66 protein-coding genes and 1 pseudogene (2 of these 67 running past the window's edge) are annotated in these 56005 nt (G+C 48.2%); 63 read left to right on the top strand and 4 right to left on the bottom strand.

The features are described 5' to 3' along the window. The 18 genes from ptsP to ACH33_RS12450 form a co-directional block, all read left to right on the top strand. A protein-coding gene (ptsP, locus tag ACH33_RS12530; protein ID WP_057899329.1) for a phosphoenolpyruvate--protein phosphotransferase crosses the window boundary here: on the top strand, positions 1 to 1722 show its 3' portion. Its footprint begins 15 nt before the window's first position; only the last 1722 of its 1737 coding nucleotides appear in the window; the start codon falls outside the window, past its left edge; the stop codon is at positions 1720 to 1722. A gap of 351 nt (positions 1723 to 2073) precedes the next feature. Next, positions 2074 to 3372 (top strand): Glu/Leu/Phe/Val family dehydrogenase, encoded by a 1299-nt coding sequence (locus ACH33_RS12525; RefSeq protein ID WP_057899328.1) that lies wholly within the window; start codon positions 2074 to 2076, stop codon positions 3370 to 3372. A 137-nt stretch (positions 3373 to 3509) separates the two neighbouring features. Then, entirely contained in the window at positions 3510 to 4490 is a 981-nt protein-coding gene (locus ACH33_RS12520; protein WP_057899327.1) for a YpdA family putative bacillithiol disulfide reductase, read from the top strand. Between the two features lie 178 nt (positions 4491 to 4668). After that, a complete protein-coding gene (prsW, locus tag ACH33_RS12515; RefSeq protein WP_057899326.1) occupies positions 4669 to 5364 on the top strand; it encodes a glutamic-type intramembrane protease PrsW in 696 nt (231 codons plus the stop codon). Further along, the gene (locus tag ACH33_RS19880; protein ID WP_175493549.1) at positions 5361 to 5528 is read left to right on the top strand and encodes a hypothetical protein; all 168 of its coding nucleotides are present in this window, start codon (positions 5361 to 5363) and stop codon (positions 5526 to 5528) included. Before prsW ends, ACH33_RS19880 begins: the two co-directional genes overlap by 4 nt. A gap of 110 nt (positions 5529 to 5638) precedes the next feature. Continuing rightward, positions 5639 to 6988 carry a germination protein YpeB gene (gene ypeB, locus ACH33_RS12510; RefSeq protein ID WP_057899325.1) on the top strand — a complete coding sequence of 450 codons (1350 nt, stop codon included), beginning with the start codon at positions 5639 to 5641 and terminating at the stop codon, positions 6986 to 6988. Positions 6989 to 7046: 58 nt separating this feature from the next. Then, the gene (locus tag ACH33_RS12505; protein ID WP_139184899.1) at positions 7047 to 7238 is read left to right on the top strand and encodes a hypothetical protein; all 192 of its coding nucleotides are present in this window, start codon (positions 7047 to 7049) and stop codon (positions 7236 to 7238) included. Between the two features lie 169 nt (positions 7239 to 7407). Next, complete coding sequence (gene cmk, locus ACH33_RS12500) at positions 7408 to 8082, top strand: (d)CMP kinase (protein WP_204244868.1); 675 nt, start codon at positions 7408 to 7410, stop codon at positions 8080 to 8082. A gap of 8 nt (positions 8083 to 8090) precedes the next feature. Then, positions 8091 to 8696 carry a lysophospholipid acyltransferase family protein gene (locus ACH33_RS12495; RefSeq protein ID WP_057900370.1) on the top strand — a complete coding sequence of 202 codons (606 nt, stop codon included), beginning with the start codon at positions 8091 to 8093 and terminating at the stop codon, positions 8694 to 8696. A gap of 217 nt (positions 8697 to 8913) precedes the next feature. Continuing rightward, positions 8914 to 10104 carry a 30S ribosomal protein S1 gene (rpsA, locus tag ACH33_RS12490; RefSeq protein ID WP_057899322.1) on the top strand — a complete coding sequence of 397 codons (1191 nt, stop codon included), beginning with the start codon at positions 8914 to 8916 and terminating at the stop codon, positions 10102 to 10104. Positions 10105 to 10123: 19 nt separating this feature from the next. Then, the gene (gene fni / locus ACH33_RS12485) at positions 10124 to 11176 is read left to right on the top strand and encodes a type 2 isopentenyl-diphosphate Delta-isomerase (protein ID WP_057899321.1); all 1053 of its coding nucleotides are present in this window, start codon (positions 10124 to 10126) and stop codon (positions 11174 to 11176) included. Between the two features lie 142 nt (positions 11177 to 11318). Continuing rightward, entirely contained in the window at positions 11319 to 11945 is a 627-nt protein-coding gene (locus ACH33_RS19420) for a YphA family membrane protein (RefSeq protein WP_057899320.1), read from the top strand. A 3-nt stretch (positions 11946 to 11948) separates the two neighbouring features. Then, positions 11949 to 12842 (top strand): YIEGIA family protein, encoded by an 894-nt coding sequence (locus ACH33_RS12475; protein ID WP_057899319.1) that lies wholly within the window; start codon positions 11949 to 11951, stop codon positions 12840 to 12842. Between the two features lie 3 nt (positions 12843 to 12845). After that, the gene (locus ACH33_RS12470; protein ID WP_057899318.1) at positions 12846 to 13040 is read left to right on the top strand and encodes a capping complex subunit for YIEGIA; all 195 of its coding nucleotides are present in this window, start codon (positions 12846 to 12848) and stop codon (positions 13038 to 13040) included. A gap of 82 nt (positions 13041 to 13122) precedes the next feature. Beyond that, positions 13123 to 14439 (top strand): ribosome biogenesis GTPase Der, encoded by a 1317-nt coding sequence (gene der / locus ACH33_RS12465; RefSeq protein ID WP_057899317.1) that lies wholly within the window; start codon positions 13123 to 13125, stop codon positions 14437 to 14439. A gap of 17 nt (positions 14440 to 14456) precedes the next feature. After that, the gene (gene plsY / locus ACH33_RS19875) at positions 14457 to 15053 is read left to right on the top strand and encodes a glycerol-3-phosphate 1-O-acyltransferase PlsY (RefSeq protein WP_236781882.1); all 597 of its coding nucleotides are present in this window, start codon (positions 14457 to 14459) and stop codon (positions 15051 to 15053) included. 12 nt (positions 15054 to 15065) lie between these two features. Beyond that, on the top strand, positions 15066 to 16100 hold the full coding sequence (locus ACH33_RS19870; protein ID WP_057899316.1) for an NAD(P)H-dependent glycerol-3-phosphate dehydrogenase: 1035 nt from the start codon (positions 15066 to 15068) through the stop codon (positions 16098 to 16100). A gap of 98 nt (positions 16101 to 16198) precedes the next feature. Next, on the top strand, positions 16199 to 16465 hold the full coding sequence (locus ACH33_RS12450) for a stage VI sporulation protein F (RefSeq protein WP_057899315.1): 267 nt from the start codon (positions 16199 to 16201) through the stop codon (positions 16463 to 16465). Between the two features lie 172 nt (positions 16466 to 16637). Here ACH33_RS12450 and ACH33_RS12445 read toward each other — a convergent pair whose 3' ends face one another. After that, the gene (locus ACH33_RS12445; protein ID WP_057899314.1) at positions 16638 to 17150 is read right to left on the bottom strand and encodes a hypothetical protein; all 513 of its coding nucleotides are present in this window, start codon (positions 17148 to 17150) and stop codon (positions 16638 to 16640) included. 136 nt (positions 17151 to 17286) lie between these two features. Between ACH33_RS12445 and ACH33_RS18785 the strand changes: the two genes are divergently transcribed. Continuing rightward, positions 17287 to 17463, top strand: coding sequence for a DUF2768 family protein (locus ACH33_RS18785; RefSeq protein WP_082706047.1), 177 nt, complete (start codon positions 17287 to 17289; stop codon positions 17461 to 17463). Here ACH33_RS18785 and ACH33_RS12440 read toward each other — a convergent pair. Further along, a complete protein-coding gene (locus tag ACH33_RS12440; RefSeq protein WP_057899313.1) occupies positions 17460 to 17666 on the bottom strand; it encodes a hypothetical protein in 207 nt (68 codons plus the stop codon). The two genes, ACH33_RS18785 and ACH33_RS12440, sit on opposite strands and share 4 nt — an antisense overlap. Positions 17667 to 17816: 150 nt before the next feature. Between ACH33_RS12440 and ACH33_RS12435 the strand changes: the two genes are divergently transcribed. From ACH33_RS12435 to aroA, 25 genes are all read left to right on the top strand, one after another. Further along, positions 17817 to 18161 (top strand): 2Fe-2S iron-sulfur cluster-binding protein, encoded by a 345-nt coding sequence (locus ACH33_RS12435; RefSeq protein ID WP_057899312.1) that lies wholly within the window; start codon positions 17817 to 17819, stop codon positions 18159 to 18161. Next, positions 18158 to 18889, top strand: a complete 732-nt coding sequence (locus tag ACH33_RS12430) for a YphF family lipoprotein (protein ID WP_057899311.1) — start codon at positions 18158 to 18160, stop codon at positions 18887 to 18889. The genes ACH33_RS12435 and ACH33_RS12430 overlap by 4 nt, the downstream gene beginning before the upstream one ends. Positions 18890 to 19133: 244 nt before the next feature. Further along, a complete protein-coding gene (spoIVA, locus tag ACH33_RS12425) occupies positions 19134 to 20612 on the top strand; it encodes a stage IV sporulation protein A (protein WP_057899310.1) in 1479 nt (492 codons plus the stop codon). A 324-nt stretch (positions 20613 to 20936) separates the two neighbouring features. After that, the gene (locus ACH33_RS12415; protein ID WP_057899308.1) at positions 20937 to 21209 is read left to right on the top strand and encodes an HU family DNA-binding protein; all 273 of its coding nucleotides are present in this window, start codon (positions 20937 to 20939) and stop codon (positions 21207 to 21209) included. A 356-nt stretch (positions 21210 to 21565) separates the two neighbouring features. Then, complete coding sequence (gene mtrB / locus ACH33_RS12410; RefSeq protein WP_057899307.1) at positions 21566 to 21793, top strand: trp RNA-binding attenuation protein MtrB; 228 nt, start codon at positions 21566 to 21568, stop codon at positions 21791 to 21793. A 221-nt stretch (positions 21794 to 22014) separates the two neighbouring features. Then, positions 22015 to 22824: a heptaprenyl diphosphate synthase component 1 gene (locus ACH33_RS12405; RefSeq protein ID WP_057899306.1), complete on the top strand. Its 810-nt coding sequence runs from the start codon at positions 22015 to 22017 to the stop codon at positions 22822 to 22824. Between the two features lie 2 nt (positions 22825 to 22826). Next, positions 22827 to 23561 carry a demethylmenaquinone methyltransferase gene (locus ACH33_RS12400; protein WP_057899305.1) on the top strand — a complete coding sequence of 245 codons (735 nt, stop codon included), beginning with the start codon at positions 22827 to 22829 and terminating at the stop codon, positions 23559 to 23561. Beyond that, entirely contained in the window at positions 23558 to 24421 is an 864-nt protein-coding gene (locus ACH33_RS12395; protein WP_057899304.1) for a UbiA-like polyprenyltransferase, read from the top strand. The genes ACH33_RS12400 and ACH33_RS12395 overlap by 4 nt, the downstream gene beginning before the upstream one ends. After that, positions 24418 to 25008, top strand: coding sequence for a UbiX family flavin prenyltransferase (locus ACH33_RS12390; RefSeq protein WP_057899303.1), 591 nt, complete (start codon positions 24418 to 24420; stop codon positions 25006 to 25008). Before ACH33_RS12395 ends, ACH33_RS12390 begins: the two co-directional genes overlap by 4 nt. 4 nt (positions 25009 to 25012) lie before the next feature. Then, positions 25013 to 25864, top strand: a complete 852-nt coding sequence (locus tag ACH33_RS12385; RefSeq protein WP_057899302.1) for a menaquinone biosynthetic enzyme MqnA/MqnD family protein — start codon at positions 25013 to 25015, stop codon at positions 25862 to 25864. 35 nt (positions 25865 to 25899) lie between these two features. Then, positions 25900 to 26853, top strand: a complete 954-nt coding sequence (gene hepT, locus ACH33_RS12380) for a heptaprenyl diphosphate synthase component II (RefSeq protein ID WP_057899301.1) — start codon at positions 25900 to 25902, stop codon at positions 26851 to 26853. A 190-nt stretch (positions 26854 to 27043) separates the two neighbouring features. Continuing rightward, positions 27044 to 27493: a nucleoside-diphosphate kinase gene (ndk, locus tag ACH33_RS12375; RefSeq protein ID WP_057899300.1), complete on the top strand. Its 450-nt coding sequence runs from the start codon at positions 27044 to 27046 to the stop codon at positions 27491 to 27493. 209 nt (positions 27494 to 27702) lie between these two features. Next, complete coding sequence (locus tag ACH33_RS12370; protein WP_057899299.1) at positions 27703 to 28479, top strand: CheR family methyltransferase; 777 nt, start codon at positions 27703 to 27705, stop codon at positions 28477 to 28479. A 132-nt stretch (positions 28480 to 28611) separates the two neighbouring features. Next, complete coding sequence (aroC, locus tag ACH33_RS12365; protein WP_057899298.1) at positions 28612 to 29772, top strand: chorismate synthase; 1161 nt, start codon at positions 28612 to 28614, stop codon at positions 29770 to 29772. Positions 29773 to 29775: 3 nt separating this feature from the next. Continuing rightward, positions 29776 to 30876, top strand: coding sequence for a 3-dehydroquinate synthase (aroB, locus tag ACH33_RS12360; RefSeq protein WP_057899297.1), 1101 nt, complete (start codon positions 29776 to 29778; stop codon positions 30874 to 30876). After that, entirely contained in the window at positions 30876 to 31250 is a 375-nt protein-coding gene (aroH, locus tag ACH33_RS12355; RefSeq protein WP_057899296.1) for a chorismate mutase, read from the top strand. Before aroB ends, aroH begins: the two co-directional genes overlap by 1 nt. Before the next feature lie 254 nt (positions 31251 to 31504). Next, positions 31505 to 33025, top strand: a complete 1521-nt coding sequence (gene trpE / locus ACH33_RS12345; protein ID WP_057900368.1) for an anthranilate synthase component I — start codon at positions 31505 to 31507, stop codon at positions 33023 to 33025. Continuing rightward, on the top strand, positions 33018 to 34043 hold the full coding sequence (gene trpD, locus ACH33_RS12340) for an anthranilate phosphoribosyltransferase (RefSeq protein WP_057899294.1): 1026 nt from the start codon (positions 33018 to 33020) through the stop codon (positions 34041 to 34043). Before trpE ends, trpD begins: the two co-directional genes overlap by 8 nt. Continuing rightward, the gene (gene trpC, locus ACH33_RS12335; RefSeq protein WP_057899293.1) at positions 34033 to 34848 is read left to right on the top strand and encodes an indole-3-glycerol phosphate synthase TrpC; all 816 of its coding nucleotides are present in this window, start codon (positions 34033 to 34035) and stop codon (positions 34846 to 34848) included. The genes trpD and trpC overlap by 11 nt, the downstream gene beginning before the upstream one ends. Further along, entirely contained in the window at positions 34845 to 35531 is a 687-nt protein-coding gene (locus ACH33_RS12330) for a phosphoribosylanthranilate isomerase (protein ID WP_057899292.1), read from the top strand. Before trpC ends, ACH33_RS12330 begins: the two co-directional genes overlap by 4 nt. Further along, positions 35509 to 36711, top strand: a complete 1203-nt coding sequence (gene trpB / locus ACH33_RS12325) for a tryptophan synthase subunit beta (protein WP_057899291.1) — start codon at positions 35509 to 35511, stop codon at positions 36709 to 36711. Before ACH33_RS12330 ends, trpB begins: the two co-directional genes overlap by 23 nt. Further along, the gene (trpA, locus tag ACH33_RS12320; protein ID WP_236781880.1) at positions 36711 to 37532 is read left to right on the top strand and encodes a tryptophan synthase subunit alpha; all 822 of its coding nucleotides are present in this window, start codon (positions 36711 to 36713) and stop codon (positions 37530 to 37532) included. The genes trpB and trpA overlap by 1 nt, the downstream gene beginning before the upstream one ends. Positions 37533 to 37571: 39 nt before the next feature. Continuing rightward, a complete protein-coding gene (gene hisC, locus ACH33_RS12315) occupies positions 37572 to 38651 on the top strand; it encodes a histidinol-phosphate transaminase (RefSeq protein WP_057899290.1) in 1080 nt (359 codons plus the stop codon). Positions 38652 to 38695: 44 nt separating this feature from the next. Then, positions 38696 to 39793: a prephenate dehydrogenase gene (locus tag ACH33_RS12310; RefSeq protein WP_082706046.1), complete on the top strand. Its 1098-nt coding sequence runs from the start codon at positions 38696 to 38698 to the stop codon at positions 39791 to 39793. A 13-nt stretch (positions 39794 to 39806) separates the two neighbouring features. Next, the gene (gene aroA, locus ACH33_RS12305) at positions 39807 to 41090 is read left to right on the top strand and encodes a 3-phosphoshikimate 1-carboxyvinyltransferase (protein ID WP_057899289.1); all 1284 of its coding nucleotides are present in this window, start codon (positions 39807 to 39809) and stop codon (positions 41088 to 41090) included. 357 nt (positions 41091 to 41447) lie between these two features. On the opposite strand, the gene ACH33_RS12295 is transcribed toward aroA, so the two are convergent. Beyond that, positions 41448 to 41630, bottom strand: coding sequence for an aspartyl-phosphate phosphatase Spo0E family protein (locus ACH33_RS12295; RefSeq protein WP_057899287.1), 183 nt, complete (start codon positions 41628 to 41630; stop codon positions 41448 to 41450). Between the two features lie 255 nt (positions 41631 to 41885). On the opposite strand from ACH33_RS12295, the gene ACH33_RS12290 reads away from it, so the two are divergent. The 13 genes and pseudogenes from ACH33_RS12290 to ACH33_RS12235 all read left to right on the top strand — a co-directional run bounded on the left by ACH33_RS12290 (position 41886) and on the right by ACH33_RS12235 (position 51831). Next, the gene (locus ACH33_RS12290; protein ID WP_057899286.1) at positions 41886 to 42893 is read left to right on the top strand and encodes an amidohydrolase family protein; all 1008 of its coding nucleotides are present in this window, start codon (positions 41886 to 41888) and stop codon (positions 42891 to 42893) included. Between the two features lie 188 nt (positions 42894 to 43081). Then, on the top strand, positions 43082 to 43693 hold the full coding sequence (locus ACH33_RS12285; protein WP_236781879.1) for an RNA polymerase sigma factor: 612 nt from the start codon (positions 43082 to 43084) through the stop codon (positions 43691 to 43693). 2 nt (positions 43694 to 43695) lie between these two features. Further along, positions 43696 to 44328, top strand: a complete 633-nt coding sequence (locus ACH33_RS12280) for a zf-HC2 domain-containing protein (RefSeq protein WP_057899285.1) — start codon at positions 43696 to 43698, stop codon at positions 44326 to 44328. Between the two features lie 104 nt (positions 44329 to 44432). Next, entirely contained in the window at positions 44433 to 45527 is a 1095-nt protein-coding gene (locus tag ACH33_RS12275) for a tetratricopeptide repeat protein (protein ID WP_057899284.1), read from the top strand. A 100-nt stretch (positions 45528 to 45627) separates the two neighbouring features. Continuing rightward, on the top strand, positions 45628 to 46713 hold the full coding sequence (locus tag ACH33_RS12270; RefSeq protein WP_057899283.1) for a hypothetical protein: 1086 nt from the start codon (positions 45628 to 45630) through the stop codon (positions 46711 to 46713). Between the two features lie 226 nt (positions 46714 to 46939). Continuing rightward, entirely contained in the window at positions 46940 to 47143 is a 204-nt protein-coding gene (locus tag ACH33_RS12265; RefSeq protein ID WP_057899282.1) for an IDEAL domain-containing protein, read from the top strand. Between the two features lie 156 nt (positions 47144 to 47299). Continuing rightward, entirely contained in the window at positions 47300 to 47734 is a 435-nt protein-coding gene (locus tag ACH33_RS12260) for a DUF2487 family protein (RefSeq protein WP_162265037.1), read from the top strand. 178 nt (positions 47735 to 47912) lie between these two features. Beyond that, positions 47913 to 48437, top strand: coding sequence for a ubiquinol-cytochrome c reductase iron-sulfur subunit (locus ACH33_RS12255; RefSeq protein WP_057899280.1), 525 nt, complete (start codon positions 47913 to 47915; stop codon positions 48435 to 48437). Between the two features lie 6 nt (positions 48438 to 48443). Then, positions 48444 to 49115: a menaquinol-cytochrome c reductase cytochrome b subunit gene (gene qcrB, locus ACH33_RS12250; protein WP_057899279.1), complete on the top strand. Its 672-nt coding sequence runs from the start codon at positions 48444 to 48446 to the stop codon at positions 49113 to 49115. Positions 49116 to 49151: 36 nt separating this feature from the next. Continuing rightward, positions 49152 to 49922: pseudogene (locus tag ACH33_RS12245) on the top strand (c-type cytochrome); the annotation flags it as partial. Between the two features lie 42 nt (positions 49923 to 49964). Continuing rightward, positions 49965 to 50252: a c-type cytochrome gene (locus ACH33_RS20140; protein WP_257721609.1), complete on the top strand. Its 288-nt coding sequence runs from the start codon at positions 49965 to 49967 to the stop codon at positions 50250 to 50252. Between the two features lie 72 nt (positions 50253 to 50324). Then, positions 50325 to 50927, top strand: coding sequence for a DUF1405 domain-containing protein (locus ACH33_RS12240; RefSeq protein WP_057899278.1), 603 nt, complete (start codon positions 50325 to 50327; stop codon positions 50925 to 50927). A gap of 58 nt (positions 50928 to 50985) precedes the next feature. Then, a complete protein-coding gene (locus tag ACH33_RS12235; protein ID WP_057899277.1) occupies positions 50986 to 51831 on the top strand; it encodes a sporulation protein YpjB in 846 nt (281 codons plus the stop codon). Between the two features lie 151 nt (positions 51832 to 51982). Here ACH33_RS12235 and ACH33_RS12230 read toward each other — a convergent pair whose 3' ends face one another. Continuing rightward, positions 51983 to 52837: a YitT family protein gene (locus ACH33_RS12230; protein WP_057899276.1), complete on the bottom strand. Its 855-nt coding sequence runs from the start codon at positions 52835 to 52837 to the stop codon at positions 51983 to 51985. A gap of 122 nt (positions 52838 to 52959) precedes the next feature. Between ACH33_RS12230 and ACH33_RS12225 the strand changes: the two genes are divergently transcribed. The 6 genes from ACH33_RS12225 to bshA all read left to right on the top strand — a co-directional run. Next, entirely contained in the window at positions 52960 to 53304 is a 345-nt protein-coding gene (locus tag ACH33_RS12225) for a nucleotide pyrophosphohydrolase (RefSeq protein WP_057899275.1), read from the top strand. A gap of 154 nt (positions 53305 to 53458) precedes the next feature. Then, on the top strand, positions 53459 to 53626 hold the full coding sequence (locus ACH33_RS19415) for a hypothetical protein (RefSeq protein ID WP_156424074.1): 168 nt from the start codon (positions 53459 to 53461) through the stop codon (positions 53624 to 53626). Further along, positions 53623 to 54423, top strand: a complete 801-nt coding sequence (gene dapB / locus ACH33_RS12220; protein ID WP_057899274.1) for a 4-hydroxy-tetrahydrodipicolinate reductase — start codon at positions 53623 to 53625, stop codon at positions 54421 to 54423. Before ACH33_RS19415 ends, dapB begins: the two co-directional genes overlap by 4 nt. A gap of 13 nt (positions 54424 to 54436) precedes the next feature. Next, positions 54437 to 54856: a methylglyoxal synthase gene (locus ACH33_RS12215; RefSeq protein ID WP_057899273.1), complete on the top strand. Its 420-nt coding sequence runs from the start codon at positions 54437 to 54439 to the stop codon at positions 54854 to 54856. Next, positions 54853 to 55569 carry a bacillithiol biosynthesis deacetylase BshB1 gene (gene bshB1, locus ACH33_RS12210; RefSeq protein WP_057899272.1) on the top strand — a complete coding sequence of 239 codons (717 nt, stop codon included), beginning with the start codon at positions 54853 to 54855 and terminating at the stop codon, positions 55567 to 55569. The genes ACH33_RS12215 and bshB1 overlap by 4 nt, the downstream gene beginning before the upstream one ends. A 13-nt stretch (positions 55570 to 55582) precedes the next feature. Beyond that, a protein-coding gene (gene bshA / locus ACH33_RS12205; protein ID WP_057899271.1) for an N-acetyl-alpha-D-glucosaminyl L-malate synthase BshA crosses the window boundary here: on the top strand, positions 55583 to 56005 show its 5' portion. The gene runs 720 nt beyond the window's last position; 423 of the gene's 1143 nt are visible here — the first part of the coding sequence; it begins with the start codon at positions 55583 to 55585; its stop codon lies off the right edge, out of view.

The raw sequence follows: 56005 nt of genomic DNA, 5'->3' as shown, positions 1-56005 counted from the left end.
ATCGCCGCAGCTTCCGGATATGCGATGGGCCCTGCTTTTTTGCTGCATGAAGCCAAAGTAGAAGTGGAACGCCGCGCACTGGACGCGGCTGAAATAGCGGGGGAAATCGCTCGTTTCGAGGAAGAAGTGGCGCAGGCTATTCGTGAGTTGGAAGGCATCCGCGAACAGGTGCGTAAAAAAGTAGGAGATGAAGAAGCGGAAATTTTCTCCGCTCATATTCTTGTATTGCAAGATCCGGAGTACATCGGTGCGGTCAAGGATAAAATCAAGAATGAGTTGTTGAATGCAGAAGCGGCATTGCAGGATGTAACGGACAGCTTTGTTATGTTGTTTGAAAGCATGGACAACGAATATATGCGGGAAAGAGCAACGGACATTCGCGATGTTAGTGGTCGTGTCATGCAACGTCTGGCAGGCATCGAAGGCCAGTCGCTGGCCGATTTTGCCGAACCGGTTGTGCTGCTGGCACACGATTTAACACCATCTGATACTGCGCAGCTGGATCGGGAGAAAGTGGCTGGATTTGCCACCAATATCGGTGGACGTACGTCTCATTCGGCCATTATGGCACGTTCGATGGAAATTCCTGCTGTTGTCGGCTTGAAAGAGATTACGTCTGTCATTCAGCAGGGAGATTATATAATTGTGGACGGAAATGAAGGGGTTGTGTATCAGAACCCTGATGAAGCGACCGCTTCTCTGTATCGGGACAAGCAGGCGAAATACGAGGCTTACCTTGCGGAATTGAAGAAGTTGAAAGATGAACCATCCATCACTGCCGACGGACATCATGTCGAGGTAGTAGCCAATATCGGAAACCTTCATGATGCAATCGGAGCGAAGAAAAACGGGGCGGAGGGCGTCGGTCTCTATCGGACGGAATTTTTGTATATGGGTCGCATCGGATTGCCTTCTGAAGAAGAGCAATATGAGGCATATAAGGCGGTAGCGGAAACATTCGGCGCGCGTCCAGTTGTGATTCGTACATTGGATATTGGTGGCGATAAAGAATTGCCATACCTCGATGTACCGGAAGAAATGAATCCGTTCCTTGGTTATCGGGCCATTCGCCTGTGTCTGGATCAGCCGGGGATATTTAAAACTCAACTGCGTGCCATTTTGCGTGCGAGCGTACATGGAAATGTTAAATTAATGTACCCGATGATTGCGACACTGACAGAATTGCGTCAGGCGAACCAGTTGCTTACGGAAGTAAAACAGGAACTGGATGCTTCAGGTATTCCATATAATCCAAAGATGGAAGTTGGAATGATGGTGGAGGTGCCTGCGGCTGCGATGATTGCAGACCAGCTGGCAAAAGAGGTAGACTTTTTCAGCATTGGTACAAATGATTTGGTGCAGTATACGCTAGCAGCGGATCGCATGAATGAACGTGTATCATATTTAGCGCAGCCGTTCCATCCGGCGGTGTTGCGCCTGATTCGGATGGTGATTCGGGCGGCACACAGCCAGGGGAAATGGGCAGGTATGTGTGGTGAAATGGCAGGTAATCTTACGGCCATTCCGCTTCTGCTCGGCTTGGGGCTGGACGAATTCAGCATGAGCACGAGCTCTGTATTGCCTGCACGTGCCTTGATTCATAAGCTGAACCGTACGGCATTACAATCGCTGGCAGAGCAAGCGCTTGAATTGGGAACAGCTGAGGAGATTATGGCGTTTGTGAAGCGCAACGTACCTGAAATTGCAGAAATTAGAGGATAAGCATAAAAAACGAGACGCGAGATCGTGCTCTCGTTTTTTTCATGTGGTGATGAAGGATATAGGAAAGACAAAACGAAAAAACTAAAAAAGTTTATATTTCATGCTTGCTGATAGATATATGTCATACTGTTTATTTATTTGTAATCAGTAAATAGCAATAAATATAAAAATAAACAGGTGTATTTTTTTAAATATTTGTTTATAAAAAAACATAATTTTTGGTTTTAAAACATACTTTTTTTGATTTCATAGTGAAAAAGCCAGATTTACACCTTCCAAAACGTAAGAGAAAGAGTTATACTGGCTATGTCGTTGTTACCGACTTATGAACAATTTTTGAGGTGGTAAGTTATGGGAGAAAAAGATGTGGTAACCGAAACTTCTGCGAATGGGAGCGCAGAACAGCAGCAAGAGAACCTGAATGTGCTTAAGGCAACACAGACGGTTATTGCTGAAGCCCTTGAAAAAATGGGGTATCCGAAAGAAATGTATGAACTCCTGAAAGAGCCAATGCGCATGCTTACCGTACGTATTCCGGTACGCATGGACAATGGTGAGACAAGGGTATTTACCGGTTACCGGGCCCAGCATAATGATGCGGTAGGGCCGACAAAGGGCGGGGTGCGCTTTCACCCTGATGTAACAGAAGATGAAGTAAAAGCCCTTTCCATCTGGATGAGTTTGAAGTGCGGGATCGTTGACCTGCCTTATGGTGGAGGAAAGGGCGGTATTATCTGCGATCCGCGTGAAATGTCTTTCCGTGAATTAGAGCGCCTGAGCCGTGGTTATGTGCGTGCCATCAGCCAGATTGTAGGGCCGACAAAAGATATTCCGGCGCCGGACGTATTCACCAACTCGCAAATTATGGCGTGGATGATGGATGAGTACAGCCGCATTCGCGAATTCGATTCTCCGGGCTTTATCACGGGTAAACCGATTGTACTGGGCGGCTCTCAAGGACGTGAAACAGCAACGGCGAAAGGGGTAACCATTTGCATCGAGGAAGCAGCTAAGAAAAAAGGCATTGATTTGCAAGGTGCCCGAGTAGTTGTACAAGGCTTTGGAAACGCAGGAAGCTTCCTAGCGAAATTTATGCATGATGCAGGTGCAAAAGTTATCGGTATTTCTGACGCATACGGCGCGTTGTACGACGAAAACGGTCTTGACATCGAATATTTGCTTGATCGCCGTGATTCGTTTGGCACGGTTACAAAACTGTTCAGCAATACGATTACGAACAAAGAGCTACTTGAACTGGATTGCGACATTCTTGTGCCGGCCGCAATCGAGAACCAAATTACTGCTGCAAACGCGCACAACATTAAAGCGAAAATTGTCGTTGAAGCTGCAAACGGGCCGACTACGCTTGAAGCGACTCGCATCCTGACCGAGCGTGGTATCCTGCTCGTGCCGGACGTATTGGCAAGCGCCGGCGGTGTAACGGTATCCTATTTCGAATGGGTACAAAACAATCAAGGGTACTACTGGACAGAGGAAGAAGTAGAGTCCCGTCTGCGTGAAGTGCTTGTACGCGCCTTCAATAACGTGTACAATATTCACGTGACGCGTGACGTAAATATGCGTCTCGCTGCTTATATGGTGGGCGTTCGCAAAATGGCGGAAGCATGCCAGTTCCGTGGCTGGATCTAATTGAAATAGACGGACAAAATCCTCTACAATGTAGATTGTAGGGGATTTTTGTATTTACGAAAAAGAACTCGTTTTTTGATTTCGAATTGCAAAAGATCGGCAAAAAGGTAAATGGAGTCGCAGGAGGGAGAGTAAACATGGAACAGGTCATTATTGTCGGCGCAGGACCATGCGGCATGTCGGCGGCTGCCGAACTGCAGAAAAGAGGCATCGACCCGCTTATTATCGAAAAAGGGTGCGTTGTGAATTCGATTTACGGATATCCTACATTTATGAACTTCTTTAGTACACCGGAGTTGCTGGAGATTGCGGACATACCGTTTATCATCTCTCATGAAAAGCCGACGCGTCAGGAGGCGCTTGCTTATTATCGTGAAGTGGCTGAACGCCGTAAGTTGCGCATTCGTACATATGAAAAAGTGGAGGAGATCAAGAGGCGAACAGATGGAACGTTTGCGGTGCGCACAACCAAGCGAAACGGCGTGCGTGCCGAGTACGGGACCCGCTTTGTCGTGATCGCTACGGGATATTATGATAATCCGAACTATATGAATATACCCGGCGAAGACCTGCCGAAGGTATCGCATTATTTTAAAGAGGCGCACCCATACCACGGTATGAAAGTGGCTGTTATCGGCGGCAAAAATTCGTCGGTGGACGCGGCGATGGATCTGTACCGTGCGGGAGCAGATGTAACATGGATTTATCGCGGAGGGGAGTATTCTCCTTCCATTAAAGCATGGGTGCGGCCTGTATTTGAATCGATGGTAAACAAAGGTTGGATCAAGGCCATGTTTAATACAGAAGTGAAAAGTATTCATGAAGACCACATTGTGGTTGTGCGGAACGGTGAGGAAATAAAGCTTGAGAATGAGGTTGTATTCGCGATGACAGGTTATCGACCGGATCGCACGTTTTTTAACGCGCTAGGCGTTAAGGTGCATGAAGAAACGGGGGAGCCGGAACATAATCCGGAGACGATGGAAACGAATGTGCCTGGCGTCTTTATTGCCGGAGTCATTGCGGCGGGGAATGACGCGAATGTAATTTTTATTGAAAACGGTCGTTTTCATGGTGGGATTCTTGCGCAAGAAATCTCCCGCCGGATGGCCGGGTAGCAGATACGAAGTTACCAGAAGGGAAAAACGAGATGGCACGAACGTTTGGCCATCTCGTTTTTTGCAAAGTTAATTGGTAGTCTGAAAATGTGATTGCAGTGTGCTTAAATATTTCTTTCATCAATATTACGTGGTACCATGATAAAAGGAGAACCGGAAACAAAGGGAGTCGAAAGCTATGTTATCGACCGTGGGAGCTGCGCTTGCTCCTGGTATTGCTATTTTAAGTTATTTTTATCTAAAAGACAAATACGAAACAGAACCGCTTCATATGGTTGTCAAAAGCTTTATCATGGGTATTTTGCTCGTTTTTCCCGTGATGGTTGTGCAGTTTGGATTTCAGGAAGAGCTTCATCTTGGCGTGTTTGCACAGGCTTATTTTTCGGCTGGATTTCTGGAAGAGTTTTTTAAATGGTTTATTATTTATTACACGGTATACAAGCATGTGGAGTTTGACGAACCGTACGATGGAATCGTGTACTCGGTCGCTGTTTCGCTCGGATTTGCTACGCTGGAAAACTTTTTTTACCTGTTATCCCATGGAGTATCGACCGCGTTTTACCGGGCGTTACTTCCTGTATCAAGCCACGGGCTGTTCGGCGTACTGATGGGATACTACCTCGGCAAAGCAAAGTTTTCTCCTGCTTCTAAACAGCGTTGGTTTTTGGTGCTCAGCCTTTTTATTCCTGTGCTTTTGCACGGTACGTATGATTTCATTCTCATGGTTGGGGGAACGGTTTGGCCGTGGCTTATGATTCCGTTTATGCTGTTTTTGTGGATGGTCGCTATTAAACGCAGCCGGGCTGCACTTAACAGGTCTATCGCTGCCGCTTTTGGGCAACACTATGAGCAAGAGGAGGCGGAAAAGATATGACGACAGAACGGGAGCGGTGCAAAGTCACCATTTATTGTCCGGTTTGCGGTGAACGCTACGTTTTGCGCGGTACTCGCGAGAAAAACGGAAAAGTCGAAACAGGGTTTAAACAATGTATTTGCAGCAACAAAGAAAAACTTCATATTCGTTCCGAACCGATCTAAAAGCGAAAGGGAGGATTCTCCTTTTCGCTTTGTTGCATAAATAAGCATCTCTTTCCTCACACTACTACCAAGAACAGGTGCAAAGGCATACAAGGAAAGGTGATGCGGACATGTATTGGAAAATTGCGGGCGTGTTGGCGCCCATTCTCGCGGTCGGGGCTATCGGCGCCGGGATGTGGGGATACCAAGAAAACCAAGAGAAAAATTCAGTGCTCATTAAAGCAGAAAACCAATATCAACGTGCGTTTCATAACTTAAATTATCATATCGACAAACTGCAGGATGAGCTGGGCAAAACAATTGCTGTCAATTCGCGCCAGCAGCTCACCCCGTGTTTGACGAACGTATGGCGTCTTGCTTATTCTGCGCAAAATGACGTGGGGCAACTGCCGCTTACATTACTTCCGTTTAACCAGACGCAAAAGTTTCTTGCCAATGTGGCGGATTTTAGCTACCAAACCGCAGTGCGCGATTTGGAAAAAAAGCCTCTGTCAGACAAAGAATACAAAACACTGCAAGCTTTGTATCGCCATTCTCAAGAAATACAAAGCCAGCTGCAAAAGGTGCAGACCGCCGTCATCGATAAGCATTTGCGTTGGATGGATGTCGAGTCGGCGCTGGCCACTGAAGAGAAGCAAGAAGACAATACAATCATCGACGGATTAAAAGTCGTTGACAAAAGTGTGGGAGGGTACAAAGATGTCGATTTCGGTTCCGGGATTGGCAGCCTGAACGCTGCCCGCAAGCTAAAGATTCAATCGATAAAAGGAACTCCAGTCACTGCCGAAGAAGCAAAAAAGCGAGCGCTTGCGTTTGTCAACATTACGCCCGCGCAGCTTGCGGAAGCGACGGTAGTTGATAATGGCAGCGGCAGAGACTATGAATCGTTCAGCGTGCGTATTGTACGCAAAGGCGATCCCACTCCTGTACATGTGGATGTTGCGAAAAAAGGAGGCAAAGTTGTCTGGGTACTAGACGAACGCGATGTAACGGCGAAAAAATTAAAGATTGAAGAAGCAAAACAAAAGGCGGATCGTTATCTTGCTGAGCGCGGATACCGTTCCATGGAGGCAGTATCGTACGGCCAATATGAAGGACTTGCGGTATTTACATATGTGTATAAACAAGGAGATATACGCATTTATCCGGATACGGTGACGGTTAAAGTGGCGCTTGACAAAGGGGACGTTCTCGGTTTCCAAGGTGAAAGCTATTTGCTTAACCATCGTCCGCGTACACTTGCGAAGCCGGGCTTGACAGAAGCGCAGGCGCGCGCGAAAGTGAATCCGGGTCTTAAAGTGAAGGAAGCAAGGCTCGCCGTAATTGAAAACGAGAGCGGCCAAGAGGTGCAGGCATATGAGTTTTACGGAGGATTAGGTCAAGATCGTTACCGCGTGTATATAGACGCGTCTACCGGAGAAGAAGTGAAAATAGAAAAAATCAAAGCGATCGCTCTTTAGGAGGAATAAAGGCGGATAGGCGCGGCAATACTTGGAAACACAGAAAGGAGTGTTGCGCGTGAGGCGAAGCAAGGATACGGCATATGAGAAGCGTTTTATCTTCTTAGCCGCTTGGGTTGAGAAGTGGCTTACCATAGCGATTGTAGGGGGATGGGTGCTTCTTTTGGCCAGTCAGTTCCTGCTTGCATTCGATTCTGTTCGCTACTTTCTTGTCGATACGGTGAGACTGGAAGGCATTGCATCCCCCTGAGGGCTATGTTACTATGAAAGTAATTGAATAGCATGTTGCCCGCTATCCTTAATTAACACTATCGCTTAGTTTGAATCAAATACAAAAGAAAGAAGCAGGCACGCCCTGCTTTTTTGTTTATTAGCATAATATAAAGCATGTAGCAGGCGTATAGGTAGGGTGAGATGGTATTGTGAAAATTGCGATTGATGGACCGGCTGGAGCCGGGAAAAGTACAGTAGCGCAGCTTGTGGCGAAGCGGCTCTGTGTGCTTTATGTTGACACTGGTGCTATGTATCGAGCTGTGACGCTGACAGCGCTTAAACAGGGGTGTTCAGTAGAGGATGAACATGGCCTACGTGAGCTGCTGGATAAAATGAATCTTACGCTTGAAACGAAGAAGGGCATACAGCGCGTATATGTGGATGGCGAAGACGTAACGGAAGCGATTCGCTCGCCTGAAGTGACCCGGTGTGTATCCACGGTAGCGGCACATCCGCTCGTGCGGGAGAAACTAGTAGAAATGCAGCGAAAAATGGCCAGTACACAGGACGTCGTTATGGACGGACGCGACATCGGAACGGCGGTATTGCCGGACGCAGAACTGAAGATTTTTTTGACTGCGTCGATTGAAGAACGGGCACGGCGCCGTTTTCAGGAGTTGGAGCAGAAGGGGATAACGGTCGATTATAGTCAACTGCTGCACGATATTGCCGAGCGTGACCGTAAAGATAGCGAGCGAAGGACGGCTCCGCTTAAAAAGGCGAAAGACGCTGTGCTGGTCGATACAACGGGGTTAACCATCGAACAGGTGGTTGATCGCATCGTCGAGTTGCACCGAGAAAAAGTTGGGGAGAGAGCGTAACAGTGGGCATTCATTTATATCCTTTCTTTCGCTCGCTTTTTCGCGGGATTTTCGCGAGCGTATATCGCTGGCGTGTAATTGGGCGGGAAAACATTCCGGATGGCGAAGGGATCGTGTTGTGCGCTAACCATATCAGTAACTGGGATCCAGTTCTGCTCGGCTGCGGCATCGAACGTCAGGTGCATTTCATGGCCAAGCAGGAACTTTTTAAGGTGCCGGTGCTTTCCTGGCTTATCAGGAATTTCGGCGCGTTTCCGGTGAAGCGAGGGGCTGGCGATCGTCAGGCGATTCGCAAATCGCTGGAGGTAGTCAATCAAGGAAAAGTGCTCGGAATTTTTCCAGAGGGCAGGCGGAACCGGGCAGGCGCAGGCGATGTGGGCAAAGTGCTTCCAGGTGCGGCTATGATCGCGTTAAAAGCTGGTGTTCGTGTCGTACCGGTTGCGATTATCGGCCCGTACCGCTTATTTCGTCCAATCACAATTATTTATGGCAAGCCTATTGATATAGTTGCCGAGGTGGCGGGGAAAGAAAGCGGGGAACGCACGCAGTACGCCGCTGAAGTCATCCGACGCGAAATTCAGGCGCTTATGGACATACATAAAAAACGTGCGTAATTCGAATTTTTATTTCGTTCAAGCTGTAAGTTGTTTCGCTTACCCAAGGAAGGTGCAGGTTCGCAATTTAGCATGTTTGGCACTAGCGCTCTTATAGATAACTTTGGTAAGCTAAGATAAATATGCTGCTGTTTGTTATAATTGCTTGTTGTTCCTTTTTGGGAAGCAAGAAGCATTTATTGTTATGAATGGCTTTTATTTCAAGGAGGTATGGTCTATGGTAGAGGAAAATCAAATGGGAATGAATGGTCAACAAGGTTTGAAAGGGGTGGAGGTTAATCAGGTATTGACTGGAACCGTAACCCGTGTAGATGAGAAACAAGCCTTGGTTGATGTAGGCTATAAGTATGATGGCATCCTTCCAATCAGCGAAGTATCCAGCCTTCATATCGAAAAAGTAGCTGATGTTCTTTCTGAAGGTCAAGAAATTCAGGTGAAAGTGATTCGCATTGATCAGGGAAAAGACGAGATGATCGTGTCCAAGCGCGCGGTTGACGCGGAAAAAGCTTGGGGCGAGCTGCAAAAAAAATTCGAATCTGGAGAAGTGTTCGGTGTAGTTATTGCTGACGTTGTAAAAGGCGGCTTGGTGGTCGACCTTGGTGTGCGCGGTTTCATTCCAGCTTCACATGTGGAGCGTCACTTTGTGGAAGACTTCTCTGACTACAAAGGAAAAACTCTCTCCGTTAAAGTTATTGAACTAGATAAGGAAAAGAACAAGGTTATTCTTTCTCACCGTGCTGTGCTTGAAGAAGAAGCGAATAAGCAGAAGCAAAAGGTGCTTGAGAGCCTTGAACCAGGTTCTGTTATTGAAGGAACTGTACAACGTCTGACCGATTTTGGTGCGTTTGTGGATGTGGGCGGTGTAGATGGCTTGGTTCACATCTCCGAAATTGCCTGGCACCATGTCGAAAAGCCGGCTGATGTACTGAAAGAAGGCCAGAAAGTCAAAGTAAAAGTGTTGAAAGTGGACAAAGAAAACGAACGCATTAGCTTGAGTATTAAGGCGACGTTACCGGGTCCATGGGAACAGGCAGCTGACAAGTTCAAAGCAGGTGATGTTGTAAAAGGAACCGTGAAACGTCTTATAAGCTTCGGAGCGTTCATCGAAGTAGCGCCTGGCGTAGAAGGGCTTGTTCATATTTCACAAATTGCCAACCGCCATATCGGCACGCCGGATGAAGTGCTAAAAGAAGGCGAAGAAGTTAACGTAAAAATTCTGGACTTCAATCCGAGCGAAGAACGGATGAGCCTAAGCATTCGCGAAGCGTTGGATGAAAAGCAGAAGCAAGAAGTGAAAAAAGAAGTAGCCGCTTACCAGGTGGAAGAAAATGCGCCTGGCAGCATGAGTGTTACTATTGCTGATCGCATGGGCAATATGAGCGACTTGCTTAAAAAATTTAAATCTTAATAGATGACAGAGGGGCGCAATGTCAAGAACTTCACGAAAACGAGAACATGTAGAACATGCGCTGGCGACGGGCCAATCTGAAACCCATGGATTGGATGATGTGAAGTTCGTTCATAATTGCTTGCCTGATCTCACGATGCAACAGGTGGATATAAGGACATCGATCGGCGGACTCGCATTGAGTTCGCCGATTGTTATAAACGCGATGACAGGCGGTGCAAAAGAAACATACAACATTAACCAGTCGCTTGGTATTTTGGCCCGGGAGGCAGGGTTGGCGCTTGCAGTCGGCTCGCAAATGGCAGCCGTGAAAGATCCTTCGCTTGTCGATACATATCGGATTGCGCGCCAGGAGCACCCGCGGGGTCTTTTGTTTGCCAATTTGGGCGCGGAAGCAACACCGGATATGGCGCGGTACGCGGTAGAAATGATCGAAGCGGACGCGCTGCAAATTCATCTGAATGTGATGCAGGAGTTAATTATGCCAGAAGGCGAGCGGGATTTTCGTGGGGCGCTTCGCCGCATTGAAGAGATTGTATCTGTCCTTGACGTACCGGTAATCGTTAAGGAAGTCGGGTTTGGTATGTCGCAGGAAGCGGCCAAACAGCTTGCAGAATGCGGTGTGGCCGCAATTGATGTTGGTGGGCGTGGCGGTACGAATTTTGCACGTATTGAAAACATGCGCCGGGTACAGCCGCTTGATATGCTGAATGAATGGGGCATTTCCACGGCGGCGAGCCTGCTTGAAGTCGCATCGCTTTCCGAAAAGCCCGATATTGTGGCAACCGGTGGCATAAAGAACGGTCTTGATATTGCCCGCTGTCTGGCGCTTGGCGCTTCTTGTGTCGGCATAGCTGGCGCGTTCCTTCGCTATGCGGTAGAAGGCCGGACGGAAGAAGCGGTCAAATATGTGCATAGCCTGCATGAACAGCTTACGATCATCATGACGGCGCTTGGTGCACCAACCATTGCTATGTTGCAGCAAGTTCCGCTTGTCATTACAGGTGAAACGTACCATTGGGCCACTCTCCGTGGCATTGACTGCGCCGCGCTGGCGAAAAGGAAGAAATAAGTCATCAGACAAAGAAAGGAAGAAAAAAAGCCATCCGAAGCAATCATTCGGATGGCTTTTACTTTTTCTTATAGCATTTGTGTCTTGTTTTTCCCGCTTTTCGGCAATAATACAGACAGAAACGCAAAAAGGGGAATCGACTATGAATCCGGGATATTTATCGTTCGTTTGCTTGTTCTTTATTTTGGTGTTTAGCTGGATGGGTACCATGGACGCTTTGTTTTCGCGTCTGCGCATCCAAGCGCGCACATTTTTTATCCTTCTTGGCGTTTTCTATCTGACGAGCGGTTGGTTTATTCCATTCGGGATGGGAGCATGCAGTGTTGGTGCATTTTTGTTGCCCTTTGTTTTCTTTTTTGCCTTATGGAGCAGGCAGGAACGCGACATACGACAATATTCTTTTACCGCCGCTCTGCTTTGCGGCGTTACGCTGTTTTTGTTCCGGTATATGTTGATGATAGATCCGATACTTCAGGTGGCGGATGAAGTGTATCTTGTTGCCGGCGTGGCTGCTTCGCTTGCACCTTTTATGACCCGAAAACCAGAACAGGCTTTTATAATTATCGGTTTTGGGCTTTGTCTTATGGAAGTTTTGGTGCAGTTTTTCTTATACTCGTACGCGCCTTCCGTTACACTGGGTGGATTCATTTTTCGCGATATGCTTGTTTTATCGCTTCTTGTCGGTATGGCGTTGCATTCTGTTTTATTCTTTTGCCTTCGCATAAGTATGTCCCTCATGCGCAAAGTTCTTGTGAAGAGGGGGCGATAAGAGGTGGATTATGTCATTCCAGTGACGTTGGGGGTGCTGTTTGGGGTAGCCGCCCGCGTGTATATGCTGCGCACGGACTATCGGCAATATCCGACCTATCCGCATGGACGGATCATCCATTTGGCGCTTGGGTTTATTGCCGCGCTTATCGGTTCGATAGTAATTCCGGCTATTCTGAAGGCCGACTGGACGGCGGTGACATTTCTCGGGTTGGCCGCTCAGCAATTCCGTGATGTACGAAACATGGAACGAAACATGCTGCAACAGTTGGACAACATGGAACTTGTGCCGCGCGGTGTCTCTTATATCGAAGGCATTGCCCAGGCATTTGAAGGACGCAATTATCTTGTGATGCTTACCTCGCTCGTGGTTACATTGATTATCCTTAAAGTATCGGTATGGACAGGGGTTTTGGGGGGCATCCTTATGTTTTTTATAAACGGTTGGCTTATGTCGGGAAAAGTAATCGGGCAAATTGCCGATATTGCTGAAGGGGAAGTGACCCTCGACGGCCCGAATTTATATGTTGATGATATTTATATTATGAATATTGGGCTTAGGTCGGATCGTGAGGAGATTCGCCGACACGGGGTCGGAATTGTTATCACGCCAAAAAACGCCAATAGCCTGATCACTATTTCTAATTTGGGTCAGCGCCAAGCCATTCTGCATGACGTGTCGGCGATTCACGGTGTATATCGTGATTCCGGTGAACCGGCGCTTGTTCCGCTGGCCAAGCGGAATATGAAGAATGGCAAACTCGGTATTTTCCTTCTACCTGAAGAAAAAGATAGAAGTAAAATTTTAGAAACCATATCCCAAGTACCGGTGCTGGACAGTGCGATTCGCCTGCCTCGCGCGGCTGATGTTAACCAACGAGGGAAGGAGGCACGTTAGGCGGTGTCCATTTCACTTGAAAAATACATTCTTGCTATTATTACGACAGATCGAACCCATGTTGGCGGAGGCGCGCCGATTTTTTATGCCAAGCAGGAAAAAGAATTGCAGCAAATTGCGTTTACGCTGGAGAAAATTCTTGATGGGATAGCGCATGAAATCACGCCTGACACGCTAATTATTGTCAAACATTCGTAGCGGGCGTCTTCCCGTTTGTCTTGCCTGTCCTTACAATTCATTCTATGATAGTAGAGATATTGAAAAAGAGAGGTAGTAAGTTATGGCAAATCCTGTAGTAGCAATTGTCGGCCGGCCGAATGTTGGTAAGTCGACGCTGTTTAACCGAATTGTAGGGGAAAGATTGGCGATTGTCGAAGACGTGCCCGGTGTAACAAGGGATCGCCTGTACAGCAAAGCGGAATGGCTCGGCAAATCGTTTTATTTAATTGATACAGGCGGCATCGCCTTTGACGATCATGACGCTCTTATTGATTCCATCCGGCATCAGGCTGAACTGGCGATCGATGAAGCGGATGTCATCATCTTTGTCGTAGACGGTACCGTCGGCATTACCGAGGAAGATCAGAGCGTGGCTCGCATGCTATTTCGCTCGAAGAAGCCGATTGTACTTGCGGTCAACAAGATCGATAACACAAAGCGCTTGCACGATATTTATGAATTTTATTCGCTCGGTGTCGGTGAGCCGTATCCGGTATCCGGCGCTCATGCGACGGGAATTGGTGATTTGTTGGATGAGGTCATAAAGCATTTTCCAGAACATGAAGAGGATGCATACGATGAGGACGTGATTCGCGTTTCGCTTATCGGCCGGCCAAATGTCGGCAAATCTTCGCTTGTAAACGCGTTGCTCGGGGAAGAACGTGTGATTGTGAGCGATATTGCAGGCACGACGCGCGACGCGATTGACACGCCGTTTATGTTTGAAGGTCAGGAATATGTATTAATTGACACAGCCGGTATGCGTAAACGGGGAAAAGTGTATGAATCGACGGAGAAGTACAGCGTGATGCGCGCGCTCCGCGCGATGGAACGTTCTGATGTTGTGCTCGTTGTGCTCAACGGGGAAGAAGGGATTATCGAGCAGGACAAAAAAGTAGCTGGGTATGCGCATGAAGCAGGGCGCGGCGTTATCATTGTCGTTAACAAGTGGGATGCAGTCGAAAAGGATGAACGGACGATGAATCGGTTTGTTGCTGAAATCCGTCAAGAATTTAAGTATTTATCATACGCGCCTATTTTGTTTGTATCAGCGAAAACAAAGCAGCGTGTTCATACTATTTTGCCGAAAGTGGCTCAAGTGGCGGAGCAGCATGCGTTTCGTATCGCCACTCCTGTGCTGAATGATTTAATTCAGGAAGCGACGACAGTAACGCCGCCGCCGAGCGATAAAGGACGCCGCTTGCGCATTAACTACGCGACCCAAGTATCTGTTAAGCCACCAACGCTTGTGTTGTTTGTCAATGATAAAGAATTGATGCACTTTTCCTATCAGCGCTACCTGGAAAACAAGATTAGAGAAGCGTTTCCACTGGAAGGAACTCCGATTCGCATTCTTGTGCGAAACAAGTCCGAATAGGAGAGGAGATAGAGCCGATGATGGGAGCGGTTGTCATTCTACTTTCGTATTTGCTGGGCTCAGTGAGCTTTAGTATTCTTGTAGTGAAAAAAATTGCAAAAATTGACATCCGGGAGCACGGTAGTGGCAACGCGGGCGCGACGAATACATTGCGCGTGCTTGGTAAAGGCCCGGGCATTGCCGTGCTTTTGCTTGATGCGGCTAAAGGCGCGATTGCCTTCGGTCTAGCAAGCTGGCTGACCAAAGGAAACGATTGGGTGATTGTGCTGTCCGGGATCGCTGCGATTGTCGGTCATAACTGGCCTGTATTTTTCGGGTTTCGCGGCGGCAAAGGCGTGGCGACCACCATTGGTACGTTGCTTGCTCTGACCCCTGTTCCAGCGCTTATTGCTGTGGCCGTTACTATAGTTGTTATCGCTATTACACGCTATGTGTCACTCGGTTCACTTGTTTTCTTTACCCTTGTTCCTATCATTTTACTGACACAAGGCGCGTCTTTTGTTTATATTGCCGGAACATTTATGATCGCTATTCTTGGCTACATGCGTCATGTCGGAAACATTAAGCGGTTGCTTCAAGGGACAGAGCGGAAACTGGGAGAGAAGAAAGCGTAAGGAGGGTTGCACATGGAACACGTAGCGGTTATCGGGGCAGGAAGCTGGGGAACCGCTCTTTCGACCGTACTTGCGGAAAACCACGAGCGCGTAGTTCTCTGGGCGCGACGGAAGGAATTAGCGCAAGAGATGAATGACATGCGGGAGAATAGGCGTTATTTGCCCGGCATTAGGCTTTCGGAAAACATTGTTGCTGACGCGTCCATTGAGCGTGCTGTGCAGGATAAGACGCTTATATTGCTCGTTGTCCCGTCTCATGCGATGCGAGAAACTGTCCGAAGCTTGGCGCCTTATTTGCGTAAGAATGCCATCCTTGTTCATGCGACTAAAGGTATGGAAATTGATTCATTAAAACGCATGAGCGAGGTCATCAAAGAAGAAGTACCGGAACATTTTCACGGGCGTATTGCTGTTTTGTCTGGTCCGAGTCACGCGGAAGAGGTTGGCCTTAAAGCGCCAACGACGGTCGTGGTTGCGTCAGAACGCATCCAAATAGCGGAAGAAGTGCAGGATGCGCTGATTACAAATCATTTTCGCGTCTATACGAACCCTGATGTGGTCGGTGTGGAGATAGGGGGAGCGCTGAAAAACATCATTGCGCTCGGCGCTGGAGTAAGCGACGGCTTGAACTTCGGCGACAACGCCAAGGCCGCCCTGCTGACGCGCGGACTTGCTGAAATTAGCCGCCTTGGAATTAAACTGGGGGCAAATCCGCTGACATTTACGGGACTTGCTGGTGTCGGAGATCTGGTTGTAACGGCTACAAGTCGGCACAGCCGTAATTGGCGGGCTGGAAATATGCTTGCGCAAGGTTTTACGCCGGATGAGATCATTTCGCGAATGGGCATGGTTGTAGAAGGCATTAAAACGACGCAGGCCGTTCATAGGCTGGCGCAGGAGCTAAAAGTGGAAATGCCTATTACGCGTGAGTTGCATGCGCTATTATTTGAAAATAAAGCGCCGCGCGAGGCTGTCCGCGATTTGATGGGCCGTGTGCGCCGCCATGAAACAGAAGAACTGGCGCTTAAATATTTTGAAAACCATTAACGAACGACATGTAAACCCGTCCTGCTGTGGAAGCCGCACTTTTTTCCTTTCTTGCTCATACACTGTTGTTGTATAGCGGAAGGAGGGAGATGACGGGTATGGCAAATATCCCGAAAAAATTTCTTGATAAATTACAGGCGAAGAACGTAGATACTTCTGAGTTGCAGAAATTGGCGGGTGGTGTGAAAAAAAGCGATTTGAACGATGAGCAGAAGCTTCGCCAGTTGATCCGCCAGCTAGCGGTCATTGCAAGCGTGTCCATAACGAAAGAGAAGGAAGATAAAATCATTTCGTATATTCGCAAGAACAATATTCAGGGCGGTGACATGAAGACGTTAACCAACTTGTTGAAAAATAAGCTGTAAACGATAAGAAATAGGCGTATGAGATGTTACAGGCTTGAAAAAACTAGCATAAAGTATAGCATGATTCACGAAAATAAGGGCTCTCGAAGACGACGCGAGGATACAGAAAAGGATAATGCCGACGGCATTATCCTTCTTTTTTGCTTAACAATAAAGTTCAGGAGGCTTATACTTAAGCCTCCTCGGATGACGCGGTTTCATCCATCTCCAGCAGTGCCTGCACGAGCGGGGAATTCAACAGAGAGATTACTTGGCGGAAATCGATATGATTCAGCGATTTGATAAATGAAAGCGGAGAACGGTCTATCGTTGTTCCGCTTTCCTGTTTCGCCTCCCGGAGCGTCGCTCTTTTGCGGTTATTTTCAACCCAGCGTTCGTACATGCTGATTAAATTTGTTAACGTGCTAAGCGTTTGTTCCAGCTCCGCCATTGTGCCCCGCATTTGGCTTGACCATTCCCGAACAGTGTTGATGGAAGAACGCATCTCTTTCGGGGATTTAGTCAAGAGAGAAGGAAAGTTTTTTAAAAAAGAGGCGGCGGCCCTCGTTTCCGCTTTTGTTGCGGTTGGAACGACGGCGACAGCCGTTTTTTTTGTTTGGGCGGATCCGTTTTTTTTGTGTTTTTTGTTGGCGGCCGCGCGTGTGGAACGCTTCGTGTAAGGACTTTGCCGCTTTTGACTGATCATGTTTGCGCCCCCTTTATCTTGTAGTCAACATTATAGTATGCGTCCATCCCGTGAGAGGTTCGATTGTCCCGGATTTGTGCTATAATGTGAATACATCTATTTGCAGGATAATTTTTGAAGAAAAAGGGGAGCTTGCATGCAGCTAATGTTTTATGCGCTTAGCGCGATCGGTTTGATGATTCTAGCGAGCGTTACTATTGTTGTTGCGCGTACAAGGAAGCGCCGCGTATGGCGTTTTTTGTTGTCGACTGTTGCGTACGCCAGTTTAGTCGCCTCTTTTTTCCTAATGGTTGCTGTGCTGATTACCTTTTAATTCTGCTTTATATGATTGGCTTTTATGTATTTATGAAGCGCAAACAATACAATGTACAACACGGTGAGCGAAATGCCCAACCAGAGCAGTGTCCGGGCTGTGTCTTCCGTCGAGGCAATCAGAAAGACCGGGACAAAAAACACGACGCCGAAAAAAAAGGTGCCTTCAAGAGCTACTTTGATCCATTCGCGGCTCATCAGCATGCTTTCATGCCTCCTATGAATCTTTTTCATGTCTTTACCTTTTCCTTTAAACGACAAAACAGCGTTGATATATCGGTTCAGGTTCATGTATATATAGTAAGTATGCCTGATGATATTGTTTTTATGTATTTTTATTTAGGAGTTGTTGTCATGCCGAAACTTACATTTATCCCGGTGAACAGGAGTGTGCAGGTGCGTATTGGGGAAACGATTCTGCGCGCCGCATCAAGGGCCCGGGTGGCTATTTCCCAGCGTTGCGGCGGCAAAGGTGCATGCATGATGTGCAAAGTGCAGGTAGCGGAAGGAAGCAAGGTTTCTTCGCCGAAAGAGCTGGAGAGGCGAATGATCGGTGCACAGAATCTAGCCCGAGGGATTCGCCTTGCCTGTCAGACGAGAGTGCAGGGTGAAACGCGGGTTCACCTTCCTGAAAGCCGGCTTGCGGCCGTTGTCCGGGCCCAGCTTGAGAAACAACGCCAGGAGTTAGATGAAGAATGAAAAAACGGAATTTTTCCCCATTTTTACAGGTGACAGGTTTGCTGTTCCTGTGTATGCTGGTGCTCGTGGGCTGCGTATATCCTAGGAGCAGGATGCTGCAAAATGCCGCTCCACCTGTCCAACAGATTAAAATGGTGCAGGATGCGGTGGATCAATACCAGAAAGATACAGGTGTGTTGCCTATCGTTACCAAACCGGCCGTGACGCCCGAATTTGAACGTTATCCGATAGACTTTTCCAGAATTGTGCCAAGATACATTCCATACATCCCCGGCGCCGCCTTTGAAGAGGGGGGGAATTACATGTTTGTGCTACTGAATTTGGAAACGAAGCCAGAAGTACGCCTTATCGATTTGACCGTTTCACAAGGTGTACAAAGCATACAACAAAAAGTTAGTCGTTATTTTTTGACCAAGAGGGAATTCCCGTTCGGACAAAAAGTAGCGGACGGCTACTATTTTATCGACTTCGGCAAGCTACATATGAATGAAGAAACGATTTTAAGCCATTTTAGCGGACAGCCGCTTCCGTATATCATCGATGAACGGGGGCGGGTCGGCGTCGATTATTCGATGGATTTGGCAATGGCACTAAAAAGCGCGCCAGATAAGCCGAAACCAGACGAGGACATCCGTTATATACTGCCTGACGTTTCACCGCTCGCACCAGTGAAATCGTTTCCGTATCGCTTAGTAAACGGAGAGCCGAAACTAGTGCGAATAAAATGATAAGAAATATGCACGTTGTTTCTTACCGCTTTATTTTTGGAATATCTTTCGTCTCCTCGCATATTTTTGTACAAAACAGGACAGGGCGGGGCACAGGCGAAAAGCGGGGGCCCCGGAGCGGCTCCCGCTTTTTTCACCTTGGTCGGGCCGTCAGACGGTCTATTTTTCCCGTCGCCCTCATAAGATGAGTAGTGGTCTTATAGTACAAGAAGTAGAAGGGAAAGAAATGCGAGGAGGTATCTAAGTGGAACGTGTAGATATTTTTAAAGACATTGCCGAGCGTACGGGGGGAGATATTTATATTGGTGTCGTCGGCCCTGTTCGCACTGGTAAATCGACATTCATCAAACGTTTTATGGAAGCGATCGTCATTCCGAACATCCCATTCGAAGCGGAGCGGGTTCGTGCTGTTGACGAGTTGCCGCAGAGCGCCGCAGGCAGGACCATCATGACAACCGAACCGAAGTTCGTACCGAACAACGCGGTCGCTATTCATGTCGCCGACGGCCTGGATATTAACGTGCGCCTTGTGGATTGCGTTGGCTATACGGTGGCAGGCGCACGCGGTTACGAAGATGAAAACGGTCCTCGTATGGTAACGACGCCGTGGTATGATGAACCGGTACCGTTTGAAGAAGCGGCAGAATTAGGTACGCGCAAAGTTATTCAGGAACATTCTACGATTGGCGTCGTCATTACCACGGACGGAACGATCGCTGAAATTCCGCGCGCCGAGTACAAAGAAGCAGAAGAGCGTGTCGTAAACGAACTTAAAGAAGTCGGTAAGCCATTTGTTATTATTATAAACTCTACTCATCCGGGACGCCCGGAAACGCTTGCGTTGCGGGCAGAATTGGAAGAGAAATACGATGTGCCTGTACTGGTGATGAGCGTCGATTCCATGGATGAGCGCGAAGGAATCGCTGTCCTGCGTGAAGTGTTATTCGAATTCCCGGTTCACGAAGTAAACGTAAATTTGCCTTCCTGGGTAATGGTGCTACATGAAGACCACTGGTTGCGCGAGAATTTTGAGGAAGCGGTGCGCGAAACGGTTAAGGATATCCGCCGTTTACGCGATGTTGACCGGGTTGTCGGATATTTTGGTGAATATGAATTTATTGAGCGTGCCGCTTTGGCGGATATGAATATGGGGCAAGGGATTGCTGAGATTGATTTGTATGCCAACGATGAATTGTACGATCAAATTTTGATGGAAATTGTTGGGGTGGAAATCCGGGGCAAAGATCATTTGCTTCAATTGATGCAGGAGTTTAGCCTTGCGAAGAAAGAGTATGACAAAATTTCGGGTGCGTTGAATATGGTGCGCCAGACGGGATACGGCATCGCACCGCCTTCGCTTGAAGAAATGAAGCTTGACGAGCCTGAAATTATCCGCCATGGTTCCCGTTTCGGTGTGCGTTTGAAAGCGACCGCTCCCTCCATTCATATGATTCGCGTTGATGTGGAATCAGAGTTTGCACCGATTATAGGCACTGAGAAACAGAGTGAGGAGTTAGTCCGGTACCTTATGCAGGATTTCGAAGAAAATCCGCTCAGCATTTGGAACTCCGACATTTTCGGACGTTCTCTTAATTCGATCGTCAATGAAGGCATTTCTGCCAAGCTATCAATGATGCCGGACAATGCACGATACAAGCTGCAGGAAACGCTGGAGCGCATTATTAACGAAGGTTCAGGCGGATTGATTGCTATCATTTTATAAGCTTTATCTTCGCGGCTATGTTATTCAGCTGCACCCCATCAGCCAAAAAATGTTTAAAAGCAACGACTGACTGTGCGTAAAAAATAGGGAAAAGGGCAAGAACACCGGCTTCTCCTGACAGGCAGAAGCCTTTTTCCTTTTTGTAGCCTGATTCGTTACCATATGGTCCCGGGGCCATAGATTGGGGAAAATCCCTTGAATTACAGTGCTTTCTATATTAATATTAGCTTGTCTACATCTAAAAACATTTGGATTGTGTATATTTATTCAGTATTTGGTTAACAACGTATAACAAGATGCTCCCGTTGGGAGGAGGTGAAAGACATGAACAAAACAGAATTAATTGCGAAAGTGTCCGAAATGGCAGAACTTACGAAGAAAGATGCAACAAAAGCGGTAGACGCCGTGTTTGATGCGATCACGGAAGCGCTGAAAAACGGGGAGAAAGTACAACTGATCGGATTTGGAAACTTTGAAGTGCGCGAGCGTGCAGCACGCAAGGGTCGCAATCCGCAGACTGGCGAAGAAATTGAGATCGCTGCTAGCAAGGTGCCTGCTTTCAAGCCGGGCAAAGCATTGAAGGAAGATATTCAATAGCGGCGTACATATCGCCATTGGGTCGAATTTATTTTATTCATGGCAAAACGAAGGGAGAGCTGTACGTGGGTACAGCTCTTTTCCTATTTTTCGATAGGTTGCCTCTAGTTTGCCCACAGATAGCGGAGCGAGCTGTGTTTAAAATATTCATCTTTGACGCACGTTAAGATAGAGGTGAATGTGTCATGAACAAAATAAAAACGATGTACTGGCTATGGCTGCTTCCGTTAGCTTTGGTTATTGCGCTGGTATATATCGGCTTCTGGCTATATAGATAATCATTGACAGCGCTTCCTTTTTGCGCGATAGTTAAATCCGTAGCCATCTACACGCAAAAGTAAAGAGGGGGAGCGTTTATGAACGGAACAGGTAATGATTTTATCGTAATTAAAGCTTTAGAGAACGGCGTAAACGTTATTGGATTGACGCGTGGAGAATCGACGAGATTTCACCACTCCGAAAAATTGGATAAAGGCGAAATTATGATCGCTCAGTTCACCGAGCATACGTCAGCCATTAAAGTGCGTGGAAAAGCGATTATCCAGACGAGCAACGGCACAATTGACACATTGGTGGACGAATAAAAGAAAAAACAAGCAGGTACCTGCTTGTTTTTTCTTAAGGATGCGAACGCTGCATCACGCTTTGAAAGCGCAATGTATCATGATAAAGGGGGACGTAAGAAACATGCTTACAATTATAAGACAAGAATTATATAATAGCATAGTGTAGTGCGATAGAAATATGATATACTTTATAAGTATGTTTTCAGCGAGCGTGGAACGTTTTGTTGGGGGATGAACGGATGAACCTTTTGCGACATGACTTTCAAGAAGAAATAAAAGAAATTTTGCGGCAGATTAAAGAAAATGCTGAGCAACGCATTCTCTACCAATACATTGATAATCCGCCCATTTCGCAGCTCCGCGTATGCCTGCTGTATCTTTTTTTACGGCAGTGCGGCGTGCGGGCGTCTGCCATTCGTAGGTATGTTGTTACGGCGATGCTGATTCAACTCGGGCTGGACAGTCACGAACAGGTAAGCCTTGAGAAGGAAGATACGCCGTTGGGGGTACGGACGCGTCAGCTAACCGTGCTTGCCGGAGCTTATTTCAGCAGCCGCTATTATTATTTGCTTGCAGAAATGGAGGATGTACGTGCGATTGGTCAACTGGCGCGGAGTATTCAGGAGATCAACGAGTGGAAAATCAATCTGTACTGGGAAAATGGCTGGACAGCTGAGCAGTATTTACGGCGGAAAGTGGACATTGAATCATCACTGCTTAAATCTTTTGGAAAAGCATACGGCGGGGAGAAAGCAGACGTATGGGTGAACATTTTTTCACAGATGATTTTAGTAGAGCAATTGCTCGGGGAGTATAAAGCCTGTCGTTGGGAAGAAGGGGCAGGGACGTATTTTCGGCTGTTGAGCAAGGAAGAGGGAACACACAATGCGTACCAATCTATGCTGCAGTATATTCACAAAGCGTTGCACCAATGCCGCAAACTCAGCGCACTTTTGGATGATGAGGAAGGACGCGTCGAGCTGAAGCATCTTATCGATCGGTGCGTCGAAGAATTGGACAACCAGAAAGTAAGGGCAGAGGAGATGTAACCATGCGCGAAAAATTGCAGGGGGAAGAGAAAGCGGAGTATGTTCGCTCAGTGTTCGAATCGATCGCCAAAGAATACGACCGGATGAACTCTGTGATCAGCTTCGGGCGCCACGTTGCTTGGCGCGAGTACACGAATAAGCGGATGGGTGTGCGCCCGGGGCAGAGCGCCATTGATTTATGCTGCGGTACATGCGATTGGACCATTAGTCTCGCGGAAGCAGTCGGCCCAACAGGAACAGTGGTCGGCCTTGACTTTAGTCAGAATATGCTTGATGTCGGAGCGGAAAAAATTCGTGCCAAAGGTCTAAAACAAATTACGTTGGTTAACGGCGACGCAATGTGTATTCCGTATCCGGATCATTCATTCGATTATGCGACGATCGGATTCGCGTTGCGTAACGTTCCTGATTACAAGCAGGTTCTCCGCGAAATGATGCGGGTGGTCAAGCCTGGGGGACAGGTAGTTTCGCTTGAAGTGAGCAAGCCGCCGTTCATTCCTTATCGTAAGCTGTTCTTTTTTTATTTTTATAATATCTTGCCGCTCATTGCTCGGTTTGTAGTGGGCAAGTATGAAGAATACAGCTGGCTGCCGCAGTCGCTGACTAACTTTCCTGACAGCAAAGAGCTTGCAGACACATTCCGGGAGATCGGGCTGGAAAACGTACAGACCAAACTGTTCGTTGGCGGGGTTTCCGCGCTGCATATCGGATACAAAAAGCAGGTGGATAAGCCATGAGAAAACTGAAGATTATTCTGGAAATGATTAAGTTTGAACATACGGTTTTCGCGCTTCCGTTTGCGTTTATGGGTGCGATCCTTGGCAGCTTTATCGTAAACGGTACGTGGCCGACGTGGTGGCAGATTTTCTGGATTATTGTGGCGATGGTGGGCGCGCGCAGCGCGGCGATGGCGCTGAACCGTTTGATCGACCGTCATATTGATGCCGAAAATCCAAGAACAGCGATGCGGGCGATCCCAGCAGGACTGATAAAAGAAAAAGAAGTTGTGCTTTTTATCCTCGGTTCATTTATTTTGCTGTTTATTGCCGCGTTTCAGCTGAATATGCTCGCAGTGAAACTGTTGCCGATCGCCGTCTTTTTTCTGGTGTTTTATTCGTACACAAAGCGCTTTACATGGGCATGTCATCTCGTGCTTGGCATCGCCATCGGCCTTGCGCCGCTTGGCGGATGGGTAGCGACGACAGGACAGGTAGACTGGATGGGCATGCTGCTGTTTGTATCTGTCGCGCTTTGGACGGCCGGATTTGATGTGATTTATGCTTGCCAGGACGCCGATTTTGATAGAAAGCGCGGCTTGTATTCCATTCCGAGTTATTTTGGCATCTCTAAAGCGTTGAAACTTGCACGCCTGTTTCATCTGATTACGATGGCCGGATTTGTCGTGCTTTATTTTATTACCAGTTTGCACATATGGTTTGCGGTCGGCATTATCATTGCGGCGCTTATTCTTATTTATGAACACCGCCTAGTGTCGCCGAATGATCTGTCCAAGCTAAATACAGCTTTCTTCACGATGAATGGAATTTTGAGCGTGGTCGTATTTTCTTTCACGCTGCTGGACTTGGTGATGAGATGAGAAAAATTGTTGTTGTCGGAATTACCGGCGCGAGCGGCGCGGTGTACGGAGTGCGACTTGTACAGCAGCTGCTTGACGCTGATTGTAAAGTACACTTGATTGTAACGGAAGCTGGCTGGCAAGTGTTCCGGGAAGAATTGGACTGGGATACGAGCGATCGGGAGGCGGTGATTCGGAAGTATTTTTCACACGGGCAAGGAGAGCTTTATTACCATACGTTGCGCGATTTCACGGCGCCTGTAGCGAGCGGTTCGTATCTTAGTGACGCCATGGTGATTATTCCTTGTTCAATGGGAACGTTGTCTGGTATCGCGCACGGTGCATCTGGCAATTTGCTAGAGCGCACCGCGGATGTGATGCTTAAAGAGGGGAGAAAGCTGGTAGTAGTGCCGCGCGAAACGCCGCTTAACGTTATTCAATTGGAGAATATGACGAAGTTGGCGCGGGCTGGAGCGCGCATTGTACCTGCCATGCCCGGGTATTATCACAAGCCGAAAACAATGGATGATCTGATCGACTTCGTGGTGGGAAAAGTATTGGACACTCTAGATGTGCCGCACCAATTATTCCGCCGTTGGGGAGAGTGAGACTATGTCTTCAATAAAAATTGGCAAAATCACATTCAGTAATATTATGCCTATTTATCACTTTTTTCGTATGGATCAATTTGATGAGCATCAAGTAGAATTTATTTCCCAGGTGCCAACGCAGCTGAATCGCGGCATGGCTGAGGGCACGATTGATATGGGACCGATTTCGTCGTTTGAATACGGGCGGAACTATAAGGAGTATGAGGTATTGCCCGGTTTGTCTATCAGTTCGCTCGGCAAGGTACGTTCTATTTTTCTGTTTTCGCGTAAACCGATTGAAGAGTTGAAAGAAGCGAAAATTGCGCTAACGGACAAATCCGCTACATCTATCAATTTGCTTCGCATTATTATGGAGAAATTTTATCAAGCATCGCCAGCGTATGAGACGATGCCAGCCAATTTCGAGAAGATGATGGCGACGGCAGATGCTGCATTGTTAATCGGGGATGATGCGCTGCTTGCTTCTTGGAACAATCACGGCTATTATATGTATGATCTTGGAGAGTTATGGTACCAGCATACAGGGCTTTGGATGGTGTTTGCTGTTTGGGCGGTGCGCCGCGAGGTTACGCGCGGCAAGCCTGAACTTTTGCGCAGTATTCATAACGAGTTTTTACATAGCAAAAAGAAAGGTCTCGCAGAATTGGATGCTGTGGTAGCGCAGGCCAAAAAAGAGTTCGGTGCCACGGCGGAGTTCTGGAAAGTATATTATACGGGGCTGTCGTATGACTTTACCTTGGAACACAAGAAAGGGTTGGAATATTATTATGCGTGCGCGGCGGACCTCGGACTTTTGAAAGAACCCGCTAAAGTAGAGGTTTGGAACACCGATTCCAATAAGTCGGCTGTGTAGGATAAGGAAGAGAAGAACCAGTTGGGTGGAGCGTAATGAAACTAACGGATATTTTTTGGCCTTTTCGGTCGGACATGGATTATATTGAACGCGAGCTGGATCGGGCGATTGATACGAAAGAGCCTGTGCTCCAGAAAACTTCTAGCCATTTGCTCAAAGCGGGAGGGAAACGTATCCGCCCTGTCTTTGTGCTGCTAGGGGGGAAATTTGGCAACTATGATATTGAGCGACTGAAACATGTAGCCGTGTCGCTCGAATTGATTCATATGGCGTCGCTCGTACATGATGATGTGATTGACGATGCCGAACTTCGACGCGGTAAAATGACGGTTAAGTCCAAATGGGACAACCGAATTGCGATGTACACAGGCGATTATATTTTCGCTCGCGCGCTTATGATTGCGACCGAGTTGTCCAATCCGCAAATTCATAAAATTTTGTCGCGTGCTATCGTTGATTTGTGTACCGGGGAAATTGAACAAATCCGCGATTTGCATAACTGGAATCAAAGTTTGCGCAACTATTTGCGTCGGATTAAGAGGAAAACAGCGTTGCTTATTGCTATAAGTTGTCAGCTAGGCGCGCTGGCGGCGGATGCGACGCCCGATGTGGTACACCGTCTTTATGTTTATGGCTATAACGTAGGAATGGCTTTTCAAATTACCGATGATATTCTCGATTTCATCGGTGATGAAAAGAAACTTGGCAAGCCGGCGGGCAGCGATTTACGGCAAGGCAATATCACATTGCCGGCTCTATATATGTACCATGTCAGTCCTGACGCTCGGTGCTTCCGTGAATTAGTAAAAGAAAACAGGGTAGATGAGATGATTCGGGTTATTCGGGAGAGCGAAGGAATTCAGGTAGCGCGCAGATTGGCGGAACGTTATCTGACACGGGCGGCTCAGGCATTGACTCCTTTACCAGATAATAAAAGCAAAGATGCGCTTTTAAAGATCGCGCGTTTTATCGGAGAGCGGCAATTTTAGCATACGCATCGGGAAGCCTATTGCCTCGAAAACTCGCTTTTTTATAGAAAAGAACTTCCCACTTCTACGAGTGGGGGGGAGAGGTTCATGCATAAGTTGAAAAGAGACCTTGAATTTGTTAAAATTCACGATGTGTATTTACACACTGTACATAACAAAAAATGATTTTGAAACATGGAGGGTACAATACATGGCGAAACAACGTACTTTCATTATGGCAAAGCCTGATGCCGTGCAGCGCAACCTGATTGGCGAGATTATGCAACGGTTTGAACGCAAAGGATTTCATTTGATTGGCGCAAAATTAATGAACGTACCGCGTGAGTTGGCGGAAGAGCATTACGCCGAACACAAAGAAAAGCCGTTCTTTGGCGAACTGGTTGACTTTATCACTTCCGGCGCCGTATTCGCGATGGTGTGGGAAGGTGAAAACGTCATCGCAACCGCACGCAACATGATGGGCAAGACAAACCCTGCTGAAGCCGCTCCTGGCACGATTCGTGGCGATTTCGGCATCAGCATGGGCATGAACATCATTCACGGTTCCGATGCACCGGAAACGGCAGAACGTGAAATCAAGCTTTGGTTCAAAGAAGACGAACTGCACGTATACGAAAAAACAATTAACAAATGGATTTAAGTTTGAAGAGAAGGGAGGCTTCTAGTAAGGAGCCTCTTTTTTCTGCTTCTCCGGTGCAGCCAGTCATCCATGTGAAAGATAAAAGCTCAAACGTGTTGCATCTCGAAAATCCGACAATGAAATGAAAAATAAGCAGGAAAAGATGAATAGGACGCGAATACTATTTCTATTGAAGACAATGTTGCAAGTAAGAGAAGGGGATAGGATAGGTGGAAGACAAAGATTTTTTGCAGTTTATTGACAAAGTAAAGCACAAGACGGGGATTGATTTGGCGTTGTATAAAGAAGCACAAATGAAACGCCGTTTGACTTCGCTTCGTGTAAAGCGGGGATATCATACATTTGATAGCTTTTTTGAAGCGATGACCAAAAATCAGGAATTGTTTAATGAATTTTTGGATCGCATGACGATAAACGTATCCGAATTTTTTCGTAATCCGAGCCGCTGGCAGGTGCTTGAAACGAAAATTATTCCGCGACTGTTAAAAGAAAAAGGACGACTAAAATGCTGGAGTGCAGCCTGCTCCACCGGGGAAGAGCCTTACTCGCTCGCCATGCTGCTGTCGCGTTTTATGCCGCTTTCGGAAATTGATATCACGGCGACCGATATTGATGAAGGCGCCATTGCGAAAGCAAAGCGCGGTGTATACGTGGAACGTTCGCTACAGAATATGCCGAAAGATTTGGCTGCAAAATACTTTAGAAAAGAAGAGGCGATGTATGCCATCTCCGACGATATTAAGCGCCGCATCAAGTTTAAGCGCCATAACTTGTTGGCTGACCCATTTGATAAAAATCATGACTTGATTGTTTGCCGCAATGTGATGATTTATTTTACTGAGGAAGCGAAGCATGATTTGTATCATAAGTTTGCCGCATCGCTTCGCACCGGCGGGGTGTTGTTTGTCGGGAGCACGGAGCAGATTTTTCAGCCCCAGCATTATGGCTTTGAGCCGGAAGACACATTTTTTTACCGTAAAATGTAGAGCAAAGAAGAAGATGAGGGCCGCGTCCTGGACTATCACCCAGGTGCGGCGCTTTTTCTGAATTTTGTCTAGGATTTTCCGGGCAGCTATACTATAATAGCACTTAAAAATGAAAAAGGGTGGAGGAAGAACATGCGGTATCTTACAGCAGGAGAATCACATGGACCACAACTTACAGCAATCATCGAAGGAATACCCAGCAATTTGCCCCTTTCTATCGAAAAAATTAATGAGCAACTGTTGCGACGTATGAAAGGATATGGCAGAGGCAGACGCATGCAAATCGAAAAAGATCAGGTGAAAATTGTCGGTGGGGTGCGCCACGGCAAAACGACCGGCGCACCGATTTGCCTTGTCGTAGAGAATAAAGACTGGACTCACTGGCAACAGATTATGAGCCCCACACCGGTGGAAGAAGGGGATGATAAGCGCCGCGTATCCCGTCCCCGTCCTGGCCATGCCGATTTAAACGGGGCGTTGAAATATAACCAGCGCGACATGCGCAACATTCTGGAACGTTCAAGCGCTCGCGAAACTGCGATTCGTGTAGCGGTAGGCGCAGTGGCACGACAATTATTAGAACAATTTGACATTAAAGTTGCCGGACATGTACTTCGCATCGGCGAAGTGGAAGCGGAGCGTGTCGATGTGAGTTTGGAAGAAATGATGCGGATTACGGAAGAGTCTCCTGTACGTTGCCTGGATAGCGAAGCGGCGCAAAAAATGATGGAGCGAATTGATAAGGCAAAAGCCGATGGCGATTCGCTTGGAGGTATCGTGGAAGTCATCGCGGAGGGCTTGCCGGTTGGATTGGGCAGCCATGTACAATGGGATCGCAAGCTGGACGGTCGCCTCGCGCAGGCGGTGATGAGCATTCAGGCGTTTAAAGGTGTGGAGATCGGTATCGGGTTTGAAGCAGCGACGCGGCCCGGTTCTCAGGTGCATGATGAAATCATTCTTGACGAGCAAGGGAACTACTCCCGTAAAACGAATCGTGCCGGCGGGCTGGAAGGCGGTATGACAACAGGGATGCCGGTCGTTGTGCGCGGTGTAATGAAGCCGATTCCGACGTTGTATAAGCCGCTGAACAGCGTTGACATTGACACCAAAGAGACATTTGCTGCAAGCATTGAACGTTCGGATAGTTGCGCCGTGCCAGCGGCCAGCGTCGTGGCAGAAGCGGTTGTGTGCTGGACGCTTGCTGATGCGCTCGTTGAGAAATTTGGTGGCGATTCGCTTGAAGAGATGAAGAAAAACTACGAGAGTTATCGAAAGCATGTAGAGAGGTTTTAGACAATGAAGAGATTACAGGTGGAGCTGGGGGAGCGTTCGTATCCGATTTGGATTGGGCCTGGGGCGCTTGGAAGGCTGCCCGGCTTGCTTGAAGAAGCCGGGATCGATACCGGACGCAAACTGTTTATTGTAACGGACGAGCATGTGGCATCGTTATATCTTGAAAAGACAACAACCATTTTACGTGATGCTGGATATGCTGTATCTCATTTTGTAGTTGTGGCAGGAGAGAAAGCGAAAAGCCTTGCGGTGTACGAACAAATCATTACCGCAGCGCTTAAAGCGGGCCTTGACCGGAAATCGGCGTTTCTTGCGCTCGGAGGCGGCGTGGTTGGTGATCTGGCAGGTTTTGTGGCTGCTACCTATATGCGCGGCGTCGCGTTCGTGCAAATCCCGACGACGCTTCTGGCTCATGATAGCAGTGTTGGGGGCAAAGTGGCAGTGAACCATCCGCTCGGCAAAAATATTATCGGCGCATTTCACCAGCCGAAGCTTGTCGCGTATGACACGGAACTGCTCAAAACGCTTCCGCCGCGCGAAGTGGCAGCGGGATTTGCCGAAGTTATTAAGCATGGAATGATTTGGGACGAAACGTTCGTGACATGGCTGGAAGAAAACGCGGAAGGTTTGCAGCGCTTTGACCATACGCTATTGCAAGAAGCGCTTTTGCGCGCCTGTAGCGTAAAAGTGGCGGTCGTCTCGCAAGATGAGCGCGAGCAGGGACTGCGCGCCATTTTAAATCTTGGCCATACGTTTGGTCACGCGTTTGAAGCGTTGTGCGGCTATGAGAAGCTAAATCATGGCGAAGCGGTTGCGATCGGCATGGTTGCTGCCGCCATGCTTTCGGAGAAAATGGGGATCGCGCACGATGTAAGCAAACGAACGCGGCGCGTTCTTATGAAGTATCGCTTGCCTGTTTCCCTTATGCTCCCGCTTAAAGCGGATGATGTTATCGCAGCGATGCGGCGCGACAAAAAAGGGGAAGGCGGCAAACTTGTGTTTGTACTACCGACTGCAATCGGAAAAGTGGAAATTAAAAAAGATGTAGCAGAAGAGCAGGTGCGTGAAGTATTGCGTGCTTTGCAGGAAGGAGGGGAGTCGTAGTGACGGTTCGGGGAATTCGCGGGGCCATTACCGTTGCTGCCAATGAAGAGACGGCCATTCTGGAAGCGACCGAGCGGCTTATGCGCAACATGATTGAAGCAAACGGGATAAACACGGAGGATATAGCGAGCGTCATAATTACGGTAACGCGCGATTTGGACGCGGCGTTTCCGGCGCGTGGTGTGCGGGCGATTCCGGGATTTGATTTAGTACCGCTCATGTGTTCTAACGAAATTCCGGTGCCGGGCAGCCTGGAGAAATGCATTCGTATTATGATGCTTGTCAACACAGAGAAATCGCTTCGCGAAATCCGGCATATATTCCTGGAAGGGGCAGTTGTGCTACGTCCAGATTTGAGTTCACGGCTTACATAACGTCGTTCTGCCAGAAGAATGGTTGACAGCGCATGAAAAAGCCGATATGCTGAAAATATCTGTAAGACAGAGGAAACAAGCAGAGTGTAAGGATGAAGAAGAGCTTAGATTGAGTCTTAGAAGAGCGGAGCCTAGGAAGAAAATCTGTCTGTATTTGAACGGAACAGACGAACCCGGGGCTGTGCGGCCCCGGGTTTTTGTCCTTTCTTTTCTTCTTTGGCCCTCTTCCAAATATGAGGAGAGGTGAAAACATGATATTTACCCCATCTTTATCCGAAGTGTTGCAACTTAGCCGCAGCTTTACGTTTATTCCTGTCTCCTATTCCTTTTTGGCTGACCAGGCTACCCCAATTCATTTGTATCAGACGCTAAAACAAAAAGATTCGTTTTTATTGGAAAGTGTAGAAAATGAAAGTCGTTGGGCACGTTACTCATTTATCGGCCTGCGTCCTTTTTTAAAACTTCGTGCCGGACATGAGGGGGCCGAATTTATATACCGTGATGCCAAGCGCATCAGGGTAGAAGGGAATCCTTTAGAAGCATTTCGGCGTCAACTTAGCCGTTTTCGCAGTCCAAATCTACCGAACATGCCGCCATTTACAGGCGGTGCGGTCGGTTTGCTTGGTTACGATACGCTCCGTTTTGTAGAAATGTTGCCTAAAGCCTCGCATGACGAATTGCAGCTGGATACGTTGCATTTACTGTTTGTCGACGAGGTGATTGCATACGATCATCTTAAACAGGAAGTCAAGGTAATCGTGAATATGCGGGTGAAAGAGGGGATGTCAGAGGCGGACGTACGAGCCGCGTACGAAGCTGCATGTGGGCGTATTCGCGAACTGGTAAGCCGGATCGCGAAGTCGGAGACCCGGGCATTTGCGCGTGTGGATAACATTCCGTCTGAAGGCATACCGCTTGCCGCAGTCAGCAACATGACAAAGCAGGAGTTTATGTGCCGGGTGGAGCGGGCAAAAGAATACATCGCGGCAGGCGATATTTTTCAGGTAGTGTTATCTCAGCGTTTTGCTGTACCGCACAAGGCGGATCCGCTGCTGGTGTACCGCATTCTCCGGCTGACGAACCCGTCGCCTTATATGTACTATTTTGAAATAGACGGTGCGACGATCGTCGGCACGTCGCCGGAGCTTTTGGTGAAAGTAACAGATGGCAAAGTGGAAATGCGTCCGATTGCGGGCACGCGGCGCCGGGGGATGGATGAAGCGGAAGACGCGGCGCTTGTCGCCGATATGCTTGCCGATGAGAAAGAGCGCGCGGAACATCTTATGCTACTGGATTTGGGGCGTAACGATGTCGGACGTGTTTCCCGTTACGGCAGCGTCGAAGTGACCGAGCAAATGGTGGTCGAGTACTATTCACGAGTCATGCATCTTGTATCTCACGTCCAGGGAACGCTTGCCGAAGATAAAGAACCGTTTGATGCTCTCCTATCTTGTTTTCCAGCAGGTACGCTCTCAGGTGCCCCAAAAATCAGGGCAATGGAAATTATTGCGGAGTTGGAGGGCGAAGCGCGCGGCTTTTATGGCGGCGCGGTAGGGTATTTTGGTTTTGGCGGTAATCTTGATTCTTGCATTGTTATTCGTACCATCCTGTTTAAAGATGGTATGGCGTATGTGCAGGCCGGTGCCGGCATCGTCGCTGATTCCATACCTGAGAATGAATACGAAGAGACACGGAACAAGGTGCGGGCGATGCTGCATGCGCTGAGCTTAGCGGAGAAAATGACGAGCGTAGAGGAGATGAGTGCACATGTTTAAACAGTTGCTTGGCCAGGTGGCCCAAGGGAAGTCATTAACGCGGGAAGAAGCGCGGGAGGCGATGCGTCTGATTATGGACGGGGAGGCGCACCCGACGCAAATTGCCAGTTTTTTAACCGCTTTACGCATGAAAGGTGAAACGGTGGATGAAATTATTGGCTTTGTAGAAACGATGCGCAAGAAAGCGGTCAGTCTGGAGACAAAAGGCGAAGAGCTTCTTGATACGTGCGGAACGGGCGGGGATGGTGGTATCTCGTTCAACATCTCGACAGCGGCGGCCATTGTAGCCGCGGCGGGTGGTGCCCGCGTTGCCAAGCATGGCAATCGAGCTGTATCCAGTAAAAGCGGCAGCGCGGATGTTCTTGAAGCGTTGGGCGTCACGATTACAAGTTCATCAAAAGAAGCGATTCGTTGCTTGGAAGAGACAAATCTTTGCTTTTTGTTCGCACCGCAGTACCATCAGGCGATGAAACACGCGGTTGAACCCAGGCGCCAGCTAGGTTTTCGCACCGTGTTCAATCTGCTGGGACCGCTGACGAATCCGGCGTGCGCCGAACGTCAATTGCTTGGCATTTACGATAGAAACCTGGGGGTAAAGGTGGCGGAAGTGCTGGTGGAACTGGGTGTCAAGCGCGCGCTTGTGGTGGCGGGCGCGGACGGTTTAGATGAAATTAGCATAAGTGGATTTACTTATGTGGTGGAAGTTGATTGCGGGATGATTTCTCCATATACGATTCACCCGGAAATGTTTGGTCTGTCCGTTCATCCTCTGGAAAATGTAGCAGGGGGGGACGCTGTCGAAAACGCGCGGATTATTCGTCGCGTTTTTGATGGGGAGAAGGGAGCATATCGCGATATTGTCGTGTTGAACACGGCTGCTGCATTTTATGTCGGTGGTCAGGTCGCCTCTATCGGAGAAGGTGTTCGGCTTGCGCAGGAGATGATCGATATTGGGGAAGCGAAGCGGAAGCTTGAACAGCTTGTAGAAGTGACGGGAGGTGTTAGCCATGCTTCATAAGATTGTGGCTACAAAAAAGCAAGAAGTGGAGCGGTTGCGCGCGGAAGTTTCCTTGGCGGAAATGGAACGGCTGATAGCAGACTTGCCGCCGTGTTTATCGCTGAAGCGTCGTTTCTTAGAACGGAGACGTCCCGTCGGCGTCATTGCTGAAGTGAAGAAAGCGTCCCCTTCCAAAGGGCTTATCCGCGATCCGTTCGATCCGCTCGCCATCGCACGTGCGTATGAAGCGGCGGATGTGGAAGGGATGTCGGTGCTTACGGACGCGCCGTATTTTCAAGGACACTTATCGTATTTACGTAATATTAAAGAAGGGCTAACGAAGTCAATTCCGCTTTTGCGCAAAGATTTTCTTATTGACCCGCTTCAATTGTACGAGGCGCGGGCGCACGGTGCTGATGTCGTGTTGCTTATCGCTGCGATCCTCGATAAAAAAAGCTTGTGTTGGATGGCGGAGGAAGCCCGGGCGCTGGGACTCGAGATTTTGGTCGAGGTGCATACGGCAGAAGAGCTTGATACGGTGCTTGATGCGGTCGAACCAGATTTACTTGGCATTAACAATCGGGATTTGAAAACATTCACCACGTCGCTTGCGACGACGCTGAACCTTCTCGGACAATTGCCGCAGTCAACTGTGACGATTAGCGAAAGCGGCATTCATTCGCCGGATCATATCATGACCCTTATGGAAGCTGGGATTGATGGAGTGCTGGTCGGGGAGCATTTCATGCGGCAAGCGAACGTAGAGCAGGCCGTTTGCTCTCTTGTTGGACACGCGGCTTATGCTAGCAAGGGGGCCAGCCGATGAGGCCTTTATTGAAAATTTGTGGCATTACAGAAGAAGCGACGCTTGCGCTGATTGCGGAACGGAATCTTCACGTTGATCAGCTCGGCTTCGTGTTCGCCGAAAGCCGTCGCAAAGTCACGCCCGCTGAATGGGAGAGACTGGCGCATACCGTGCCGTTTGGTGCGCGTTCGGTGGGCGTATTTGTTAATCCTTCACTGCAAGAAATTGCGGAAGTATTCCGCGCCGCTCCGCTTGATATCATCCAGCTGCATGGCGATGAAACGCCGGAATTTTGCCGGGAAGTGCGGAGGCGGTTCAAGTGTGCCGTTACGAAAACGTTCAGCATTTCAGATGGGAAAGAGGAGCGCAGGGGGCAGGATGGAACGCGGCATGTAATCGAGTATGCAGGAACCGTTGATTATGTCTTGCTGGATACAGCGTGCGGCGCGCGCCGCGGAGGGACGGGGAGAACGTTTGCTTGGGAGCGGATTGAAGAGTATCATACTTGGGCCAAAGCGCATAATCTACCGCTTTTGGTTGCAGGTGGGCTTAATGCGGGGAATATCGCAGCGCTGCTCCGGCGGTATCGGCCGGACGGCGTTGATATTTCCAGCGGCGCAGAGACACAAGGGCGAAAAGACATCGAAAAAATACAGACGATTATCGAAAGGATGGATGAGTATGAGCAGAGTGCAGTTGAGTAAGAAAAGCAAAGGGCGGTTTGGCGCGTTCGGCGGCCGGTACGTTCCGGAGACGCTGGTAAATGCGCTTGACGAACTGGAAGCGGCGTACGAAGAGGCGCTGTATGATAAGACATTTCAGGAAGAACTTGCGGAATTGTTGCAGCGGTATTGCGGGCGGCCAACGCCGCTTTATTTTGCCGAACGTTTGACCGAGAAGTTGGGTGGCGCGCGCATATACCTGAAGCGTGAAGATTTAAACCATACCGGCGCCCATAAAATCAATAATGCGCTGGCTCAGGGGCTTCTTGCTAAAAGAATGGGCAAACGGGAAATTATCGCCGAGACGGGAGCCGGACAGCACGGCGTGGCGACGGCTACGGTCGCAGCGCGTCTCGGGCTTTCATGCAAAGTGTTTATGGGTGAGAAAGACATGGAGCGGCAGAAGCTGAATGTGTTCCGTATGGAATTGCTCGGGGCGGAAGTGGTACCGGTCACATCGGGTACGCGAACGCTAAAAGACGCTACGAGTGAAGCCATCCGTTTCTGGGTTGGCAATGTAGATACAACCTTTTATATCATTGGAACTGTAACCGGCCCCCATCCGTACCCGCAGATGGTGCGCGATTTCCAGCGCGTTATCGGCGACGAGACAAAGATGCAAATGCTTGAACAGGAGCGCCGCTTGCCGGATTATATTGTCGCTTGTGTAGGCGGTGGCAGCAACGCGATGGGCATTTTTTATCCGTTTCTTGAAGATAATGATGTATCACTGATTGGTGTGGAAGCGGCTGGCCAGGGGCTGGAGACGAAGAAGCACGCAGCGACGCTGACGAAAGGAAGCCGGGGTGTGCTTCATGGTACGATGACCTATTTGTTGCAGGATGAGTTCGGACAAATTATCGAACCCCATTCCATCTCCGCCGGGCTAGACTATCCAGGCGTGGGGCCAGAACACGCCTATTTGCGCGAAACCGGGCGGGCTGAGTACCGCGCGATTACCGACGAGGAAGCGCTGGCCGCGCTCAGATTGTTGTGCCGCGAAGAAGGCATCATTCCCGCTCTAGAAAGCGCACATGCGATTGCGGAAGCGGTAAAGCTAGCGCCGACGCTGGCAAAAGACCAAGTGATTGTCGTTTGCTTGTCCGGTCGGGGGGATAAAGATGTGACACAAATTTATGAACGGGAAGGGAGAAAGTGCTGATGATGAATGTAAAAACGGGAGCTGAACGGATTATCGCCGCATTTTCTGCTGGGAAGCAGGCGTTTATACCTTTTATTACGGCAGGCTATCCTACGCCGAATATAACAGTGGAACTGGCGCTTGCATTGCAGGAGGCGGGTGCGGCCCTTTTGGAGCTTGGCGTGCCATATTCCGACCCGCTTGCGGACGGACCGACGATCCAGCGGGCGTCCGCACAGGCTTTATCCTATGGGGTTACCATTCGACGTGCGCTCGAACTTGCAGCGGATATGCGCGCGCGCGGATTGCGCATCCCTGTTGTGTTGTTTACATATATTAACCCGGTGCTTCAGTATGGAGAAGAAAGAGTATTTAAAGAGATGGAAGCGGCCGGGGTGGATGGCTTGCTCATTCCGGATCTGCCACCGGAAGAAGCTGAAAATATTGAACGGCTGGCTGAAGAATTCAATCGCCCGCTTATCTTCATGGTAGCTCCTACTTCGGAGCAGCGAGTCGCGATGATTGCGACCCGTGCCAAGGGATTTTTGTACTGTGTATCTTCGCTTGGTGTTACAGGGGTTCGCTCCGCGCTCGATCCGGGCTTGACTCGTTTCCTTGCTCGGGTGCGGCAATACGCATCTGTACCTGTAGCGGTCGGATTCGGCATTTCTACAGCCGAGCAGGCCAGTTTGGTCGCGTCGTACAGCGACGGATTTATTGTTGGAAGCGCCTTGCTTGAAAAAATCAAGGAGGCGGAGCCACTGCTTTTAAATCCGGAAACAAAAGAAGAAGGTTTTTGTATAATAAAAAGATTTGTAAAACAATTGCAATCTAGGGTATGATGGATGACAAATAAAATAAATTGGGCAAGAGGTGAGAGTATGATTCCAAAAACCCGGATTGTAAACTTGCCTGTGTATGAACCAGGCAAACCGATCGAGGATGTAAAGCGGGAACTAGGTTTAACTGAAGTGATCAAGCTTGCATCCAATGAAAACCCCTTCGGTTGCTCGCCAAGAGTAAAAGAGACAATCGTGTCACAGCTTGACAACTTGCCGATTTATCCGGACGGCGCCTGCCTTGAATTACGTTCTGCGCTTGCTTCTTTTTTGAATGTAAAAGAAGAAGAGCTTATTTTTGGCAATGGTTCGGACGAAATAGTGATGTTACTTGCCCGCGCGTATTTAGAGCCAGGTACGAATACCATAATGGCAGCCCCGACGTTTGTCGTGTACAAAACGAACGCAACGATCGAAGGTGCAGAAGTGATTGAAGTTCCGTGCGTTGAAGGCAAGCATGATTTGAACGGTATGCTGGCGAAAGTGAATGAGAATACGCGCGTCGTATGGGTGTGCAATCCGAATAATCCGACCGGAACGATCGTGACGGAAGAAGAGCTTATCCGCTTCCTGGATCAAGTGCCGGAGCATGTGCTTGTTGTGCTGGACGAAGCGTATGTAGAGTATGTAAAAGATGACGCGTTCCCGCGTTCGCTGGAGCTTTTGAGAAAATACAAAAATCTAATTATTCTGCGCACATTTTCAAAAATTTATGGTCTTGCGGCGCTGCGCGTCGGCTATGGCATAGCGGCAGAGGAAATTATTGATAAACTAAACCGCGTGCGTGAACCGTTTAACGTAAACCATCTCGGTCAAAAAGCGGCCCTCGCCGCACTGGCGGATCAGGAATTCGTCGCACGTTGCAAAGCGGCCAATATGGAAGGATTGGAGCAAGTGTACGCAGGACTGGACGAGATAGGCGTTCCGTATTACCGTTCGGAAACAAACTTCGTATATGCGATAGTGGAGCGGGATACAAAAGAGGTTTTTCAAGAGATGTTGAAACAGGGTGTAATTATTCGCGCGTTCCCGCAGGCGATTCGTGTGACGATCGGAAGCAAAGAGCAAAATGAGAAAATGCTGGCTGCATTGAAAGCGGTGTTGGCCCCCGCGAAACAATAATGCCCTGCATGAAGCAGATGCAAAGTGGAGGAGAAAGCAGACGTATGACAGAAATTGCAATTCTAGGGGTAGGGCTCATCGGGGGGTCGTTGGCCCTTTCCCTGAAAAAAAACGAAAATGTACATGTTACTGGATTTGATGTAGTGGAAGAGAATTTGCGCATGGCCGAGTCCCTCGGCGTTATTGACAGAGGAACGACACATTTGGCCGAAGCGGTGGTGCAGGCCGATTATATTTTTTTATGCGCTCCTGTGGGCAAACTGCAGGAGTTGATTTCTTTCCTGCGCTATACACCTCTGAAAAAAGGCGCGGTCATTTCAGATACTGGCAGCACAAAAGTGTCCATCATGGAGCTATCGCACGGGTTTGCACAACGGGGCGTATATTTTATCGGCGGACATCCGATGGCCGGTTCTCATAAGTCAGGTGTGGAAGCTTCCCATGATCGTTTATTTGAGAATGCGTATTACGTTCTAACGCCGGCTGAGGATACGCCTAAGACGATCGTGAATGAGCTGACCCGGCTGCTGGCTCCGACGCGCGCGAAAGTGGTGCTGATGGATGCAAAAAAGCATGATGAGGTAGTCGGTGCGATCAGTCACTTTCCGCATATTATCGCGTCCACGCTGGTTAACCAGATCGCTTCGTACAACGATGAAGAAGATTGGTACCGCAGCCTGGCGGCGGGCGGATTCCGCGATATTACCCGCATCGCTTCCAGTAACCCACGGATGTGGCGCGACATTTTGCTGAACAACCGGCAGGTCATGAAAAAGCTAGCTGAAGATTGGAAAAAGACGCTCGAGCGGATTTCTGACTTAATTGAAAAAGCGGACGGGGAAGGGATTGAGAAGTTTTTTGCTGATGCCCGCCGGTTTCGTGATGGATTGCCAGAAAAGAAAAAGGGAGCTCTTTCCCCCTATTTTGATTTATATGTCGATGTACCGGATGAACCGGGGGTCATTGGCCGAATAACGACTTTGTTTGGAAAGCAAAATATTAGCATTACAAACATCCGGATTTTAGAGACACGGGAAGACATTCTTGGGGTATTGCGGATTTCGTTTCGCAGTCAGGAAGATATGGAAAAAGCGAGGGCCGCACTGCAAGCTGAAGGGTATGGCGTATATGAGCGTGAGTAGGAAGGTGGATGACATGAAAAAAATACAAGGCGTAAACAGCGTCCGGGGCGAGGTTACAGTTCCCGGCGATAAATCGATTTCGCACCGGGCTGTGATGTTTAGCGCGCTGGCAGAAGGAACGACAACCATCGAAGGATTTCTTCCGGGTGCCGATTGTTTAAGCACGATTTCTTGCTTTCGCAAAATGGGCATTGATATTGAACAGGAAGGCGAGCATGTGCGTATCACGGGGAAAGGTTGGTACGGTCTGACGGAGCCGGCAGAGGTTCTGGATGTCGGAAACTCCGGTACGACGATCCGCCTGATGCTGGGCATTCTGGCAACTCAACCGTTCCATAGCGTGCTTGTAGGCGATGAATCCATTGCCCGTCGTCCAATGGGACGGGTCACGATTCCGTTGCGCCAGATGGGTGCTGATATCGCAGGAAGACAGAACGGGGGCTTCACGCCATTATCCATTCGCGGCGGAAACTTAAAAGGAATTGAGTATCGTTCCCCGGTGAGTAGCGCCCAGGTGAAATCGGCGGTGCTGCTGGCAGGATTGCAGGCAGAAGGAGAGACTGTGCTGTATGAACCGGGATTGTCGCGCGACCATACGGAACGGATGCTTCGTTCATTCGGTATAGAAGTACAATCATTTGAAGGCGGTGTGCGTGTCCGCGGCGGGCAGCGCCTTGTGTCGCCCGGTCGTATTCAAGTTCCTGGAGATATTTCTTCGGCAGCGTTCTTGCTGGTAGCGGCTGCGATTTTGCCGGGCAGTCATCTTATGATTCGTAATGTTGGTATGAATCCAACCCGGACCGGTATTATTGATGTATTGAAAGAGATGGGCGCCGATTTGATTCTGTACAACGTGCGGGAGACGAACGGTGAACCGGTAGCCGATATTGAAATTAAGCATGCGCCGCTTAGAGGCATAGAAATCGGCGGAGCTATCATTCCGCGCCTGATTGATGAGATCCCTGTCATTTCGGTGTTGGCGACGCAGGCAGAAGGTGTTACGGTTATCCGTGATGCAGCCGAATTAAAAGTAAAAGAAACGAACAGGATTGATACGGTGGTAGCGGAACTCGGCAAGCTTGGTGCGGATATTGAACCGACGGAAGACGGCATGATCATCCGAGGCAAAACACGACTTACGGGTGCTACGTGCGATAGCCATGGCGATCACCGGATCGGCATGGCGGCAGCGGTTGCTGCGCTGGCGGCTTCAGGAGAGACAACCATTCAAAATACTGAGTCCATCAATGTATCGTTCCCGGGATTTTTTACAAAGTTAGAACAAACGATTGAATGAATCATTTAAAAAATTAAATAAATCTGAATAAGTTATTGACTTTTTACCGTTTTTTTCTATAATGGAGATTATAGTATGGTTTCTCTCCACTCCTATCCATATATGGGAACTTCCCATACCGCTTCGTCTATCATGGCGAAGCGGATTTTTTTTGTCGAATCAAAACACGGTTGTTGCTATTTGAAAAGAAAAAAAATCCGGCTGCCAGTTCTTCAGGCTTATTTCCGGATTTTCGTCCCAGAGATGTCATTCATTCGCCCTGAGGAAGTCTGAGTGACTATCTATGTTATGCAAACAGACTTCCATTTTTGGTTGCAGCGTTTTTTAAAAGCATTCGGATGACCGGTACGTCCGCTTTTAGCAATGAATTTTACTGCGCGCAGACATTCTTTGCTTCATTACAACATTAATCAGACGGTCTACCTCTTTGCTTGCTGCCAGCACCTTTTCATCCCGCAAATTCTTATTCGCTTGAATGTAAAGAGAGTGCATCGAGCGCCGCTTTTCCATAATGAGATGAATTAATCTCTTTTCTTCCATCTATAACCACGCCTCCTTGATAAGTCGCATGATTTGATATCTTTATCCAGTCACATGTCTCATTGTATTACTTCGTCCGGTGCCAGAAAAGCCCTAATCAATCGACAAATTATAACAGAATATTTTTCTAGCATTTTTTTTTCGACGCCTCATATGCATGTAGAAATGGACATGTTATGACGTTGTAAAACGTTATCGTGGCGCTTGGCAGCACCTGAAGCGACCTGAAACAAAGCGAATAAACGGAGGGATAAGATGGAATTTATCGTGCGCGGTGTGACCATTGTAAATCCGGAACGCTGTTTTACGGCTGATGTCTGGGTGAAAGGAGAAAAAATTTATTATATTCACGAACATATTGCTCCGAAACCGCCGATAAAAGAGATAGATGGAAGTGAACAATATATGCTGCCTGGCTTTTTCCATTTCGGTTCTTCGCTCGGCAGCACGCGAACAACCAATGATGAATTTAAGGAAGTACAGAAGTCCTGGTTAAAAAAGGGGTTTACAATTTATGTTGATGAGCTTACGATAGTTCATGTGCCTGATTGGCGCAAATGGTTAGGATATGAGTTGGCTATGCATCATAACAGCCGCCTTGCGCATCGCGTCCGGCTTCGTGTGCCGTATCGGCACGTAAGCGAAGCGCTTATCAGAAGCGTATTGGCGCATCGTATTCCTATGCTGGAGATGATGGTGGCCCCATCCGATGAATTGACAGGGTCATTCTGGTCCATCCTCCTTGCCGGCTTTGCAAAATACCGCCTTAGCGTAAAGATTTCGTTTACCGGGGAATGGTCTCTGCGTGAGAAAAAGCGCTGGTTATGCGATAAGCTTTCTCTCCTTGTTTCCATGCTGGAAGGGCGGGGGATTCCGCTTGTGCTGGACGAAGACGAAGGGATCATTCGCTTCCTTTCCTCTGTAAAATATTTGCCCTGGGGATATGTCGCCTGGGAAATGAACAATCGTTCGTCCCTTTCGTTTCGCTGGAAACAGTTTGGCCAGGTTTCGCTGGCTTATGCCTATACGGAACAGGAGGAGAAGCGTGAACACAGGCTGCGCCGCTTGGTGGAAGCTGGAGCCCGGCTTCCCGCCAAGCTGTTTTCTGCTTATCCGGACAAAGGAGCGATCGTACCTGGCACAGAAGCTGACTTTTTTTTGCTTCCAAAAAAAAATTTGGCGAATGATGCAACATTTTGGAGCCCTACTTTCGTCTATACGAAAGGAAGAAGAAGCAAACAATTATTTTTTGCAACGGTATAGCAAACTTCAACTTTTTATCTTTAGATGTTTTTAGATAATGGAGATATCGTTTTTTACAGAGCGTAATAGTAGGGAAGCAAAGAGAAAAGAACAGATATGTAGATATGCTCCCCGGAGCTGCCGAATTTTCATGGGGTATATGGGTGGCGCCGGGGAGGATTGGGAGTCAATGAAGGGGGGAACCGATCTTGGCTAGTATTGATTCTCAGTTAACTGACTCTCAGTTGATCCGTGAGATTAAAGACGGTCGGGTAGACTATTATGCTGAACTTATCAACCGTTATGAGCGCAGAATTCTCGCTTTTATTCTTCATATGTTAAAAAGTTATAATATGGAAAATTTGGCGGAAGATTTGACGCAGGAGACATTTTATAAGGCGTTTCGCAGCCTGCAAACGTTCAGGGATGTAGAAGCATCGTTTTCCACTTGGCTGTATACGATTGCCCGTAATACCGTATTAAGCGAATTACGAAAGAGTCGGAATTCCGAGGTATATCTCGAAGATAGCAAGCAACAGCCTGCGCGTATCGCGCTCGATAAGTTGCCGGAACAGGAACTGCTTCGCACGGAACGTGTGCATCTCGTGCGCCAGGCGATTAACCGATTGCCTGAAAAACAGCGCACAGCCCTTATTCTTCGGGAATACGAACAATTGGATTATAAAGAAATCGCTATGATTCTAAATTCCACCGTAAGTTCTGTTAAGTCTCTTTTGTTTCGCGCCCGTCATAGTATTAAGCAACAGTTAGAACCATACATATTGGACACAGCGCTCGATGAAGCGGAAGGAATGAGATAGGCATGAATTGTAAAACCTTTCGACGACTGCTGCCGGACTATATGGAAGGCAAGTTATCTTCCTCGCTTGAAGAAGAAGTGGAGGAGCACCTCGAACAGTGCCCGGCTTGTCAGGAAGAGCACGCTGTTTACATAGATTCGAATCAGACGTTCCTTCATTCCCCTGTTTTGCCTGCCGCATATGAACATGTTACAGTTTCTGATAAAGTGATGGAGCGAATTCTAAAAGAAAATAAATGGGCATCTCCTGCGCCGGAACACGCCAGGCCTATTTCACCTGTGGTGCGTCGGCTGATTACCGGTTTCGCATTTGCTGCGTTGCTTGCCTGTCTGTTACCTTTGATTATGCTTGGACAGCAGTTAAATGAGGCCATGCAGGCGATGCCCATAGATACAGCGACGGACACGGTTCTATCGGCAGAGGCGTTGTCGCTTGTGCCAGATGCGGGTAAAGGAGCTGGAAAAAACGCTCAATACGGTGTGATCGCCAGCCTTGCTGATCCGATTCCATACAGTTTGTCTGCCAAAGAACGTGTGCCTCGCATTCATTATGGTTTACTTATGGCGTTATTTGGTATACTGGTTACTGTGATCAGCATGAACTGGCTTTCGCGCGTGAAGAAACATACAGGCTGACCGTTCGTTCCGGACGGTTTTTCTTTTTGATGAAGTAAGAAAGCATATGTCATCGTGCAGTGAAAAAGTACCTAATTAGCGCAAAAAGAACCGGGAGGTTTTGCATGGAGCAAAAATGGCAGAAACGGCTGAATCAGGCTCTCGCTTTGCTTGAAGCTGGAGAAATTGCAGGAGGGCTTGAGGGCCTTGAAGAGTTGAAAGAAGAATATTCTGGAAATACTGAGCTTGAGATGCAGCTTGTTACTATATATCATGAGTTAGGACATCATGAGACGGCGCTTGCGATATTAGATAAGCTGGAAGCGCAGTGCGGCGGACAGAGCGAAGAGGCGTGGCACGAAATAGCTGTGTATCGGGCATCGCTATATATTGATTTGGACAGGCTGCAGGAAGCAATGGATATATTGCTTGCTATAAAGGAAGGAGGAACGGATGATTACCGTGTATACGCTTTGCTTGGCGAAGTGTTCTTACTTGAAGGTCTTGAAGAAGTAGCGATCCGGTATTTGGAGCGGGCTGCCGAACTTGCGCCGGACAACGAGGAAGTTCAATATTTATTGGGCAAATTGTACGCCGAGCAGGGAGAAAGTGGACGGGCGATGGAGAAGTGGCAGGCGCTTAAAAGATTTGAAGATGATGCGGCCATTTTATTAGAACGAGCCCGCATGGCAGCACGACAGGGGGAGTTCGAGACAGCGCTTGCGTTATACGAAAAAGCAGCGGAAAGCGAAGAAGTGCCAGAAGCATTGTACGGAGCGGGGATGATCGCATATCAAACGGGAAACTGGCAGCGGGCAGTACGAAGTCTTGCGCGTCTGATTGAAGTCGATCCTGATTATGTGGTCGCTTACCCGTTGCTCGCGGAAGCACTATGGAAGTTAAACATGCGTGAACAGGCGCTGGTAATTTATGAACGGGCGCTTGCGCTCCATGTTGAAGAAGAAGAGTTGTTATGCGGATATTTGCGTCTCGTTGTTACGATGGAAGAATGGGCCAGGGCCGAAAATGCGCTTTCGCGCCTGTATAAATTGGATGAAGAGGCTGCGGCATATTGGTACTGGCGGGGACGTGTGGCAGAAGCAAAAGGAGATAAGGAAGAGGCGCTGCTGTCTTATGAGCGGGTACTATCGACCGAAGATGAGTTTTGGGATACGCGGCAAAGGTATGAGGATTTGCGTCAGCAGATAAACGGACAGTAAAAATGAGCGCGGTTGTCCGATGGGACACGAGGTATAGTCTGCTTTTCTTTCTGTCAATAATGACAGGTAACAGAGGATAATCGCGAAAGGTGAGATGAGGGTGAATCTGGCTGACACGCTTGTATATGCCGATATCCGGCAGCTTCATCAACTTGCTTCTATTTATAACTTGGAATGCAATCGTAATTCGAAACATGAGCTTATTCAAAGTCTCCATAACCGTTTGACTTCTGCTGCTTTTTTTCAAGATTTGCATAAAGGGCTAAACTGGGAGGAGAAGCGTTTTTTGCTCCCGATTATTTATGAGCGGAAAAAGGAATATACGCGTGAAGCGCTGCTGAGCCGGGCACGGAAAGCATATTGTGAGAAGATCGAACACAATGAACACGAGGAGCTGCTTCATAAAGCGCTGGAGCGCGGGTGGTTATTCCGCATGCAAAAGCAATTTGCCCCAACATTTACAATGCCTGAGGATTTGCGACATCGTTTTCGGGAAATTTTTGTTAAAGAAGTGCGTGCACTTGCATATGGTAATTATACGAAGCCAGATTTATACCGCGACGACACGTATGTAATGGCTCATGATTTGCAAAAGTTTTTGCTATATGTACAAACACATCGTGTACCGCTGTCCAAGGAAGGGGTAATGTATCGTAAGCAGCAACAAAAAATGATGGAACTGATGTCTGTACGCGAAAATTTGACTGATGGAAAGGAATGGCGTTTCGGATACGGAAGGAGATTCCGGGATTATCCCGACCGCCTGGCTCTGTTGTATGATTTTGCACACTATAGGCAATGGTTAAGCGAGCGGGAAGAAGAATTGGTGTTAACTGATGAAGGCATGCGGCAGGTGGCTTGTCAGGAGCAGGGAAGAGAAGAAAGAGCGGAGCGCCTTGTCGAGTTTTGGTTGTTATCTTACAAAAAAGCAATTCCTTCGATTGAAAGTTTGTGGAAGTTAGTAGCTTGCGTTTGCGAGGCGGAATGGTTGGAAGAAGAGAGCCTTATTTGTGCGTTGCGGAACTGGGTTCTTCCCTTTTATTACGATTCACAAGAAGCTGTGATCCGTCGCCGCTTGCTAGCCATGATGGTTCATCTTGGACTTTTGCGCCGGGGCATGTTTCCTGAAGGAAAGGTTGTTTATAGTCTAACAAGTTGGGGTAAATCTTTATTAGATACTAGATAAGTTATAAAATTGTAACTAATACAAGGACACATTACGCAGGTGGGAATATGATAAAGTAGGAAGGTCGTCATTCTTCTTTGTGGAACAGAGCATAGGTGACGCAAAGTTGTTTAATTCTGAATATTGTGGTTATTTTAGGCGCAAGGAGTAAGAAGGCGTTCGACACAGTGAGTAAACATCTATACATTCGGCTACACGGTGCAACATTGATTTGGAGGGAAAACCAATGGGAAAGCAAAAGCTAAACCTTGTTCATCCTTCGACGTTCAGTTTGTTGGCAGAAATGATTTTGGATGAAGCGATTCGCAAATACCGACTTGATACCTTGTATAAGCATATTGATGAGGCACTGGAAGCAGGAGATGAAGCGAAATTTAAGGAACTTAGCAGCGAGTTGAAAAAAATGTTGGATGAAGAAGTGAATGAGTAGCGTTTCTCAGGCAGTTTATGGTAAGCTAAACCCGGAATCTCCGGGTTTTTTTAGTAAAGGAAAAAGGCGAGCGACAACGCCCGCGAGTCTTTTTCATAATTTTGAAAAGAAAACGAAAGGAAAGAAGGGAAAATCATGCGGTGGAAAACGGAAGATATGGAGCAAATGATCGGAATGGAAGAATATGTGGACACGCTTGTTTACCCTGTATGCGTCTTGGGTACTTGTTGGGATATCAATTGGGTAAAGCAGCAGCTTTGGTTGGAGAGAGTATGTGGTTATGTAGAAAGACAGTTGACCGGGCGTCTTTTTTTGTTCCAGCCGTTAAGCGTTATATCTAAAAAAGAAAGTTCCGTGAAGATTGCCTGTGATTTCATCGCACAAAATATTTATGGTCTTATCGACAGATTTCCACATTGTTTAGTGGTTACAAATGATAGCGCTATGTCGACAGCATTAATGAAAAAACAGATCAATACCTATATTGTTTCTGCACCGCCAGAAGAGAAAACGGATTCAAAAACATTTTTGGAAAAAGCGCGGCACGAAAGCGATCGGCTTGTAAAACACTGTATTGCACTGTGGCTATGATGAATAGAAAGCAAATTGTGACAAATTATATAACAAGAAGAAAAGCGCAACAATCTATATTCTTTCCTCGGATGCAAATTCTTGACAGTTCATTCCCCCTTTCAGTATGATGATTATGTCCTGGTAAAGATGTGTTGTAGCATATGCAGCCATTATCATAAGGATAGGAGGTTAGAGTATGAGTGAACGAGACAACAAGGGGGTATCCAGAAGACAATTTCTCAATTATTGTCTCACTGGAGTCGGTGGGTTTTTAGCGTCTGGGATGTTAGCACCGATGATTCGATTCGCGATCGATCCCGCGCTGCAAAAAGCAGACGCGGCCGGCGGAAAAATTCCTGTAGCGAGCTTAAGCGAAATTACCGAAGAGCCGAAAAGTTTCAATTTCAAGAAGAAAATTAAAGATGTTTGGACCGGCGAGCATGAGACTCCTCTAACAGCCTGGGTGTACAAACAGGGCGATCAAGTGATTGCGCTTTCACCAATTTGTAAACATTTGGGGTGTACAGTAAGCTGGAACACGAGTCCAGAGCATAAAAACCAATTCTTCTGTCCATGTCATTTGGGACGTTATGAGAAGAACGGAAAAAACGTGCCTGGGACGCCGCCAATGAAACCGCTTGATCAGTATGAGGTCGAAGTGAAAGGCGGCAAAGTACTGCTTGGTGATGTTAAGGCAAACACGATTGCAGAGGGGGCATAATGTGACATGATTCGCAAAGTGTATGATTGGGTTGACGAGCGTCTCAATGTGACCCCGATGTGGCGTGACATTGCAGACCACGAAGTGCCTGAGCACGTAAACCCGGCCCATCATTTTTCGGCGTTTGTTTATTGTTTCGGTGGACTTACATTTTTTATCGTTGTCATTCAAATTTTGTCCGGTATGTTCCTGACCATGTATTATGTGCCCGATATTAAAAACGCATACGAATCCGTTAAGTATTTGCAGAACGAAGTAGCTTTTGGGGTCATTGTTCGCGGTATGCATCACTGGGGTGCAAGTCTTGTCATTGTTATGATGTTTCTACATACGCTGCGCGTATTTTTTCAAGGAGCATATAAACGTCCGCGTGAATTGAACTGGGTTGTAGGGATGTTAATTTTCTTCGTTATGCTGGGATTGGGTTTTACAGGGTACTTGCTTCCTTGGGATGATAAGGCGTTTTTTGCGACGAAGGTAGGTATCCAGATTGCCGAACAAGTGCCGTTAATTGGCGGATTTATCAAAATATTGCTACAAGGTGGTCCGATTGTCGGTGCCGGAACGCTCGCGCGTTTCTTTGCGATCCATGTGTTCTTCCTGCCCGGCGCTTTGCTTGCTCTTCTGGGCGCACACTTTATTATGATTCGGAGACAGGGAATTTCTGGACCGCTATAAGATGGGGTTCGATCTAAGGATAAGGGGGGTAAAAGAATGGCAAAGCATGACAAGACGATTGAGTATGTCGGTGACTCGCGCGTGCCCGCGAAACGGACGCCGAACATCGCTCCGTCTTATGCAGAATTTCCGGGCAAATCCGAAGCGTTTTGGCCCGACTTCTTATTGAAAGAATGGATGGTTGCTGCGGTTGTTCTAATCGCTTTTCTTATCCTCACCGTTAGCCATCCGGCGCCGCTTGAAGACAAAGCAGACCCGAACAATGCAAGCTACATTCCGCTTCCGGACTGGTACTTTCTGTTTTTGTATCAGCTGCTGAAATATCCATGGCAATCTGGGAACTGGGTCGTATTTGGGGTTGTGGTTATCCCGGGCATCGCGTTTAGCGCGCTGCTTCTGGCTCCATGGCTTGATACATCGCCGGAGCGTAAGCCGTCCAAGCGTCCGGTGGCGACAGGTCTTATGTTGCTTGCATTGGTGAGCATCTTCTATCTAACCTGGGCTGCGGTTGATGAGCACAACCGTTTACATCCAGAACCGGCTCCGGGCGCAGGTGGAGTGGCAGCGAAACCACCTGCTGACTTTAAATCGGATCCGATTTGGACAAAACAAGCAAGCTGTCAAGGTTGCCATGGCGCGAATATGGAAGGCGGACAAGGCCCGGCGCTCTGGAATGTCGGAAGTCGCCTGGACGAAAAACAAATCCGCGATGTGATTACGCATGGACGCGGCGGCATGCCACCTGGTATGTTCCAGGGCTCTTCGGAAGAGCTTGATCAGCTTGTTAAATACCTGGCTGGCCTGAAAGGCGATGGTCAAGGCGCGGCTCCGGCACCGAACGGCGGTACGGTGGCTCCTGCTGAACCAAAGGCAGGAGGCGGCGAAAGCGCTGCGGCACCGACCGGTGGCACAGCCGAGGAAGGCAAAACGATAGCAAACCAGTGCATGGCTTGCCACGGACAGGATTTGAATGGTGGTGCTGGAGCACCGACTCTTCATGGTGTAGTTGATAAGCTAAAGCCGGAAGGTGTGGCTGAAGTGCTTAAGAACGGCCGTGGCGGTATGCCGCCGATTGGCGCATCTTGGTCTGATCAGCAAATGAGCTCGATGATTGAGTACTTAAAAACGCTAAAATAAACGAAAAGAGGCCAGATGGGAAACCGTCTGGTCTTTTTTGGCGGAGAAAATACATAATAAAGGATGAGTAGCATGACAACATTGTGGAAATGGTTTATGGCTTCTTTGCGCGCTTCTTGGTTTCTCTGGACAATGATTATCGTTAACGGTCTAGGTTCGATCTATGGTTTTATCTGGTACGCATATCAGCTGGAGTCGACTTCGCCCGCTTTTTTACGGTTGTTCGTACCGGATAGCCCGACAGCGAGCACGTTGTTCACCTTAGTGCTCATCGCTTTGCTTGCCGGACGTAGCATTCCGTCTTTGGAGGCGTTCGCGGCGGTGCTGAATTTTAAATACGGTGTCTGGGCTGTTGCTGTGATTATCGCTGGCGCCGCGCTCGGAGACGAGCTGAATTGGCAGCATTACATGCTGATGTTTTCACATGGCGGTATGGCGCTGGAATCTTTGTTGTACGCTCGTTTTTATACGCTTAAGATGGGCCATATTTTCTGGGTAGCTGCTTGGACACTGCTCAATGATTTGCTCGACTATACGCTCGATATTCATCCATGGCTGGCGGATGAATTGGAGCCGTATGATCAAATCGTAGGTTTTGCGACGTTTGGGCTAAGCCTTTTTAGCCTTTGGTTGATATACACTCTTGTTCAATATCATCGGCGGTTCGCCCGATAATAAGCATATCCTTGTCCTTTTCCCCATACATATGTAAGTAAGAAGGGGAGGACGAGTCGTGAAAAAAATTGTTTTTATCGTAATGAGTGTTGCTTTCCTTTTTATGGCCTTGTATACAGGATGGATGGTGCTGGGTAAACGTGTCTCCTCCACCCAAGTGCCCGAACAAACGCTGTCTGCATACCAGCGAATGGATCAGTTGTCGCAGGATATTTATCAGCTAACAAAAGAGGAAAAATACAGTGAAGCGAAGCAAAGCCTGACGGAGCTTGGTGTGCTGTTTGCGGAAACGAAGCCGCCGAAAGGACTTTCTCTTGAAGCGGTAAATGCGCTTTCTGATACGATACTGAAAGCGAAGCGGGCGTTTGCCGCTGTGGAACCTGAATCGGATCGTTTGCTCTGGCACGCGCTTCAAGTGCGCCTTTCGATCGACAGTTTGACGCATGAGAGGCAGCCATTATGGAAGAATTATTACAACTCGTATAAGGAACATATCAATAAAATGATACTGCTGGCAGCCGGACGGAAGGAAAGCGATTTTTCTCGGACGTTTATGCAAAATTTGCAGCTATACCAGACACTAAAGCCTGCGTTTACTGTTTCCGCCACCGCACAGCAGATAGAAATGCTGTATTCGATTTACAGTTTTTTATTGCAGGAAACAAGAAAAGCCCAATACAACTGGGACGCGATTGCAAATGCGCTCAATGAATTGAATCGAGTTGTAGACGCCATATTTGTTGGCGAAGACACTTCCGCTTTCGCATTAGGTATGCCGCCGGAATCGCCGTTCTTAATTATCGCTCTTTTTGCCTCTGTTATTTTTACTGCCTTAGGTTATGTCGGATGGAAAAAGTATAAGGCAGAGCAGAATCTGAAGAAGAAAAGAAGAAGAGAGTTGTAACTTTTCGACTTGCTACTACATCTGCCTCTTCTTCTCGCGCTTGTATTAACTTATTGCATATTATCTATCCGCCCTTCTTCGGCAAAAGCGGCATCCGCAAAACATCTGGGCCGAGACGGTTGTCGTTTTTCTTGCTTTTTCTTCCTAGCGCCTATCGTATTGGCTGTTTCTTCTCATCCAGCGTAAAACCTTCGCCAAATACTTCATGCACATCATTGATGATGATAAATGCGTGGGGATCGGTTTCATGGATGAGATTCTTAAAGCGAACGATCTCATTGCGGCTTACCACGCAGTATAACACCTCTTTATCAAGTCCGGTGTAGCCGCCCCGGCCCTTTAGCAGCGTCGCTCCACGTCCCATTTCTTGCATAATGCGTTGGGAAATATCCACTGCATGATCGGAGATAATCATAACCGCTTTGGCTGCATAAGAGCCTTCTTGTACGAAATCGATAACACGCGCCGCCACAAACAATGCAACCAGCGTATACATCGCCAAATCAAGATTGAGATAATACAGAGACAGGCCGATAACGAACAAATCAAAGATGAACAGCGTACGGCCAATGCTCCAGCCGAAATGTTTATTGAACAGCCGGGCTATAATATCGACGCCACCGGTTGTGCCGCCGAAACGGAATACGATGCCAAGCCCAAGTCCGACCGTCACGCCCGCGTACAGCGCGGCAAGAAGCGTATCATTTTCCATCGGATGGCGAAATGCTGAAAACAGTGTGAGGAAAAAAGACACGGCTACTGTACCGATGATCGTATATATGGCCGACTGTCGTCCGAGCATTTTCCATCCGATAAAAAGCAGGGGTATATTCAATACAAGATTGGTGATGCCTGGATCCAAGTTTAACGTGTATTTAAGAAGCAGGGTAATCCCGGTAATCCCGCCTTCCGCCAGCCGGTTGGCGATGTTAAAGTAGTTAATGCCAAATCCCATGATAGCGGAGCCGACCAAAATAGCGAAGATATTGCGTAGATGATGGTTCATGTATGCCCTCCTGCGATAATGCTAGATCATGGTTATTATATCGAGAAATTTGTCAATCTTCCACCTCTGCGGTAACATAAGAATACATACAAATACCATAAACGTAAAAAGGAGGGGCGTGCATGGAAAACGGGAAGCAATTGCTTACGCTTGCGGAGATGCAACGCATTGTCGATGATTATATTAGCCAGTTTAAAGAAGGCTACTTTTCACCGTTGGCGCTCATGGCGCGGTTGACGGAAGAAGCCGGTGAACTTGCGCGCGAAGTGAACCATTATTATGGTGAGAAGCCGAAACGGAAAGATGAGGCGGAAAATACGATTGATATGGAACTGGCGGATTGTCTGTTTATTATTCTTTGTTTCGCTAATTCATTGAACATTGATCTTGAAAAAGCGTTCCATGATATGATGCACAAATTTAATACGCGGGACAAAGACCGTTGGACAAAAATTGACACCGAGTAAATGGATAATACATATACTGTCATACCATAGGCCAAACAGGGGTGGTGCCGATGGATACAGAAGAAAACATCCACCCGCAATCAGCAGCTGACGCTAGCAGTGCGAACGATTGAGAAGGCCATGGCGCTTGCTCCCCTTTATACGGAGGCCCATTATGTGGCCGGAGAAATTTATTTTTAACGCGGGCAATATATTCTTGCCCATAAGTCAGCCCGCCAGGCGGCAAGGTTGGCTCCGAATTCGCAGAGGGCGAAAACTGCTTGCGCGTCGCCGGAAACAAGCGATGCAGGAGAAAAAAGAGAAGAGGGAGAATGGGAAATGAAGCAAATTCGTGTAGCGGTAGCCGGCCCGCGTGGCCGGATGGGCCAAGAATCGGTAAAGATGATTATAAAAGATGAGACGCTGCGGTTTGTCTGCGGCATTGACCCGAAATATAATGGAGAAGATGTTGGCGAGGTGCTCGGTCTTGGAAGCCTTCAAGCTCCGTTTGTTTCCGATATCAGACGGGCGTTAGAGGTATATCGTCCGGATGTGTTGGTCGATTTTACCACACCCCACGTCGTAAAGCAAAATATGATCGCAGCTATCGAGGCGGGCGTACGCCCGGTCGTGGGCACAACGGGCTTTACGCCGGAAGATATTGAAGAGCTGGACAAGCTGTGCCGCGAGCATCAGATCGGTGGCATTATCGCTCCGAATTTCGCCATTGGCGCTGTACTCATGATGAAATTTGCTCAAGAGGCTGCCAAGTATATGCCGCATGTAGAAATCATTGAGTTACATCATGACAAGAAACTGGACGCACCTTCTGGAACAGCGGTAAAAACAGCGGAGATGATCCAGGCGGCGCGCGACGAAATAAAGCAAGGACATCCAGAAGAAAAGGAAACGCTTGAGGGCGCGCGCGGCGGTTATTATGGCGGATTTCGCATCCACAGCGTACGCCTGCCCGGTCTTGTGGCGCACCAGGAGGTTATTTTTGGCGCGGTGGGGCAAACGCTGACGATTCGGCACGATTCCATCAACCGCGAGTCATTTATGCCAGGCGTCAATCTAGCGATCAAAAAAGTCATGGAGCACACAGGCCTTATTTACGGTTTGGAAAACATTATGGTATAAGAGGAGAACAAGGATGAACATTGCGTTAATAGCCCATGACAATAAGAAAAGTGAAATGGTCAACTTTGCGATTGCCTATCGCGACACGCTGACCAAGCATACCGTTTATGCGACCGGCACAACCGGAACAAAGATCATGGAGGCGACAGGAATTCCGGTTCAGCGGGTGCTTTCGGGTCCGATGGGCGGTGATCAACAAATCGGGGCGCTGATTGCGCAAGATGAAATGGACCTTGTTATTTTTTTACGGGATCCGCTAACCGCGCAGCCACATGAGCCGGATGTTACAGCTTTGTTGCGGCTGTGTGATGTGCACAGTATTCCGCTGGCCACGAATATCGCAACCGCGGAAATGCTGATTCATGCTTTGGAACGGGGGAACTTTGCATGGCGCGAGATCGTGCACAAATACAAAGGAGAGGATCAGAAATGAGCGGACGGTTTCCGGCGCCGCTGCACGCGCTGGCATTTGGCGCCCATCCGGACGATGTGGAGATCGGGGCTGGTGGCCTGTTGCGCAAGTGGGCGAACCAGGGGAAGCGGACAGGCATTTGCGATCTGACAAAAGCAGAGCTTTCTTCTAACGGGACGGTGGAGCGCCGCCAGCAGGAGGCGGCAGAAGCGTCTCGCTTGCTCGGTCTGCATGTCCGATTGAATTTGGAATTGCCGGATCGTGGACTTGCCCCGGTTCCGGAGCAAATCCAGGCTATTACCCGCATCATTCGATTGTACCGGCCGCGTGTTGTTTTGATGCCGTATTGGGAGGATCGCCATCCCGATCATGGCATGTGCAGCGTTCTTGTGCGGGAAGCGGTGTTTAACGCGCGAATTCGCAAGTATAATGCTGGCGGGGAAGAAACGTTCCCTCCGCACAAAGTGGAGCATGTAATCGCTTATTTTATTAATGGACAGACTGATCCGCAATTTTTGGTAGATATTAGCAAAGAAATGGAAGCGAAAATGGCGGCACTTGGCGCGTATCGCTCACAGTTTGAAATGGAGCCCGGATCCGTGGCTACGCCGCTTACGGAAGGGTATCTTGAGAGAGTGCGCGCCCGGGAGTATATTTTTGGGCAATCAGCTGGCGTCGTTTATGCGGAAGGATTCGTTAGCTATACCCCGTTGCTGTTGAAAGACTTCCTATGAGAGGGAGCGAGCGATGAAAATTGGAATTACATGTTATCCGTCTGTTGGCGGTTCCGGCGTTGTGGCGACGGAGCTGGGGAAATTACTGGCCGAGCGTGGGCATACGGTGCATTTCATCACGTCGGGCATGCCGTTTCGGCTTGGCAAGTACTATCGCAACATTTATTTTCACGAAGTAGATGTAAATAGCTATTCCGTGTTCCAATATCCACCGTACGACTTAACGCTGGCCAGTCGAATGGCGCAGGTCGCCAAAACGGAGAAGCTGGATCTGCTGCATGTCCACTACGCAGTGCCGCACGCGATTTCTGCGTATTTGGCGAAACAAATGGTAGGTGATCACCTGAAAGTGGTGACGACTTTGCATGGAACCGACATTACCGTATTAGGCTATGATCATACGCTAAAGGATATGATCCGGTTTGGCATTGAGCAC

It is taken from the genome of Aneurinibacillus sp. XH2 (genome assembly GCF_001439585.2).
Taxonomy (GTDB): domain Bacteria; phylum Bacillota; class Bacilli; order Aneurinibacillales; family Aneurinibacillaceae; genus Aneurinibacillus; species Aneurinibacillus thermoaerophilus.
The sequence above is the reverse complement of the archived record's forward strand: the minus strand, read 5'-3'. Positions and strand labels throughout refer to the sequence as shown.

Coding starts and splice junctions, on each gene's coding strand:
- ACH33_RS12525 (WP_057899328.1), top strand. CDS start 2,074: ATGGGAGAAAAAGATGTGGTAACCGAAACTTCTGCGAATGGGAGCGCA.
- ACH33_RS12520 (WP_057899327.1), top strand. CDS start 3,510: ATGGAACAGGTCATTATTGTCGGCGCAGGACCATGCGGCATGTCGGCG.
- prsW (WP_057899326.1), top strand. CDS start 4,669: ATGTTATCGACCGTGGGAGCTGCGCTTGCTCCTGGTATTGCTATTTTA.
- ACH33_RS19880 (WP_175493549.1), top strand. CDS start 5,361: ATGACGACAGAACGGGAGCGGTGCAAAGTCACCATTTATTGTCCGGTT.
- ypeB (WP_057899325.1), top strand. CDS start 5,639: ATGTATTGGAAAATTGCGGGCGTGTTGGCGCCCATTCTCGCGGTCGGG.
- rpsA (WP_057899322.1), top strand. CDS start 8,914: ATGGTAGAGGAAAATCAAATGGGAATGAATGGTCAACAAGGTTTGAAA.
- fni (WP_057899321.1), top strand. CDS start 10,124: ATGTCAAGAACTTCACGAAAACGAGAACATGTAGAACATGCGCTGGCG.
- ACH33_RS19420 (WP_057899320.1), top strand. CDS start 11,319: ATGAATCCGGGATATTTATCGTTCGTTTGCTTGTTCTTTATTTTGGTG.
- der (WP_057899317.1), top strand. CDS start 13,123: ATGGCAAATCCTGTAGTAGCAATTGTCGGCCGGCCGAATGTTGGTAAG.
- plsY (WP_236781882.1), top strand. CDS start 14,457: ATGATGGGAGCGGTTGTCATTCTACTTTCGTATTTGCTGGGCTCAGTG.
- ACH33_RS19870 (WP_057899316.1), top strand. CDS start 15,066: ATGGAACACGTAGCGGTTATCGGGGCAGGAAGCTGGGGAACCGCTCTT.
- ACH33_RS12450 (WP_057899315.1), top strand. CDS start 16,199: ATGGCAAATATCCCGAAAAAATTTCTTGATAAATTACAGGCGAAGAAC.
- ACH33_RS12445 (WP_057899314.1), bottom strand. CDS start 17,150: ATGATCAGTCAAAAGCGGCAAAGTCCTTACACGAAGCGTTCCACACGC.
- ACH33_RS18785 (WP_082706047.1), top strand. CDS start 17,287: ATGCAGCTAATGTTTTATGCGCTTAGCGCGATCGGTTTGATGATTCTA.
- ACH33_RS12440 (WP_057899313.1), bottom strand. CDS start 17,666: ATGCTGATGAGCCGCGAATGGATCAAAGTAGCTCTTGAAGGCACCTTT.
- ACH33_RS12435 (WP_057899312.1), top strand. CDS start 17,817: ATGCCGAAACTTACATTTATCCCGGTGAACAGGAGTGTGCAGGTGCGT.
- ACH33_RS12430 (WP_057899311.1), top strand. CDS start 18,158: ATGAAAAAACGGAATTTTTCCCCATTTTTACAGGTGACAGGTTTGCTG.
- ACH33_RS12415 (WP_057899308.1), top strand. CDS start 20,937: ATGAACAAAACAGAATTAATTGCGAAAGTGTCCGAAATGGCAGAACTT.
- mtrB (WP_057899307.1), top strand. CDS start 21,566: ATGAACGGAACAGGTAATGATTTTATCGTAATTAAAGCTTTAGAGAAC.
- ACH33_RS12405 (WP_057899306.1), top strand. CDS start 22,015: ATGAACCTTTTGCGACATGACTTTCAAGAAGAAATAAAAGAAATTTTG.
- ACH33_RS12400 (WP_057899305.1), top strand. CDS start 22,827: ATGCGCGAAAAATTGCAGGGGGAAGAGAAAGCGGAGTATGTTCGCTCA.
- ACH33_RS12395 (WP_057899304.1), top strand. CDS start 23,558: ATGAGAAAACTGAAGATTATTCTGGAAATGATTAAGTTTGAACATACG.
- ACH33_RS12390 (WP_057899303.1), top strand. CDS start 24,418: ATGAGAAAAATTGTTGTTGTCGGAATTACCGGCGCGAGCGGCGCGGTG.
- ACH33_RS12385 (WP_057899302.1), top strand. CDS start 25,013: ATGTCTTCAATAAAAATTGGCAAAATCACATTCAGTAATATTATGCCT.
- hepT (WP_057899301.1), top strand. CDS start 25,900: ATGAAACTAACGGATATTTTTTGGCCTTTTCGGTCGGACATGGATTAT.
- ndk (WP_057899300.1), top strand. CDS start 27,044: ATGGCGAAACAACGTACTTTCATTATGGCAAAGCCTGATGCCGTGCAG.
- aroC (WP_057899298.1), top strand. CDS start 28,612: ATGCGGTATCTTACAGCAGGAGAATCACATGGACCACAACTTACAGCA.
- aroB (WP_057899297.1), top strand. CDS start 29,776: ATGAAGAGATTACAGGTGGAGCTGGGGGAGCGTTCGTATCCGATTTGG.
- trpD (WP_057899294.1), top strand. CDS start 33,018: ATGTTTAAACAGTTGCTTGGCCAGGTGGCCCAAGGGAAGTCATTAACG.
- trpC (WP_057899293.1), top strand. CDS start 34,033: ATGCTTCATAAGATTGTGGCTACAAAAAAGCAAGAAGTGGAGCGGTTG.
- ACH33_RS12330 (WP_057899292.1), top strand. CDS start 34,845: ATGAGGCCTTTATTGAAAATTTGTGGCATTACAGAAGAAGCGACGCTT.
- trpB (WP_057899291.1), top strand. CDS start 35,509: ATGAGCAGAGTGCAGTTGAGTAAGAAAAGCAAAGGGCGGTTTGGCGCG.
- trpA (WP_236781880.1), top strand. CDS start 36,711: ATGATGAATGTAAAAACGGGAGCTGAACGGATTATCGCCGCATTTTCT.
- hisC (WP_057899290.1), top strand. CDS start 37,572: ATGATTCCAAAAACCCGGATTGTAAACTTGCCTGTGTATGAACCAGGC.
- ACH33_RS12310 (WP_082706046.1), top strand. CDS start 38,696: ATGACAGAAATTGCAATTCTAGGGGTAGGGCTCATCGGGGGGTCGTTG.
- aroA (WP_057899289.1), top strand. CDS start 39,807: ATGAAAAAAATACAAGGCGTAAACAGCGTCCGGGGCGAGGTTACAGTT.
- ACH33_RS12295 (WP_057899287.1), bottom strand. CDS start 41,630: ATGGAAGAAAAGAGATTAATTCATCTCATTATGGAAAAGCGGCGCTCG.
- ACH33_RS12290 (WP_057899286.1), top strand. CDS start 41,886: ATGGAATTTATCGTGCGCGGTGTGACCATTGTAAATCCGGAACGCTGT.
- ACH33_RS12280 (WP_057899285.1), top strand. CDS start 43,696: ATGAATTGTAAAACCTTTCGACGACTGCTGCCGGACTATATGGAAGGC.
- ACH33_RS12275 (WP_057899284.1), top strand. CDS start 44,433: ATGGAGCAAAAATGGCAGAAACGGCTGAATCAGGCTCTCGCTTTGCTT.
- ACH33_RS12265 (WP_057899282.1), top strand. CDS start 46,940: ATGGGAAAGCAAAAGCTAAACCTTGTTCATCCTTCGACGTTCAGTTTG.
- ACH33_RS12260 (WP_162265037.1), top strand. CDS start 47,300: ATGGAGCAAATGATCGGAATGGAAGAATATGTGGACACGCTTGTTTAC.
- ACH33_RS12255 (WP_057899280.1), top strand. CDS start 47,913: ATGAGTGAACGAGACAACAAGGGGGTATCCAGAAGACAATTTCTCAAT.
- qcrB (WP_057899279.1), top strand. CDS start 48,444: ATGATTCGCAAAGTGTATGATTGGGTTGACGAGCGTCTCAATGTGACC.
- ACH33_RS12240 (WP_057899278.1), top strand. CDS start 50,325: ATGACAACATTGTGGAAATGGTTTATGGCTTCTTTGCGCGCTTCTTGG.
- ACH33_RS12230 (WP_057899276.1), bottom strand. CDS start 52,837: ATGAACCATCATCTACGCAATATCTTCGCTATTTTGGTCGGCTCCGCT.
- ACH33_RS12225 (WP_057899275.1), top strand. CDS start 52,960: ATGGAAAACGGGAAGCAATTGCTTACGCTTGCGGAGATGCAACGCATT.
- ACH33_RS19415 (WP_156424074.1), top strand. CDS start 53,459: ATGTGGCCGGAGAAATTTATTTTTAACGCGGGCAATATATTCTTGCCC.
- dapB (WP_057899274.1), top strand. CDS start 53,623: ATGAAGCAAATTCGTGTAGCGGTAGCCGGCCCGCGTGGCCGGATGGGC.
- ACH33_RS12215 (WP_057899273.1), top strand. CDS start 54,437: ATGAACATTGCGTTAATAGCCCATGACAATAAGAAAAGTGAAATGGTC.
- bshB1 (WP_057899272.1), top strand. CDS start 54,853: ATGAGCGGACGGTTTCCGGCGCCGCTGCACGCGCTGGCATTTGGCGCC.